The organism is Actinosynnema pretiosum (genome assembly GCF_024171695.1).
In the GTDB taxonomy this organism is placed as follows: Bacteria; Actinomycetota; Actinomycetes; order Mycobacteriales; family Pseudonocardiaceae; genus Actinosynnema; species Actinosynnema pretiosum.
This window is the reverse complement of record NZ_JAMTCF010000011.1, coordinates 104,860-162,530: the sequence shown is the minus strand read 5'-3', so window position 1 is coordinate 162,530 and position 57,671 is coordinate 104,860. Positions and strand designations below refer to the sequence as shown.

Below are 57,671 nucleotides of genomic sequence, written 5' to 3'. Positions count from 1 at the left end.
CGTTCCCGGTGTTCGACGGCTGGCCCTCGGTTCCGGGCGTGCTGCTGTCGGACCACGTGGGCTGGTTCGGCTCGTGGGCGGTGACGATCGCGGCGCTGGCGGTGATCGTGCTGGTGACCGGCGTCGTGCAGAAGCGCCGCACCCCGCCGCCGGTGGACGTGGTCCCGACCGCGACCGGCCTGGCCCGCGTGCTGCGCGGCTCGTGGCCGGTCCTGGTGGGCGCGGTGGTGCTGGGCGTGCTGGCGGGCGCGGTGTTCCTGGTGTCGGGCGGGATCTGGGGCGTGACGTTCGCGTTCGCCCTGTGGGGCGCGAAGTTCCTCCAGCTGGTCGGGCTGCACCCGGAGACGTGGGAGTTCTGGCAGAGCGCGTCGAACGCGAAGGCGCTGTCCGGCTCGGTGTGGACGGACAAGACCACGCTGACCGACGTGGGAATCATGATCGGCGCGGCGATCGCGGCGGCGCTGGCCGGGGCGTGGAGGCTGCACACCTCGATCCCGTGGCGCACGGCGCTCGCGGCGGTGCTGGGCGGGGTCCTGATGGGCGTCGGCGCGCGGCTGGCCGGTGGCTGCAACATCGGGGCGTACCTGGGCGGGATCTCGACGGGCAGCCTGCACGGGTGGCTGTGGGGCGCGTTCGCGCTGGGCGGCACGTGGATCGGGCTGCGGCTGCGACCGCTGTTCGGGCTGGGCGTGCCGAAGGCGGCGGACAGCGTCTGCTGAGGGTTTTCGCTTGCGGAGGGCCGGTTTCCCCGTCGGGAGACCGGCCCTCTTCGCGTCATCCGGCGAGCGTCGGGTAGTCGGTGTACCCGGTCGGGCCGCCGACGTACATCAGGTACCGCTCGCGCACCTGGTTGACCGGGGCGCCCGCGCGCAGGCGCTCGACCAGGTCCGGGTTGGCCAGGAACGGGCGGCCCAGCGCGATCAGGTCCGCGCCCGCCGCGAGCAGCCGCTCCGCCGCCGCCCGGCCGCCGTCGTCCGGAACGCGGTCCACCGGCAGCACGGGGTTGGCGATGAGCGTGCCGGTCCAGCGGGTCCGGATCTCCTTGTAGGCCTGGGACCCCGGGTCGGCGAACGCCACGTGCAGGTAGGCGAGCCCGTGGTGGGCGACCGCGTCGAGCAGCGGCGGGTACACCACGAGCGGGTCGCCCTCGGCGATGCCGTTGACGGTGTTGCCCGGCGAGATCCGCAGTCCGGTGCGGTCCGCGCCGATCTCCGCGACCACGGCGGCCACCACCTCGGCGGCGAAGCGGGCCCGGTTCTCCGGGGAGCCGCCGTAGGAGTCGGTGCGGTGGTTGGTGTTCTCGGCCAGGAACTGGTGCAGCAGGTAGCCGTTCGCGCCGTGCACCTCGACCCCGGCGAACCCGGCGTCCACGGCGCGGCGGGCGGCGCGGGCGAAGTCGGCGATCGTGGCGCGGACCTCGTCCCCGGTCAGCTCGCGCGGGGTGACGGCGGCCTGGCGGCCGGTGGGCGTGTGGACCGGCTCGGGCAGCGGGACCGGCGAGGGCGCGACCGGGGTGCGCCCGCTGGTGTCCGGGTGGCCGACCCGGCCGCCGTGCTGGAGCTGCAGGAACATCCGGCCGTGGACCGCCCGGACCACCCGTCGCCAGCCCTCCTGGTGGGCGTCGGTGTGCAGTGCGGTGATGTTCGGGTAGGTCTGGCCGACCGCGCTGGGCGTGGCCGCCTCGGCGATGATCAGACCGGCGGAGGCGCGCTGCGCGTAGTACTCGGCCACCAGCTCGGTCGGCACGCCGCCCTCGGTGGCGCGGTTGCGGGTCATCGGGGCGATGACCAGGCGGTTCGGCAGGGTGAGCGGGCCCAGCGCGAACGGCTCGAACAGGTTCGTCATGGGGACCACGGTAGAATTTGACATCAATGTCAATTTCAAGCCGGAAGCGTGTGAGGTGCGCCATGCGGATCGGCGAGCTGGCGGGGCGGACCGGGGTGAGCGGGCGGTCGCTGCGCTACTACGAGCAGCAGGGGCTGCTGACCGCCACCCGCACGTCCGGCGGGCACCGGGAGTACCCGGAGCCCGCCGTGGAGCGGGTCCGGCGCATCCAGGCGCTGTACGCGGCCGGGCTGTGCAGCGCGAAGATCGCGGAGCTGCTGCCGTGCATGAGCGACGCGGACGGCTCAGCCGTTGCGGGGTCGACGGCGCTGGTCGAGTCGCTGCGGGTGGAGCGGGCCCGGCTGGACCGGGCGATCGTGGACCTGACCCGGTCGCGGGAGCTGCTGGACGAGGCGATCGTGGCGGCGGAAACCGCACCGCAGACCCTCTGACCTGCGCGGATCCCGCCGTGACAGCGGCCCCCCGCCCCGTGGCAGCGCGCTGACAGCGCCCTGGCAGCGGGCCCGCGCACGGTGGTCCGCATGGACACCCAGGTACTGATCATCGGCGCGGGCCCCACCGGTCTCGCGCTCGCCGCCGACCTCACCCGGCGCGGCGTCGCCCACCGGATCGTCGACCGGGCGGACGGGCCGTTCGCCGGGTCGCGCGCCAAGGGCGTGCAGCCGCGCACCCTGGAGGTGCTGGACGACCTCGGCGTCGTGGACCGGGTGCTGGCGGCGGGCACGACGACGCTGCCCGCGCTCGCGCACGACGGCGACCGGGCGCGCCTGGTCGACCTCAACGAGGGCCGCCACCCCACGCCGAGCACCCCGTACGCCCGCACGCTGGTCATCCCGCAGTTCGCCACCGAGTCCGCGCTGCGCTCGCTCGTCCCGCACGTCGAGTACTCCAGCGAGGTGACCGCGCTCTCCCAGGACGAGCACGGCGTCACGGCGGTCGTCGGCGGGCGGGAGGTCACGGCCGCCTACGCGGTGGCCTGCGACGGCGGGCGCAGCCCGATCCGCAAGCGGCTCGGCGTCGGGTTCGCGGGCGAGACCCTGGAGGACCACCGGATCGTCGTCGCCGACGTCGTGCTCGACGGGCTCGACCGCGACCACTGGCACATGTGGCGCAGCGACCCCGGTTCGATGATCGCGCTGTGCCCGCTGCCCGGCACGGACCTGTTCCAGCTCCAGGCGAACGCCGCCCCTGACCGGGTGGCCGAGCCGACCGAGGAGGACCTGCGGGAGCTGATCGCGACCAGGACCGGGCGGTCGGACGTGGTGCTGCGGGAGGTGCGCTGGCGGTCGCTGTTCCGGTTGAACGTGCGGATGGCGGACCGCTACCGGGTCGGCCGGGTGCTCCTCGCGGGCGACGCCGCGCACGTCCACTCGCCCTCCGGCGCGCAGGGCATGAACACCGGCGTGCAGGACGCGTACAACCTGGGCTGGAAGCTCGCCGGGGCGCTCTCCGGCGCGCTGCCCGCCGACGCGGCGGAGGCGCTGCTGGACAGCTACGAGGCCGAGCGGCTGCCGATCGCGGCGTGGTTGCTGGGCGTCACCTCCAAGGCGCACCACAGGATGGCCGCCGAGATGAGGATCGAGAAGCGCGACGACGAGCTGCTGCAACTGGGCCTGGGCTACCGCGAGGGGCCGCTGGCCGAGCCGTCCGGGCTGCCCGGCGTCCAGCCCGGCGACCGCGCTCCGGACGCGCCGTGCGCGCTGGCCGACGGGACCCCGGCGCGGGTGTTCGACCTGCTGCGGGGACCGGGTTTCGCGCTGCTGGGCGTCGGGGTCGCGCCGCCCGAGCACGCCGGGGTCCGGGCGCACCGGATCGAGGACCCGGACGGGCACGTCGCCGCCGGGTACGGGGTGCCGGAGGGCGCGCTGGTGCTGGTGCGGCCGGACGGGTACGTGGGCGTGGTGACGCACGACCCGGAGGTGGTCGCCGGGTACCTCAAGCGGGTCCTGGGCTGACGGACCGGCGCCCGGCCCAGCGGACGAGGTCGGCGATCTCGGGATCGGCCACGGCGAGCACGCCGCGCGCCCGCTCGGCCTCGTCCAGCGCGGCGGCCACGCCCTCCCGGTCGCCGCTCTCCCGCAGCCACAGGGCTTTCGCCTCCCAGGCGAGCGCGATCGCAGGTCCGTCCGGGGAGCGGCGGGCCTCGGCGAGGGCGCGGTCGTGCTCCACGCCCGCCTCCGCGAGCGGAAGCGCGCGGGCGAGTCCACTGTGGATGGTCGAGCGGAACTGCGGCGGGCAGCCCGCCGGGGCGGTCGCGAGCGCGGCGCGGAACAGCTCGACCGCCTCGTCACGCTCACCGCGCGCGTGCGCCAGCTCGGCCGACGCGAGGTGGACCCTGGCCAGCTCCAGCGGGTCGGCGCGGCGGACGGCCACGGCCCGCGCCCGGTCCAGCTCCCGCCGCGCGGCGACGAGATCACCGGTGCGCACGTGCAACCTGGCGAACTGCACCAGCGGGGCCAGCGGCACCAGCACGTCCTCCACCGCGCCGAACGACGCGGACGCCCGCCGCGCCCGCTCCAGCACCGCGAGCGCCTCCGCGTGCGCGCCCCGGTTGCCGAGCAGCTGCGACAGCGACACGCCCGCGAGCGCGATCGCCCACCGGTCGCCGACCTCGGTCAGCTCGCGCAGCGCCCGCCGGTACCACCGCTCGGCCTCCTCGGCGCGGCCCGCGCTCAGCTCGTAGGCGGCCAGCCCGCGCACCAGCACGCCGATCCCGCGCAGCCACGGGTCGTCGGCCTCGCGCATCCGCGCGCCGAGCCGGTCCGCCCCCTCCGAGTGCCACCACTCCGACACCCCGACCAGGCACATCACCAGCGGGCTCGGGCGCTCCCGCAGCTCGGCGGAGATCGCGCCCGACGCCAGCAGCCTGCTCACCGGGTCGACCGCGAACGCCTCCACCGCGACCGCCCACGCGCGGGCCTCGGCGAGCAGGCCCCGCGCGATCGCCCACCACCAGGCGCGGGCGGCGAGCAGCCGCAGTGCGCGTGGGCCGTCCTGGACGCGCGTGAACCAGGACAGCGCGGCGTCCAGGTTGGCCTTCTCCGCGTCCAGCCTGGCCAGCCAGGGCAGTTGACCGGCGGTGCGCAGGTGCGGTTCGGCGGCCTCGGCGAGCGCGAGGAAGCAGGCGGCGTGCGCGGGCCGGTGGTCCGGTCCCGGTGTGGCGGAGGCGTACTCGCGGACCGTCTCCAGCAGCCGGTACCGCTCCCCCTCGGCGACCACCAGCGACTTGTCCACCAGCGAGGACACCAGGTCCAGCGCGACCCAGTCGTCCACTCCGGACACCTGGGCGACCGCGTCCAGGGTCGCGCCGCCGGGGAAGGCGGCCAGGACGCGCAGCAGCGCGCGCTCCGGCCCGTCGAGCAGCTCCCAGCTCCAGTCGACGACGGCGCGCAGCGTGCGGTGCCGGGCGGCGGCGGTCCTGGCGCCCCGGTCGAGCAGCCGCAGGCGCTGGTCGACGCGGTCGGCGAGCTGGGCGGTGGTGAGGGAGCGCAGGCGGGCGGCGGCCAGCTCCAGGGCGAGCGGGATGCCGTCGAGCGCGCGGCAGACCCGGCGGGCGTCGTCGTCGGCGGTGAAGCCGGGGCTGGCGGCGGTGGCGCGGGCGGTGAACAGCTCGATCGCGGTGCCCTCGTCCAGCGGGGCCAGCGGGTGCAGCGCCTCGCCGGGCACGCCCAGCGCCTCGCGGCTGGTGGTCAGCACGCGCACGTCGGGGGCGGCGGCGAGCAGCCGGGTGACCAGGTCGGCGGTGGCGTCGACCAGGTGCTCGCAGTTGTCCAGCACGAGCAGGCAGGTGGCGGCGCGCAGCAGCTCGAGCGGGTCGGTGGTGGGGCGCTCGCCGAGGACGGCGGCGGTGGTGTCGCCCCGCGCCACGGCGTGCCGGAGCGCGGCGACCGGGTCGGAGGCGGACTCCAGCGGCACCCACAGCACCGGGTGCGGGGCGCGGGCGGCGACCGCCTGGGCGAGCCGGGTCTTGCCCATGCCGCCGAAGCCGGTGATGGTGACCAGGCGGGCGCGGGCGGTGAGGTCGACGAGCCGGGTGAGGTCGTCCGCGCGGCCGACCAGCGGGGTTGGCGGGACCGGCGGGGCGGTCCGGTGGGCGGGGCGCAGCGCGGCGAGGTGCGCGGCGCGCAGGTCGGGGCCGGGGTCGGCGCCCAGCTCGTCGGCGAGCCAGCGGCGGGCCCGCTCGTAGGCGGTGAGCGCCTCGGCCTGCCTGCCCCTGGCGTGCAGGGCGCGGACCAGCCGGGCGCGCAGCCCCTCGCGGGCGGGGTGCTCGGCGACGAGGTCGGCCAGCAGGGCGGGGTCGGGGGCGGGGTGGCGCTCGGCTGCGGTGAGGCGCAGGTCCTCCCAGTGGGCGGCGAGCGCGGGCGGGAGGTCCGGGAACGCCGGGCCGCGCCAGAGCGCGAGCGCGGAGGCGTGGTCGTGCTCGGCGAGGTGGCGCCGGACGTCGGCGGTGTCGGTGGGCACGTCGAGGCGGTAGCCGGTGGGGTGCGAGGAGAGCGCCACCGGGCCGAGCGCCTTGCGCAGGCGGGAGACGAGGGACTGGAGCGAGGCCGGGGCGTCAGCGGGTGGGGCGTCGGGCCAGAGCGCGTCGACCAGCTCGGCGGTGGGGACGACCTGGCCGGGCGAGGCGGCGAGGCGGGTGAGGAGCACGCGCAGCCGGGCGCCCCTGACCTCGACCTCGGAGCCGTCGTCGGCGGTCACCAGCAGTGGCCCCAGCACCACGACGCGCACCCGGTCACCCCCTGCGATCCGCCGACCAGGGTAGCCGCCGGGCGGGGTGGCCGGTTCGGCCGGAGCGGGGCGGTTCAGCTGGAGCGGGGCGGTTCAGCTGGAGCGGGGCGGTTCAGCTGGAGCGGGGCGGTTCGGCGGCGGACGGGACGGGCGCGGTGGCGACCGGGGCGGTGGCGACCGGGGCTGCGGGACCGGCCCCCGCCGCACCGACCGCGAGCGGCTCGGCCTCGCCGGACGCCAGCGCGCGGGGGAAGACCCTGCGGGCGAGCTCGAACCCGCCCGCCGTCACCGCCGACAGCAGCAGCCCGGCGGCCAGCGACAGCAGCGGGTGCCCGTGGGTCAGCGGTCCGAGCAGGGCGCCGAACGCGAGCATGTACGCGCTCCACACCGCCGACGCGGCCAGCGTCGCGGGCAGGAACCGCCGCACCGGCAGCCCGACCCGCCCGCACGCGGCCGTGCTCACCAACCGCCCGCCGGGCAGCAGCCGCGCGCCCACGCACACCACCACCGGTCTGCTCGTGAGGTTCCGGCGCACCCAGCCGCCCGGCCCGGCGTCCTCGGGCACGCGCAGCAACCGGTGCGAGCCGCGCCCCAGCCCGTACACCAGGAAGTCGCCCAGCACCGACCCGATCATGGCGGTCACCGCGAGCCCGAGGACGGCGGACGCGTCGTGCGCGTGGAACGCCCCGGAGGCGGCGGCCACCAGCAGCGTCTCGCTGGGCAGCACCGGCACCGGCGCGTCGAGCGCGATGAGCAGCGCCAGCACCGGCAGCAACCAGGCGCTGCGCAGCACGACGTCGAACACCGCCGTCAGATGGTGCACGGACTTCCCCCCACGGGCCGGACGACGAGCTAGTCGGCAGACCGCGCCGCCACCGACGGAATTGTGCGCCACGCCACGAACGCGGCCACCAGGGTCACCGCGGCGGCGACGAGCGAGGTGGTCTGCATGGCCCCCGTGAACGCCTCTCGTGCAGAGTGCAGCACCGGGGAGTCCGCGTCCAGTGCCGAACTGCCCGAGGCCAAGGAGTCCTGGACGGCGGCGCGCTGGTCGGCCGGGAGGTCGGCGGGCAGGTCCAGGTTCGACCGGTACACCAGCGACACCAGCGACCCGAGCACGGCGATGCCGAGCGCGACGGCCAGCTCGTAGGCGGTCTCGGCGATCGCCGACGCGGCCCCGGCCTTGTGGCTCGGCACGGCGGAGACGACGGCGTCGGTGGTCACCGTCTGCGACAGCCCGACGCCGAACCCGACGGGCACGAGCGCCAGCGCCAGCCACAGGTAGCTCTCCGCGCCCTCGGCGGCGGCGATCCCGGCAAGGCCGAGGGAGACCAGCGCGAGCCCGCCCGCGATCGTGCGACCGGCGCCGAGCCCGGCCAGCGCCCGGCCGACGAGGGCGATCACGGCGATGGAGGCGAGCGTCGCGGGCAGCTCGGCGAGCCCGGCCTGCAGCGGGCTGTAGCCGCGCGCCAGCTGGAGGTACTGGGAGAAGAAGAACAGCAGCCCGGTGAGCGCGAAGATCGCGATGAACGCGGCGAACACCGCGCCGCTGAACGCGGGCCTGCGGAACAGGTCGACGTCGATCAGCGGGGTGTCCAGGCGGCGCTGCCTGCGCACGAACGCGATCCCGGCGACCAGCCCGAGCAGCAGGGCGAGGACGCCGCTGTCGTCGAGGCCGGTGCTGACGGTGTGCTTGACCGCGTAGACCAGCGGCACGATCGCGGCCATCGACAGCGCGGCGGAGAGCAGGTCGAACCGGCCGGGCGCGGGGTCGCGCGACTCGGGCAGCAGGAACGCGCCCGCGACCACCAGCGCGGCCATGATCGGGACGTTGATCAGGAAGACCGAGCCCCACCGGAAGTGCTCCAGCAGGACGCCGCCGACCAGCGGTCCGAGCGCGGCGCCACCACCGGCGGCGGCCGACCAGATCGCGATGGCGCGGGTGCGCTCGGCGGGGTCGGTGAAGACGTTGCGGATGATCGAGAGCGTCGACGGCATCAGCGTGGCGCCCGCGACGCCCAGCAGCAGCCGCGCGCCGATCAGCGCCTCCGGGCTGCCCGCGAACGCCGCGAGCAGCGAGGCGAGGCCGAACGCGGTGGCGCCGGTGAGCAGCAGCCTCTTGCGCCCGACGCGGTCGGCGAGGTTGCCCATGACCAGCAGCAGCCCGGCGAGCGCGAGCGAGTAGACGTCGCCGATCCACAGGATCTGGGTGGCGCTGGGGGCGAGGTCGGCGGTCAGGGAGGGCACGGCCAGGTAGAGGACGGTGCCGTCGACGGCCATGACGAGGACGGCCAGCGCCAGCACGGCCAGCGCGGCCCAGCGGCGGCGGGCCGTGAGCGGGGAGTGGGTGATCTCGGACGTGGGCACGCCAAAAACTGTACCGACCAGACGGTGTAGTTTTCAATGGAGGAGACTGGCGCCACGACTCCCGAGGCAGAGGTGAGACATGGGTCGCACGACCGGACGGTCCCCCGAGGACACCCGCCGCCTGGTGCTGGACGCGGCGGCGCGGGAGATCTGCCGCGACGGCATCAGGACCAGCCTGGACGCGATCGCCCAGCGCGCGGGCGTGTCCAAGGGCGGCCTGATCTACCACTTCCCGAGCAAGGAGGCGCTGCACCGGGCGCTGGTCCAGCAGGAGGTGGACGGGTGGCGGGAGCTGGTCGAGCGCGAGGTGGACCCCGAGGAGCGCGGCCCCGGCAGGCTGACCCGCGCCTACGTGCGGGCGAGCCTGGCCCCGTTCGACGGCGCGGACGCGCGCGAGCGGTTCCGGTTGTTCGCGCAGCTCAGCACGGTTCCGGCGGCGGTGCGGATGGCGGAGGAGGACGACGCGCGCTGGCAGCGCGAGCTGGAGGAGGACGGCGTGCCGCAGGCGACCAGGGTGCTGGTCGTCGCGGCGGCGGACGGCGCCAGCGGGCCGCCGCCGCTGGGGTCGCAGCTGCCGGACGAGGTGCGCGAGCGGTTGAAGGCGGACCTGCTGGCGCTGGTCGACGCGGCGGTGGGGGCCCCGGTCAGGACCGGGTGAGCCCGGACCGGGTGAACAGGGCCTCCACCAGCGTGTCACCTGCCGGACCGAGCACCAGCCGGACCGCGCGGGCCGCGCCGAAGCCGTGCATGGTCACCGCGCCCAGGACGTGCGCCACGAGCACGGCCGCCGCGCCCTCCGGGGTGACCTCGGCGCGCAACCGCCCCTCCGCCTCGGCCTGCTCGAACAGCGCGGTGCACAGCTCCAGCAGCTGGTCGAGCGCGCCGCGCTTCACGTCGAACCCGGCGTCGTCCGGCAGCCGGTCGTTGCGCCCGATCACCTCCAGGAGCTGGCGGAAGCGCTCGTCGTGCTCCAGCGAGAAGTGCAGCCCGATGAGGAACGCGCGCACCCGCTCGACCGGCTCCCCCACCGCCCGCAGCGGCTTCCACAGCGACTCGCCGATCTCCGCCCACCGCTCCCCCACGGCGGTCGCGTAGAGGTCGGCCTTGTTGGTGAAGTGGTGGTAGGCCGCGCCGCGCGTCAGCCCGGCCCTGGCGCTGATGTCGGCCAGCGTGGACGTGGCGTACCCGTGCTCGGCGAACGCGCTCAGCGCGGCCGACAGCAGGTTCGCTCGGGTGAGGGCGACGTCCTCGGGGGCCTTCCGCATGGCGTGATCGTAGCGGCCGGACCGGGGCGCGGAGATCGCCGAGGAGCGGACTCGACGCAGGTCAGCCGGTCGCAGCCCGGCTCGTGGACCGGCGGTTGCCCAGGAGGGCGAGCAGCGCCAGGAGCAGCGCGGCCCCGGCTGCGACCCGCGCGGTCGCGGTGAACCCGATGACCGAGGCGCCCGCGCCTGCCAGCACGGGGGCGAGCGCCAGACCGCCGGTGTAGCCGAGGTTGTAGAGGGCGTACGCGGCGCCGTAGGCGGGCGGCTGGACGCGCTCGGCCAGCCCCGCCACCAGCACGAGCGCGGGCGCCAGCACGAACTGCGCGCCGAGGCCCACCAGCACCAGCCCGGCGACCGCGAGGTCCGAGCGCTGCCCGCTGAGCGCGAACCCGGCGGCGGTCAGGGCCACCCCGAGCGCGGCGATCCCGCGCGCGCCGAGCCGGTCCGCCAGCGCGCCAGCGACGGGCGCCCCGAGCGCGCCTGCCAGCGCGGCGCCCGCGAACACCAGCCCGGTGGCCGTGGCGCCGAAGCCGAGGTCGCGCAGGTGCGGCGGCAGCACCGGCTCCAGGAACGCGATCGCCGCCGCACCGGTCGCGGTGAGCGCGAGCAGCGGCGCGGAACCGGGCAGCAGGGCCCGCGCGGAGATCGGGGCCGGGCGCTCGGCGAGCGGCTTGACCAGGACCAGGCGGGCCGCCGCGTCACCGGCCGCGAGCAGCGCGACCAGCAGGAACGGCGCGCGGGGTCCGAACGCGTCGGCCAGCGCGCCGCTGACCGCCGGGCCGAGCAGCACGCCCGCGCCCACGGCGGACAGCGCGAGGCCCATCGAGCGGCCTCGGGTGGTGTCGTCGTGCGTGGCGGCGATCAGGGCGAGCCCGGCGATCCAGGAGACGGCGGCGGCGACGCCCTGGGCGGCGCGGGCGAGCAGCAGGGCGGCCAGGTCGGTCGGGCCGGACGCGTCGACCACCAGCGCGAACAGGGCAGTCGCGACGACCAGCCCGACCAGTCCGGCGAGCATCGGGGCGCGGGGCCCGGCGCGGTCGACCCACCGGCCGACCAGCGGGGTCGCCAGGACCAGCGCGATCGCGTACACGGCGAACAGGACGCCGGAGAGCAGCGGCGAGTCGCGCACGGCGGGTAATCCGGGGAGCAGGGGCACGAGGCTGCTGTACAGGAACATGTCCACGCCCAGCGCGATCGCGGTGACCGCGACGGCGGCGGCGGGTCTGGTGGTTGCCATGCCGCTTTTCATACATGCACGCATGTATGAAAAGCAAGGCGCGCTTCTCCGCTGGACCGGTCGGTGGTGCTTCAGCCCCTGGTCAGGGCCGTGACGCGGGACAGGGACAGCTCGCCCCCGGTCAGCCGCACGCCCAGCGCGGGCGACCAGGTCGCGCGCCGCTCCGGGGACACCGCCGTCGTGTACGGGGCGCTGCGGAGCCTGCGCCACCGCCCGGCGCGCTCGACCCAGGTGGTCAGCGAGCTCGCCCCGAACACGGCCGCGAAGCGGTCGCCCGGCCGCCACTCGACGTCCGCGCAGCACCCGCCGGTCGCCGCGCCCTGGTCCCGGCCGCCCACCCGCACGTCCACCCCGGAGCTGCGCCCGCTGTGGTTGTACCAGGACAGGGCGAGGTCGTCGCCGCCCGCCGCGAGCCCGACCAGCACGCTGTCCTCCGGCGCGGTCCCGGAGAACCCGCGCGGTTCCAGCACCACCGCCACCTCGCCCTCCGGCGCGGTCACCGGCGCGACCAGCACCGCCGACGACTGGCGGGACGCGCGGGCGGTCAGCCCGCCGTCCGCCACGAGGTCGGGCGCGGGCTCGCCGAACCGCGTCCCCACCCGGTAGTCGCGCCACCCGGTGAAGTCGTCGTCCCACACCACGCGCCCGTAGTCCGCCGGGTCGAAGCGGGCTTCCGCCTGCGCCACGGCGGAAGTCGCGCCCCGGTCGGTGACCGCGAGCAGGCGCAGCGGGGCCCGGTCGCCGGGCGTCAGCGACGCGGGGGCGCCCACCCGCCAGCGGAACTCACCCGCGCGACGGGGCAGCGGCGCGGCGGTCCAGCCCGCCGGGACCAGCAACTCCGGCCGCGCCGGGCCGCGCACGGTCGCGCGCACCTCGGTTTCACCACCGGCCCGCACCGGGAGGACCCCGTCCTGAACACCGTGCAGCGCGGCGGTGACCCGGCGGTCCTCTGGACGCCACGACTGCCAGGCCGTCACGCCCACCGCGCCGCCGTCACCCCTGGTGGCGCGCAGGCGCAGCGCGTCCGCCCGCACCGGCGGGTCGACCACGACCCGGTTGACCCGGCCGCGCTCCGGCACGGCCGGAACCCGTTGCTGTCCGGGCACCTCCACCCACGCGCCGGAGGCGTCCCGCCGCTCCAGGGCGAACGCGTCGGGCGTGCGCACTCCCCCGCCGTCGTCGTAGAACGAGATCCGCACGTCCGACACCACCGTCGCCGCGCCGAGGTCGACCGCGAGCCAGTCGGCGCGGTTCGGGCTGCCGTACGAGGTCCACCGGGTCGACGGGACGTCCAGGTGGAAGTCCTGGCCGTCGATCGCGTCGGCGGGGCTGTCGGCGTGCCAGGTGTGCGAGGCGGTGGCGGTGGGGAAGCCCGCGCCGGACGGGTTCGCCAGGTCGTCCACGAGGCGGGGTGGTTCGGCGGGAGCGTTGCGCCGCAACGGGAGCTGAACCGAGCGCAGGTCGCGCTGGACGTGCATCTGGACGCCGTCCACGAACACCCGCAGCCCCGCGCCCCTGCTGTAGGCGCTGCCGTCGCGGTCCCACAGCACGGTCAGGTTCCGGCCGTGGTACGGCACGTTCTCCACCGCGAAGCGGTCCCAGCCGTCCGGGACCAGCGGGGCGATCCGCACCGAATCCCCTGGCGCCGGGCGGATTCCGAGCAGTCCGGACAGCACCAGGTCGTTGAACGTGGAGTGGTTGTAGTCCTCGCTGTGCCCCCGACCGTCGTAGAGCCAGCGGTCCTGGTCGGGGTGGTGCGCCTCGGCCACGTACGGCCGACCGTCCTTGCGCTGGGTCAACGCGTAGCCGCGCAGCACGTCGTAGTAGTCACCCTTGTCCACAAAGGACTGGCTCGGGTAGTCGACGAGCAGGTTGGCCAGCGCGGTCAGGGTCTGGCTGGTGGCGAACGGCCAGCTCGGGCCGGACCAGCGGCAGCAGCCCCGCTCCGCGTCGTGCAGGTACCACGGACTGCGGCGCTCGACGGTGGTCGGGCCGAAGTCCGCCGCGAAGCCGTCCCGGTCGGTCAGCTGCGCCCAGGCGGACGAGTGCTCGGCCGGGGGCATCCCGAAGTACCAGGGGATGAAGCCGATCTGCTCGCGGTCGGCCAGCGGCGCGCGACCGGGGTTGCCGTCGCGCATGACGTGCTTGTAGAAACCGTCCTCCGGGTCCCACAGCCTGCGCTGCACCGCGTCGCGCAGCGCGCCCGCCTCGCGCTCGTAGCGGTCGGCGGCGGCCCGGTCCCCGCGCAGCCGCAGCAGCGCCGCGATGGCCTTGGCGTCGCCGTACTGGTAGGCGTTGAGCGTGGGCCGGAAGCCCTCGCCGCCGTGGTAAGGGTCGTCGCTCTGGTAGGAGCTCGCGGTGTACTCCATGGCGTCCCAGACCGGGGTCTGCCAGTACAGCCCCGTTTCCGCGTCCTTCTGCGGGGCCCAGCCCGCCCACTGGCGCTCCAGCTCGGGCAGCAGGCCGACGGCCCGCTCCAGCCGCCCGTCCACGGACGCGCGGGCGAGGACGGCGTCGGCGGCCCAGAACGAGTACTGGTGCGCCCAGTCGGTGGTGTTGGGGTTGAGGAACTCGGTGGCGGGCTTGGGTCCCGCGCCGCCGCCGCGCAGCCAGTAGTCGAGGTAGTCGTCCAGGTAGCGGGGATCGCGCAGCCAGCGGCCCTCGTAGACGTGGTGCCCGGCCGCCGCCGCGATCCCGCCGCCGGGCGCGGAGTAGCCGACCGGGCCGAGGAACTCCGACACGATCCAGCCGTCGTCCGGGCCGGTGTGCTTGAGCGCTTCCTTGTAGGTGCGCCAGCGGTAGTAGTAGATGGCCTCGATCTCCCGGTCGGGCAGGTCCACGAACGGGATGTTCGCCTCGTACCACTCCGGTTCCACCGCGCCCGCGAGCTTCGCGCGGTGGTCGAGGACCGAGGTTCCCGGCCCGACCGGCGGGTACTGCGGCGGTGGCGGCGCGGGGGCGGCCGAGGCCGGGAGCGGGACCAGGACGGCCGTCGCGGTGAGCGCCACGAGCACGGCGGTGCGCAGTCGCATGGGGGACCCCCGTCGTCACCGGCGCCGCGCGGCGCCGTCGCCTACCGCATTCATAGCGGCAGGCGACGGGCGCGGTCACGGTTCCTGTCCGGTGGACACGCCGGGTCACAGCACGCGGGCGACCGCCTCCAACCGCCTGCGCTCGACGTCGAGGACCTGCTCGCCCGCGCGGCGCAGCAGCTCCTCCAGCTCGGTCTCGTCCACGCCGAGCCTGCCCTCCAGCGCGCGCAGCGACCGCCACAGCGCGGACTTCGCGGACAGGGCGACGCGCAGCCCGTCCAGCTCCACCACGTCGCTGAGCGGCGAGCGGGAGATCAGGCGGCCGTTCGGCTTGGCCCGGCCGATCTTCTCGCCCAGCCACGCCCCGGCGACCTTGTAGCGGCGTACCGGAACGCGCAACCTGGTCATGATCCGCACCAGGGCGTCCCGGTCCCGCTCCAGGTCTTCGGCCAGCGCGGTCAGCTCCGGGTTGGCGGAGGCTGCGCGCTTGCCCAGCTCGGCGGCGCCGACGAGCCCGGCCAGGTGGTCGTTGAGGTAGGTGCGCAGCGCGGAGGCGCCCGCGCCGCGCGTCGTCGCGGTTCCCATGCCGGGCGGATAACCCCGGTGGACCGGGGCAAACCCGCCGTTCGCGCTCACCGGGGCGCGGCGGCCTCGCGGGGCAGCGGTGGCGCGTCCGAGCGGCGACCGGGGCGCTGGTCGGCGTTCACCTGACCGGGGCCGGGGCCGCGCCGGGCGGCCAGCGCGTCGGCGACGAGGCCGGTGGTGAGGGCGTAGACCGCCTTGTGGGTCAGGTCGACGGCCAGCTCGCGACGCGGCCAGGTCTGCGGAGGCGCGCCGACGCCCGTGGCGTTCTCGACGATCTGGTCGCTGCTGAGCCGGACCACCGCGAACATCGCGGAGGACACCGGGCCGCGCAGCCCGGCGTTGGCCATCAGCGCCCGGACCACGCCGGTCAGCGCGCCCTGCCCGAAGTGCATCACCAGGTTGGCCGCGCCCGCCCGGTCCCGGTCGTGGCCGCCGACCAGCCGCAGCAGCGCGAGGCCGGGCACGTGCGAGTCGGGGCGTCCGGTCAGCCGCTGCTCCAGCTTCTCGGTCGCCAGCATCACGGCGGCCCCGGCGGTACCGGCGACCAGCCCTTGCCACATCGATCGCTTCAGCATGGGCGTGGGGCTACCCGCGCCCGGCGCGCCCATGCCACCGCGTCGCCGTCACCGGGCGAAGGTCTCCTCCAGCGCCCGCTGCACCGACCCGGTGGCCGGGTGGACGAACAGCTCGCGCAGCAGCAGGTCCCCCAGCCCGGACAGGTGCAGTCCGGGCTCCTTGCCCGCGACCGCCGCCAGCGCGCCGCCCGCGACCAGCGCGCCCCGCACCACCGGCGCGGGCAGCCTCCGGGGACGGGCGGGCGCGCCGACCGCCTCGGCGGTCCTGGTGAGCAGCTCCGCCCAGGTCAGGTTCTCGTCGGCCACCGGGGTGTCCCGGTCGGCCCCCTCCTCCAGCGCGGTCACGGCCTCCTCGGCGACGCGCCGGGCGGTGGTCGCGGCCGTTCCGCCGGGCGGCGCGGCCAGCGGCACGCGGGAGCGGGCCCAGGACGCCAGCGCGGGCGCCCAGTTCGGCAGCCGCCCACCGGCCCGGCCGAACACGAACGGCAGCTCCAGCACGGTCACCGGCAGCCCCGTGCCCCGCGCCGCGCGGGCCTGCTCGACGCGGCTGCGGATGTAGGGGTGCCTGCCCGCCAGCTCCCACTCGGGGTGCGCGCGGTGGAAGTGCGTGTAGTACGAGCCGAGGACGACCGCCCTGGTCGCGCCCACCCGCGTCGCGGCTTCGGACAGCCCGGCGACCGGTTCGACGTTGCCGCGCCGGAAGTGCGGGTAGGCGGGGCGGCGCGGGGTGGCGCGGTCGTCGCTGCCCGCCGCGAACGCGTAGCCGTCGTGGTCGGCCAGCAGCTCGGCCCAGCGGTCGGCTCCGGTGGTCTCCACGTCGAGCGCGTGGTCGATCCCCTCGCGCGGGGTCCTGGCGATCGCGGTGACCCGGTGGCCGCGCGCCACCAGTTCCGCGCCGATGTGCTGTCCGATGAGCCCGCTCGCCCCGATGACCGCGATCCGCATGGCGTGATCGTCCCGCACCGGGGCGCGGACGGCACCGCACCGCTGCGTCCCCGTCTCGACAGGCTGGTCAGCCCGCCAGGGGCTCCTCGCTGGGCACCGCCGTCAGCTCGGCGGGGGCGATCGCGGTGCGCGCCCACTCGGCGAGCGCGACCCGGTCGACCAGCACGATGCCGACGCGGTTCGCGACGTCGCGGGCGGGCGCGGTGAACGAGGACGTGGTGACCAGCACCGCGTAGTCGGCCCCGTGGTAGGCCCGCGCGGTGCCCGCGAAGCGCTGGAGCGCCTCGGACCCGACCTTGTTGTTCGGCCCGTACCGCTTGCACTGCACCACGAGCCGCCCGCCGTCCGGGGCCTGCGCGAGCACGTCCGCGCCCGCGTCCCCGGCCCCGCCGACGACGGTGACGTCCAGGAACCCGGACCGCTCCAGCAGCCGCGCGGTCCACTGCTCGAACTCGACGCCGCCCATGCCGTCGGTGAACTCGATGAGCCGGTCCCGCTCGGCCTGCTCCCGCTTCCTGGCCCGCCGCACCTTCAGCGCCACCACGCCCGCGGTGATCAGCAGCGCGAGCAGCAGCGCCCCGATCCACGCCGACAGCACGGGGTTCTCCTGGACGAACCGCACCACGACCAGCACGACGACGGCGACGGCCGCCAGCAGCCAGTTCCGCGCGGTGCGGCTCCGCTTCTTCCCCTTGCCGCCGCGCGCCCGCTTCCGCTTACCCGCCATGTTCCCCCTCCCGGCGCCCAGGCTGCTGGACCGCGCGCGCCGCGCGACAGGTCCGGTCGGGTGACCCGCGCCGGTCCCCGCCGCGCGACGGCAAGATCCACTGTCCCCTTCAGCTCTACCCGCGCAGCGCAGTTCGAGCTAGGCCGAACGGAGCAAGCGGTCCCGGCGGGCGATCGGGAACCCGCAGGGCCGGGAACGGACCTCGGGGGCGCGCCAGGAATCACGGCACGCCCCCGAGCAAGCCATTGTCCGAATGCCGGACGGAAACTCCCCCAGCATTCCCCGAGCACTTCCACCACCACCGCCGAGAACGGTCGGCGGAACCGCGCGGAACGCCGAGGCGAATTCCCCGCGACCGTCCGGGGAACGGCGGTCAGCGACTGCCGCGCCGGTGCCCGCCGATGCCCTCGTCGTCCACGTCGCGCCACAGCGCGGGGTCGTAGGGGGTGTCCGGCACGTAGACCACCTCGCCGGGGGCCTGCCGCCCCCGCGCGGGGAGCTCGGCCGCGTCGATCTCCAGCCGCTCCACGCCGTTGGCGAGCCTGCGGATCGCGACGTTGTCGCCGTGGTGGGACCGCAGGGTGCTGATGCAGCGGCGCAGCTCGCCGAGCGCTCGGTCCAGTTCGCTGTTCGTGGTCGCGGGCATGGGTGGCCTCCCGGCTCTGGGTGTGGTCGGGCTCGGCGGCGTCGCGCGTCGCGGGCGGTCCGGACGAGGCGGGCGCCCGCGTCGTCGAGGGGTCCCGCGCACGGGGCGAACGCTCCTCGGCGTTCCGGTCCACCCGCGCCCAAACCCCATCATCCGCCGAACCCCACGAACAGCCCAGAATTTTCCCCGGCGCGCTTCGGTTCACCGCACCGGCGTTCCCGAAAAAGCCGAACCCCCTCACCCGAACCGACCACGGAGCGGGAAACCGGGGACGGGAAGAAATCCACCACCCGAACGGCCGGGCCACCCCGAAGTTCACCGGATCAGCCGCACATAGCAATCCGAACGGCCGCCGTCAATATGACCAACCCCCTACTTGACCCCAGCCCGCGCGGGGGTGGCGCCCCCTGTCGACCCGCGCGGTGAAGATCGTGGGGCGGGGAGCCTCGCACGGCTCCCCGCCCCGGCGCGCGCGGTCGCGCGGTGGCCCCTGGGCGCTCCACACCCCCACCGCGCGCCCGACCCGCGCCCCCGGTCCCCGAACCGGGAGGCTCCGCGGTCCCCGCAGGGGCGCCTGCGGGGACCGCGTCCGGGGTGGCCGCGAGCCCTCGGCCACCCCCGTCCCGCGATCCCGGCCGGTCATCCGGGACCACGTCCCCCGCGCGGGCGCCCCGCCCCCGTGCCGGGCGCCCGCGCGAAGCCTCACCCCGCCACGTGCGAGGGCGTGAACTCCACCGGCAGCGACACCAGCGCGCGCACCCACACGGACTGCTGCCACCGCAGCTCGTCCTGGTCGACGGTCAGCACCGCGTCGGGCAGCCGGTCGAGCAGCACCTCGACCGCCGCGCGGACGATGATCTCCGCGACCTGCGGCGCCGGGTACGGGCAGCGGTGCTCCCCGTGCGAGAACGACATCTGCGCCTGGTTGCCCAGCCCCTCGTTGCCGAAGCCGGGGCGCACCTGCGGGTCCGCGTTCGCCGCCGCCAGCCCGAGGACGATCATGTCCCCGGCCTCGATGCGCTGGCCGCCGAGCAGCGTGGCGCGGGTGGCCCAGCGACCGGCGAAGTTCTGCATCGGCGTCTCGTCCCACAGCACCTCGTTGAGCGCCTGCGGGACGCTGCGCCTGCCGCCGGACAGGGTGACCGCGAACCGCGAGTCGGTCAGCAGCAGCCGCAGGGTGTTGCTGATCCACGTCGAGGTCGGCACGTGCGAGGCGGCGATGAGGACCACCAGGTTCGCGACCAGCTCGTCCTCGGTGAGGTCGGCGTGGTGCGCGGCCATCCACGACACCACGTCGTGGCCGGGCGAGGCGGCGCGGTCGCGGGCGATCTCGCGCAGCCGGTCCTCGGTCCGCCCGAACGCCGCGAGCGCGCCGGGACCGCCGGTGATCGACTCCATGAGGTCGGCGGTGAACCCGGCCGCCTCCTCGTCGCTCATCCCGAACAGCCTCGCGATGACCAGCGCCGGGATGCGGTCGGCGAACTGGGTCTTCAGGTCGGCCTGGCCGGTCACCGCGAACACGTCGATCAGCCGGTCCGCGATCTGCTCGACCTGCGCGTTCAGCTCGAACTGGTCCACCGCGCCGATGACGTCGCTGAACACGGCGGAGAGCCTGCGGTGCTCCTCGCCCTCGGCGAACATGATCGACTTCTGGTAGCCGATGAACGGCAGCAGCGGCCAGTCCGGCGGGATGCGGTCCCACTGGTTCCAGCGCCGCGAGTCCCTGGCGAACAGCTGGTCGTTGACCAGCACGTGGTGCAGCTCCCGGTAGCCCATGACCAGCCACGCCGGGACGTCGCCCTCCAGCCGCACCTCGGCGACCGGGCCGTGCAGGGCGCGCAGCTCCCGGTAGACCTCGGCGGGCCGCTCGCGGAACCGCACGCCCTCCAGCGCGATCACCGACCTGGCGTGCGCCGGGCACCCCGGTGGCGGCGGGCCGTGCTGCTGGACGTGCTGCGGCGGCGGGACCAGGGACTGCTGCTGCGGCGCGAACCTGCCGCGCCGCGCTCTGTGCTCTGCCGGGTCGGTCACGCGGGCTCCCCCGAGGTCGTGAGGGCGTGGAGGTGCTGGACGAGGGAGATCAGGACCTGCTTGCCGGAGCTCCGGTCGCGGGCGTCGCAGTCCAGCAGCGGCACGTGCGGCGCGAGGTCGAGCGCGTCCCTGATCTCCTCCAGCGAGTGCTGGTGGCCGCCGAAGTCGTTGCGCGCCACCACGAACGGCGTGCCGTGGTGCTCCAGCCGGTCGATGGCGTACCAGGAGTCGGCGAGCCTGCGGGTGTCCACCAGCACGACCGCGCCGAGCGCGCCCGCGAACAGCTGGTCCCACAGGAACCAGAACCGCTCCTGGCCGGGCGCGCCGAACACGTACAGCACCAGCTCGTCGTTGAGGCTGATCCGGCCGAAGTCGAAGGCGACGGTCGTCGTGGACTTGTCGCGCACGCCGGTGGCGTCGTCCACGCCGACCCCGGCCTGCGTCATGGTCTCCTCGGTGCTGAGCGGCCGGATCTCGCTGACCGAGCGCACCATCGTCGTCTTGCCCACCCCGAACCCGCCGACGATCACGATCTTCAGGCCGGTGTGGGCGGTGCTGCGCAGCGGCGCCCGCTCGATCGGGGCCTCAGAGGTTGTGGAGTCCAACGAGCACCTGCTTCAACAGTTCGGGATCGGGCAGGACTGGGTGTCTGCGGGACTGGCGGGGCAGGGACGCGGCCCTCGGCTCCTCGGGCGCGACCACGGCCGGGTGGCGGGCGGTGACCGCGCCGACGTCGAGGAGGTCCTGCAGCAGGATGCGCACGATGCTCACCGGCAGGCGCAGGTGCGCGGAGATCTCCACGACGGCGGTGGGCCGCCTGCACAGCCGCAGGATGCGGACGTGCTCCGACTGGGTCCCGCCCGCCGACGCGCTCTCGGTGACGATGAGCGTGACGATGTCCAGGTTCGTCGCGTCGGCACGGCTGCGCCCGCCGGTGACCGTGTAGAGCCGGTCCGGGTCCTCCCCGTCGAGGGCGCGGCGCGTCATGCCGGGTTGGTGGAGCGCGGGGCCTGGCGCGGCGGTGTGCTCATGTGGTCGCCGAGCTGCTCGACCAGCTCGCTCATGTTGTGGCCGACCTGGCCCGCGTCGGCGTCGTCACCGGCGATGACGGCCAGGTGCGCGCCCTGACCGGCCTCGACGATGAACAGCAGGCCGCCGTGGAACTCGGTCATCGACGTGCGCACGCCGCCGGTGCCGTCGCCGAACTCGATGGACGCGCCGTAGGCCAGGCTCTGCATCCCGGAGGCGATGGCGGCGAGCTGGTCGGCCTGGTCGACGGTGAGCCGGGCGGAGCGGGAGAGCTTGAGCCCGTCCTTGGAGAGCACGAGCGCGTGCCGCGAGCCGGGGGTGCGCTGCAGCAGGTTCTCCAGCAGCCAGACGAGGTCGCGTTCGGTGGTGTTCATCATGGCTTCGGGAGCCCCGGTCCTGGCGTGCCGGTCCGGACTCCTGCCTCCTATCTGTGCTGGTGGTGCGTTCTTGTCCGGGGTCGTCCTGGGCAGGGGGCGTCAGGACGGCCAGGTCGGGTCGACGTGCCTGCCCCGGCTGGCGTCCCGGAAGGCGCCGAACCGGGAGCCCAGGTCCGAGCCCGCCCTGGCGGGCTTCGCGGCGGGGCGGGGCGCGCGGTCGACCGCGGAGGCGAGCGTGCTGCCGCGCTTGCGCCGGGGCAGCACGGGCGGGGCGGTCGGCTCGTCGGGCACGACGTCCTCCTCGACGTCCGCCGCGAACCCGTCCTGGCCCGAGTGCCGGTCCTGGTCGCGCTGGTCGAACGCGAGCGGGGTGAACCGCTCGCCGGTGTCGAACAGCTGCGCGGTCTCGAACCGCCCGCCCGCCCCGATGAGGCTGGTCAGCTCGGCCGGGCGGATGTCGCCCGAGCGCGAGCCGTAGGGGTCGGACTCGTGGTCCCCGAGGTCGTCGGCCGGGAAGTCCCGGTCGTCCTCGTCCCGGAAGTCCTCGTCCCGGAAGTCCCGGCTGTCCTCGTCGGCGGTCCGGGGCTCGTCGGCCCACTCGTCCGACGCGGGCTCGGCCGGTCGCCAGGACGCCTCGAACTGCTGGGGCGTCTCGAACCTGCGGGACTCCCAGGCCGTCGGGTCGAACCGGTCGGCCGACTCGGACGGGGTCCTGCGGCGGCGCGGTGCGGGCGGCTCCGGAGGTCCGTCCGAGGCGCGCTCCTGGACGGCGGGCGGCGCGGCGGACGAGGCCGTGGGCGCCGCGGACAGCTCGGCGGGCGCGGCCGTCGCCGCGGCCAGGGCGGGCTCGCGCTCGACGCGCCGCCTGGCCGAGGTCGGGGTCTTGCGCGCCTCGGTGATCAGCGTCCGGGGGATCATGACCACGACCCCGGTCCCCCCGCGCGAGGACGGCCGGAACGACACCCGCAGCCCGTGCTTGCGGGCCAGCGAGCCGACCACGGCGAGCCCGAGCCGGGTGCCGGACAGCGCGGTCAGGTCGAGCGCCTCGGCGGACACCGCCTGCTCGGCGCGGCGCAGCGCCAGGTCGCCCATGACGAGCCCACCGTCCTCGATGGTGACGACGACGCCCGCGTGCACCTCCTCCACGTACACGTGCACCTGCTCGGAGGGCGGCGAGAAGCTGGTGGCGTTGTCGATCAGCTCGGCGAGCGCGTGCATGACGCCCTCGGCGGCGTACCCGACGACGGCGACGGAGCTGACCGAGTGGGTGCGCACCCGCTGGTAGGCGCTGACCCGGCCGATGGCGCCGCGCAGCACGCTCTCCATGACGATCGGCTTGGTCCAGCGGCGGCCGGAGCGGGCGCCGGTGAGGACCGCGATGCTGTCCGCGAGCCGTCCGGCCTGCGCGGTGCTGTGGTCGAGCTTGAGCAGGTCGCCGAGCACGTCCTCGCTGTGCTGCTCCTCCATCTCGCGCAGGTCGGCGAGCATGGACGTGGTGAGCGCCTGGACCCGGCCCGCCGCGTTGGCGCAGGCCGCCATGGTGGCCGCGCGCATCCGCTCGCCGCGCCCGATCTCCTCGGCGAGCGCGCGCAGCAGCCGCCGGTGGTCGGCGTTCTCCGGCTGCTCGACCTGGGCGAGCGCGCTCTCCGCGGAGGCCCCGCCCCTGAGCTTGCGCACGACGTCGGGGGCGAGCCTGTCGACGAGGTCGGTGGCCTCGGCCAGCACGGCGTCGGCGTGCGCGGCGCTGGCCGCCGCCACCGAGCGCTGGTAGGAGCACGCGGCGAGCGCGCAGGCGAGCAGCAGCACCGCGCTCCCGCCGAACCAGGCCACGAGCGAGGCGCTCTGCGGCGCGGTGAGCGCGACCACCAGGACGACCACGGCCGCGCCGCTGATCAACGCGATCGCGAGCACGACGAGCGCGGACGACGGCGAGGGCCGTCGCGGCCCGCGCGGAGGGGCCGGTGTGCGTGGTGCCATGATCAGGTTCCTCGTGGTGGCGGAGGTGTCGGCAAGAGGGGCGGGCGGCGGGCGCGGTCCGATGACGCGCCCCGACCCGACCCCGAAGTCCGGGTGTTCGATATACCGCTCCGTTCGCGGAGCGCCGTCAGCATCGCTATTCGTAATTGGAGCGTCAAGCCTTTCTGGTGAACATTCACTTGCGCTAGCCCGTTTGACGCATCACTCACCCCGTTTGACGTAGTCCATTCGGCGTAATCTGAGCAGAATTCCCAGGTGAACGCGAGCAGCTTTCACGAACGTGAGTAGCCCTTTCGGGTCAACCGCAACAGCGTTACGCTCTGCCGCGAGCCCCGCTCCGGACATTCACCACGTTTCCGGTAACCCCCGCCGCTAATGTGCGCCAGCTCTCGCAAAATGATTCAAAGTTTTTCCCGAAAGGCCGTATCCCCGACGCGACCGCGTCGTTTGCGCCCCGAACGTTCCCCCGCGCGCACGAGCCCCGCCCACCCGCAACCAGGGAGGGACGCACCCTCCCTGCCGGGGCGCGCCCGCCGTTCACTGGGCGCATGGCCACCCTGACCACGGACCTGCCGACCCGCGCCCGCTCCGGAACCCCGCTGCTGTTCACCGGGGCCACCACGCACACCCTGGACCCGTCGCTCGGCGCCGTCACCGGCGGACTGCTCGTGGAGGGCGGCACGATCACCGGCGTCGACGTCGCCGACCACCCCGGCGCGCACGTGGTCGACTGCGCCGGACTGGTGATCGTGCCCGCGGTGGCCGACGGCGTCGACCTGCCCGGACGGCACGCGAACCGCCTGCACCCCCTCACCAGGGGCAACCCGGCCACGTTCGCCCTGGTGCGCGGCGGGACCGATCTGGAGTCGGTGATCTGGTGGCCGCGCCGGGCCGCGGCGGTGGTCGTGGAGGGCGACTTCGCGTTCCTGGCGGGCCGCAGACTCCTCCCGCCTCCCCCGAGCGCGCCGACACCGGTCCGCGCGGAGTCGAGCCCGCACCTGGGCACGTGGACCGACGAGCCCCAGGACGTGGTGCAGGACCTCACCCCGGACGGCCGCTACACCGAGGCCCGCAACGGCGTCCGGGACGCCTACCGGGGCTCGTTCTGGCTGGCGCACGACCACATCGCCTACCGCGACGACCTGGGCTTCTGGGCCTACGGCACCTTCGAGGACGACGTACTGCACCACGCGCACTTCACGTTCCGCCGCTGACCACCCGCGCAACCCTCACCGCTCCGCCCACACCGCCGCGCTCCCGCCCGCCCCTCACCCCACCACTCCGCTCCCGTCCCTCTCAGCCCACCACTCAGTTCCCGCCCCTCTCAGCCCCCCGCACGCCCCACCACTCAGCTCTCCCCGCGCGCCCGCCCCACGCGCCCCGCCACTCAGCTCCCGCCCGCCCCTCACCGCTCCCAACGCGGCCAGGGTTCCCGTCCACCGGTCATGTCCGCGTGGAACGGATGCCCCGCACCGATCTCCCCCCGCCGAACCACCGCCCCGGTGAACGCGGACGCGTAGATCGCCGCGATCAGCTCCACCGTCAACCGGGTGTCCGCGCTGTCCACCGGCGGTCGCCCCCCACCGTCCAGGGCGTCCACCAGCGCGGTGAACTGGGCGGTGTGCCCACTGGGCGTGTCAGGGGGCCCACCGGCCCACACCTCGGCCAGGTCAGCCGCACCGGGCGCGGGCGTGAGGCTCCAGTCCGCGTCCGAGTACCCGTACAGGTGCTCCAGCTCGACGGTCGCCAGCTCGAAGTCGAACCGCAGCTGACTGGTCTGCCTGGGCGACACCACCGAGTTGACCACGGTCGCGACCGCCCCCGACTCGAACCGCACGATCGCGGCGGACACGTCCTCGGTGTCGGTGGGCCGAGCCTGCCGCGCCGCGACGGCCGTGACGCTGCTCCACGGCCCCAGCACCGACAGCATCAGGTCGAACTGGTGGATGCCGTGCCCCATGGTCGGCCCACCCCCCTCCACCGCCCACTTCCCGCGCCACGGCACGGCGAAGTAGTCGTCATCGCGGAACCACAGGGTGTGCGCCGCAGCCAGCAGCGGCCTCCCCAGCGCCCCCCGCGCGACGAGCTCGCGCAACCGGACCGCGCCGGAGCCGAACCGGTGCTGGAACACCGTCACCACGGGCAGCCCGGTCTCCACCTCGGCCCGGCGCAACTCGTCGAACTCGGCCAACGACAGCACGGGCGGCTTCTCCACCACCGGGATCGCACCGGCCCGCAGCACCTCCAGCGCGAGCGGCAGGTGACTACCCGGCGGGGTGCACAGGTGCACCAGGTCGGGCCGGTGCGCGTCGAGCAGCGCGGCCAGGTCCGGGTGCGCGGGAACCCCCCACCGCGCGCCGAACCCGACGGCCCGCTCGGGGAGCAGGTCGACCACGCCGACCAGCCGAGCGCGGTCGCCCAGCTCGGCGATGGACCGGGCGTGCACGTCGGCGATGGCCCCGGTGCCGACGATGGCGCAGGTGCGGGTCACGGCTGCTCCTCACGAGGTTCGTTCCGGGTGTCGATCGGGCGCAGCAGTCCGCACATGCCGAACACCGGCTCCTGCGGTCCACGCGCGCGCCGCACGGTCGCGCGCTCCAGGTGCGAGGCGGTTCCGGCGGACAGATCCCGAGCCCTCCCCCGTGCCTGCTCGGCCAGCCGGAGCGGCCCGTCCCGCACGACCTCCCCCCATCCGACGGCGCGGTCTCGAACCAGTGCGGCAGCCGCGGCGTGGAAGTCCCGCAACGGCCCGGAATCGCCCGCGCGCAATGCGTCCCGGATGGGCAAGAACCCCTCCACCGCCAAGTCCCGCCGCCGGGCAGCGGCCTCGGCACGCCCCCGCTGCGGCAGCACGGCCGCCTCCCGGTACCGCTCCGGATCGGCGAGCACGTCAGGCGGGAACGTCATGACCGCGTCCCCGGCCTCGGGCAACCCCGCGTTGCTCATGATCACCACAACCCGAAGCCCACCGAGGTTGACCGCCCGGTGGATCACCCCCGGCTCGAACCAGACGACGACCCCGGCCCGCAACGGCGCCACCTCGACCCCACCGGGCCCAGCGGTGTGCAACTCCCCCTCACCCGCGACCACGGTGTAGCACTCGGTGGACACCAAGTGCACGTGCGGACTGCCACCACCAAGCCCGTCCGGCGCCACGTCCGGGTAAACGTCCAGCCACGACAGGGAAGCACCACCGGGAAAGCTCACCCGAGCACCCCGCGAACCGCCTCCGCGAGCACCCCCGCACCACCCGCGCCCCCATCCGCGATCCCCACCCCGTAACGGAACCGAACGCTCTCCCCGTCCCCCACCACGAGCTCCTCGCTGAAGAACGGAGCCGGGTTCAAGCAGGCGAAGCTCTCGGACCGGGTGAACCACCGCGGCGGGTGGTGCGGGTTGCCCACGTGGTCGACGACGAGCACCAACGACTCCCCACCGTCCCCGTCGTGCTTGCCGCAGAACGCCATCCACTCCCCCCGCCACCCGCGCAACTCGTCCCCCCCGACCCCATCGGACGTGATCACGCTCCCCCCGGTGAACGCCCGAGGCCCACGCCAGAACAACCCGCCGTACCCGGCGTTCTCCCGCCCGTTGGTGGTGGGCGACCCGAACACCAGCCCACCCCCGGAGGTGTTGGTCATCGTGGTGTCGAAGATGAGCGCCCACCCCAGCTCCCCCAGCGGAACAGCGGTGAGCACGCGCACCTCGGCGACAACACCCCGCCCGTCCTGCGCAACCCACTCCAACTCGTGCGCGAACCGAACCCCGCCCCCACCCGCCCCATCCCCGCGCACGCCGTCCCCACGCGCCCCATCCCCGCGCACGCTGCCCCCAGCCGCCCCATCCCCAACTGCCCCGTCCCCAACTGCCGCGTCCCCAACTGCCGCGCCTCCAGCCGCCCCGCCTCCAGCTACCGCGCCTCCAAGCACCCCGTCCCCAGCCGCCCCGCCCTCAGCTGCCCCGCCCCCGAGCACCCCGTCCCCGAGCACCTCGTTCCCGGACAGCCCTTCCCCGGACAGCCGGTCCCCGAGCACCCGATCCCCACAAGCCCCGATCCCGACGACCCGCCGGTGAACCTGCGCACCGTTGTTGTCCAACTGCGCGTACCCCCGACCACGCAGGTAGGTCGGCCCACCCCAGAAGTTGTGCTCCCCGACGTGCGGCAACGACCACGCGATCCCCTTGTGCCACACGTGGTCATGCGGCCGGAACAGGCTCACCAACCGCCCGCCCCGAGTGCGCACCGGGTGCAGGAACGGCTTCGGCGACTCGAGCTGCGGCGTGCCGGGCGCGTACTCGTACCGAGCCAGCTCGACATCCCCGGCAAGAACGGTCACCGCGACCCCGACGTCATGCCGCAGGGCGAACCAGCTCACACGCCCACCACCTCTCCTCGGTGGCGCGCCGACCGCGCCTCGTACCGGAAAGCGCTTTCCGACACTAACGCCCCCACCCGACACCCCGTCAACCCTCACCCACCCACACCTGCGGCAACCCTTGACAAGCCCTGCGGCACCACTTCCCATGACAGGGTGGACCCGCAGCGCAACCACGTGGTCGTGGCACTGGACTCGTTCAAGGGCTCGCTGACCGCACGCGCGGCCACGTCGGCACTGGCGCGGGGCCTGCGCCGCACGGGCGCGCACGTCGTCGAGCACCCGGTGGCGGACGGCGGCGAGGGCACCCTGGACGCCCTGCTGGGCGCGGGCTTCACCGAGGTCCACGCACCGTCCGCGGACGCCCTGGGCCGCCCGGTGACCACCCGCTACGCCACCAGCGCCGACACGGCAGCGGTAGAACTGGCCGAGTCATCAGGCCTGGCCGGGATAGCGGACGTCCCGGTGTCCCCCAACCGCGCAAGAGCCGCAACAACCCTGGGCACCGGCCACCTGATCGCGGCAGCCTTGAACGCGGGCCACCGCAGGATCGTCGTGGGCCTGGGCGGCAGCGCCACCACGGACGGCGGCGCAGGCCTGCTCATCGCCCTGGGCGCACGCCTCCTGGACCGCCACGGCACCCCGCTGGACGGCACGACCTCCCCCCTGTCCGAGGTCCGCTCACTGGACCTCTCCACCCTGCACCCCGCCCTGCGCGACGCGGACGTCGAAGTGGCCTGCGACGTGGACAACCCCCTCCTGGGCCCACACGGCGCAGCAGCGGTCTACGGCCCCCAAAAAGGCGCGGACGCGGCGCTGACGACCGAGCTGGACACATCCCTGACCCGCTGGGCAGACCTGCTGGAGCAGGCAACGGGCCGTCCCGCCCGCGACCTGCCAGGCGCAGGCGCAGCCGGTGGCACGGGCTTCGCCCTGCTGGCGTGCGGAGCACGGATGCGCTCAGGCATCACCCTGGTGCTGGAGCTGACCGACCTGACCACCGCACTGCGGAACGCGAGCCTGGTCATCGCAGGCGAAGGCCGGGTCGACCACCAAACACTGCACGGCAAAGCCCCCGCAGGCGTCGCAGCAGCAGCACGGGCAGCAGGAGCGCGAGTGATCGCAGCAGCGGGCAGCTGCACCCTGACCACCACCGAGCTGACCGGAGCAGGCTTCACCGCAGCGTTCGCCCTGACCGACCTGGAACCAGACCTGTCCCGCTGCCACACCGAAGCCGCCCCCCTGCTGGAACGCCTGGGCGAGCGCATCGGCCGGACCTTCCCCCTCTAACGGGGCCGCCAGACCTCGAACCACTCGGCAGCCGCGCGCAACGGCACCGGCAACGGAGCGATCTCCGGGTACCAGGCGCGCTCCCACTCCAACGACACCCACCCGGACCAGTCCCGAAGCACCCGCCCGCACTCCTCGAGCGGCACCGCCCCCGCCCCAGGCGGAACCGGCGTGGGCCCACCGGGTTCAACGTCCTTGACCTGGAAGTACCCCAGGTACTCCCCGAGCACGGCACGGGTCCGCCCAGGCGACTCCCCACCCCGCCACGGGTGCACCGCGTCCCACAGCACCGCAACCGCCCCCGGCTCCCCGAACGGCTCGACCAACCGCAACGCGGCCGCCCCGGTCGCGTGCGAGTCGTGCGTCTCCACCAACAACCGAACCCCGGCGTCCCGCAACTCAGGCAACACCGCCCCGATCCGCTCAACGGCAGCACCATCACCACCGTCGACCCCACCGGGAAAAACCCGAACCGCAGGCGCACCAAGCACACCAGCCAACTCGACCAACGCCCGCAACTCGTCAACCACAGCCCCACCCGGCGCGCAAACCTTCACGTACCCGGCAAGACAAGCGATCTCAACCCCGACCCCCACAACCTCCTCCCGCACCCGAGCAGCCCGAGCAGCCGTCATCCCCACCCGCACTTCCTCATCGGGGTGCACCCGGATCTCCAGCCCACGACACCCGTGCTCAGCCGCAACCCGCGCGCTCTCCCGAACCGGAACCCCCGGAGCCCCCAACGTGCTGACCGCGAACCGCCACCCGCTCACCACCACACCCCCACAAAACCCGACCGCCGCACCCCCTTGAGTGTGCCCCAACGGCATGGTTTCCCATGGTTCCCAACCCCACCCCGCAGGAAAGGCGAAGCCTCGTGGAACCCACCCCGCTGATCGTCGAAGACCTGATGCTCCTGCTGCTAGACGACGAAACGGGCGCCATGTCCGGAGCAGGCACCATGCACTACTCCCTGGGCGGAGCCCTGCTGGTCGAACTGGCGCTGCGCGACCGAGTCAAGATCATCGAAGGCACCGAGGGCCTCGGCGGCCCGAAGGTCACCGCCACCGGCCCCCAAGACCTGGAAGACCCCCTCCTGCGCACCGCGCACGAGCAGATCGCCCAGCGCACCGGACGAGCCCAGTCGGTCCTGCTGGAGATCGGCGCAGGCCTGTACAAGCCCGTGATCAACCGCCTGATCGAGCGCGACCTGATCCGCACCGAGAACAAACGAGTCCTGGGCCTGTTCCGCACCACGCGCCTGCCCAGCAACGCCCCCGAGCACGAGGCGGACCTGCGCACCAAGATCCGCGCCACCCTGGAGGACGACCACCCCGCAGACACCCGAACGGGAGCCCTGATCGCCCTGCTCTCCGCAAGCGGCACCCTCCCCGCCCTGCGCCCACCCCTGACCTGGTCGTCCAAGGTCGCCCAACGCGCCAAGCACATCGAATCCGGCAACTGGGCAGCCTCAGCGGTAACCCTCGCAGTAGCCACCGCAACCGCAGGCGCGGTAGCCGCAGCAGCAGTGGCAACCGCCACCGCCGTAGCAGCAACCAGCTAACCCCCTCTCACCACCTCCATCCCCACTCCACCGATTCCACACCCGCAAACACCAGCCCACCGAGTTCCCCCAGCCACCTCCAGCACTCCGGCACCCCAGCACTCCGGCCCCCCGGCACCCCGGCACCCCGGCACCCCAAGGCCCGTACGGCCCCGACCCCACGGCCCGCACAGCGCACACAGCCCTTACGGCCTGGAAATCCCCGGCGGCGTGGGCAACCGCCGCAAGGTCTCCAGCACAAGATCAACCCCGGTAGGCCGCCGAGCACCCCTGCGCACCACCGCGGTGATCGTGCGCGTCACCGCAGGCACCAGCTCACGCCCGACCAACCGATACCGCTCGTCCACCGCCAGCGCAGGCAGCAACGCCACCGACAACCCGGCCTCCACGTGCTGGAGCGTCATCAGGTAGTTGCTGAACCGGCACGCCACCCGAGGCTCGAACCCGGCCTGACGGCACAACCGCGTCGTCAGGTTCGCCATGTAGGACCCCGGCACGTCCAGCGCCCACGGCTCATCCGCGAACGCCGCAAGATCCACCGGCCCTCGCCCACCCCGGTGCTGCGGCAGGACCAGCACCACCGGATCAACCGCCAGCACCACCACGTCCAGATCAGGCCCCAGCGGAACCTCCACGAAGTCCGCCGTCGTGATGACCAGATCAGCGTCCCCGACCCGCAACGCGCGCAGGCTCTCGTGCGGCTCCAGCTCCAGCAGCTCGACCTGCAGATGCGGGTGCGAACGCGCCAGCTGGAGCACAGCGGGCACCGCGAGCGTGTGGATCCCGCTCTGGAACGTGCCCACCCGCACGAGCCCGGCAGGTTCCCCACCGACCCCGAGCAGCTCGGCCTCCACGGTGTCCATGTGATCGAGGATCTCCCGCGCCCGACGCGCCAACAGCTGCCCCGCCGACGTCAACCGCACCCGCCGCCCGGTCCGCTCCAGCAACCGGGTGCGCGTCTCGGCCTCCAGCACCGACAACTGCTGGGACACCGTCGACGCGCTCAGCGAAGCCGCCTCAGCGACCGCGCGCACGGTGCCCAGGCTCTCCAGCTGGCTCAGCAACCGCAGCCGCCACGGATTCAGCACACCTCCATTCTTGTTCGGCCACACCGAACAGGACAGTCGAAATCATGAGATGGACCCGATGCTCACCCGGTCGTAGCTTCACGTCATGGCCACTGCGCACAGCGACTCGACGGACCCCGCCTTCTGGTCCGACGTGGACCGCCACCTGGTCCGCTACGGCGGGACGTTCACCCCGGAGATCATCAGCAGCGCAGAGGGCAGCTTCCTGCGCACCGAGAACGGCCGCCGCATCCTGGACTTCACGTCCGGCCAGATGAGCGCCATCCTCGGCCACTCCCACCCCGAGGTCGTCGAGACGGTGCGCCGACAGGTCGGCACGCTGGACCACCTGTTCAGCGGAATGCTCAGCCGACCGGTGGTCGACCTGGCCCGACGCCTCGCAGGCACCCTCCCGGACCCGCTGCAGAAGGTCCAACTTCTGACCACCGGCGCGGAGTCCAACGAGGCCGCCCTGCGCCTGGCCAAGCTCGCCACGGGCAAGCACGAGATCGTCTCGTTCGCCCGCTCGTGGCACGGCATGACCCAAGGCGCCGCAGGCGCCACCTACAGCGCGGGCCGCAAGGGCTACGGCCCCGCAGCACCCGGCAACTTCGCCCTTCCTTCCCCGAACACCTACCGCCCGGACTTCACCACCCCGGACGGCACTCTGGACTGGCGCCGCCAGCTGGACTTCGGCTTCGACCTGATCGACGCCCAGTCCACCGGCAGCCTCGCGGCCTGCCTGGTCGAACCGATCCTGTCGTCGGGCGGCGTCCTGGAACCCCCACCCGGCTACTTCGCCGCCCTCCAGGAGAAGTGCCGCGAACGCGGCATGCTCCTGATCCTGGACGAGGCCCAGACCGGCCTGTGCCGCACGGGCACCTGGTACGCGTTCGAGCGCGACGGGGTCGTCCCCGACATCCTGACGCTCTCCAAGACCCTGGGCGCAGGCCTACCGCTGGCCGCGGTGATCACCAGCGCCGAGATCGAGGAGCGCGCCCACGAACGCGGTTACCTGTTCTTCACCACCCACGTCTCCGACCCGCTGGTCGCGGCCGTGGGCAACACCGTGCTGGACGTGCTCGAACGCGACGACCTGGCCAACCGCGCGACCAAGCTCGGCGACCAGCTCCGCACCGGCCTCGACCGCCTCGCGGACGAGCACGAGGTGGTCGGCGACATCCGCGGCCGAGGCCTGCTGGTCGGCCTGGAACTGGTGGCCGACCGGAACACCAAGCAGGGCTCGGACGAACTGGGTGCCGCAGTCACCCGCCGCTGCCTGACACTGGGCCTGCACATGAACATCGTGCAGCTGCCCGGCATGGGCGGCGTCTTCCGGATGGCCCCGCCGCTCACCGCGACCGAGGACGAACTGGCCCTGGGCCTGGACATCCTGGACCAGGCGCTGACCGACGTGACCAAGGGCAAGTCCGCCTAACCCGCAGTCCTCCGCTAAGCAGGCCACGCGCTCCACCAGCCAACAGCACGGGGCTCACCCCAAGCAGAAGGCCACTAAGCACAAGGCCCGTCAACCGCCTCAACCAGACGCACCGGGTTCGGCCAACACACCGAGCCCGGTGCGCGACGAGCCCCGCCGACCCGACCGGCCGGGCTCACCCGCGTCCGCGCTCAGCGCGCCGCCCCGTGGAGAAGACCGACCCGACCGGACCTCCCAGGAGCGCGACGACCCGTTCACCGCACGAGCGAACCGGTCGGACAACCCCTACTCTCAACCGCACCCTCCCCTCTCCCAGCTCCGCGAACCCGTGGCGACGCCACGTCGTGGCACCAACAATACGGCGTCATCACCCCGTTGACAACCCCGATTGTCGTCACTACGATGACATCCATGGGAACCGGAGACTACGAGTCGATCCGCGACGCGGTCATCAGCGGTATCGAGGACGGCGACGCCACGCGGGTGTTGGACGCCCTGGTCAGCCTGCGTGAACTGCGCGAGGAGCTGGCTCAGTGGGAACCGGAGCTCATCGCCGCGGCGCGGGACGCGGGCATCAGCTGGGCGGAACTGGCCCTGGCGCTGGGTCTGGCCAGTCGCCAAGCAGCTGAGCGCCGCTACCTGCGCCTGCGGGAGGCCGGACCTGACTCGACGGCCGAGGGCCGGGTCCGAGCCGAACGGGACCGCCGCGCGTCCGAGCGCGCGGTGGCCAAGTGGGCGCGCACCAACTCGGTCGAACTGCGCGATCTGGCCAGCCAGGCCGGGCAGTTCGACATGGTGGTGCGGCACGCCCTCATCACCTACGACGACACCGCCGAGCTGCTTCCTCCCCTGCTGGCCGCACAAGAAGCGGTCCGCGACCAGGACCCGACCCTGGCCACGGAGATCCAGCGGATGGAAGAGCTCAGTGAGGAGGTGCGTCGGGAGGTGCAGGCAGCGCGCGACGCGAAGTCCTGACCACCGAGCCGAACGGGTCGAACCCGACGTGGTGACGAGGGCGCCCTCGTCACCACCCGAGTCCGACCGCCTCGGCGAGGACGGTCAGCCCTCCGGGAGCGCGCGAGAAGGGCGAGCCGAACAGCAGCGCGGAGCCGAGCCAGTGATCGCTGAACCCAGCCAGCGTGAACGCCCAGTCCGCGACAAGCACTCCCGGGAGTGCGCTGAACGGCCAGCCCTCGGAGGCGGGCTGCTATCGGGTGCACCCGATAGCAGCCCCTCACCAAGCTGCGGCGATGGCATAGTCTCGTTGCCCTGGAACCACGTTGAGCCCACCACCAACCACGGCGACGACCGGTTGTCGGCGGGGTCGAAGAACCAGGCCGGCCAACCACGCCTGTCGTCAGACGCAAGTCAGCATCACCATGAACAGGCGCAGATCAGTGGCAGACGACCGAACCCTGGTTGCCCACGCCCATCGCACGGCCGCTTTCCACAAGGGTGGGCATCGGATCGTGCTGTACGCGCAGCAAACCAGGCGTGCCCCCTTCCAACCTGATCCCCATCTCCTGCCAACCTCGACACCCCTCGGGCGCTGGCCCCGACACCTGGCCCGTCTGCCGAACGCCGACGACGTGGAACACGTACCGGAACCCGTGCCCCGACCTGCCTCGCCCAGACCGTGCTGGATCTGCGGTGGCTGCACGACCACGCCGCCTGCACGGGCAGGGCGAACACAGCTGGAACACCGGTCAGGGACCTCGCAACCCCGGTCCGGAACGGCCGGAGAGCGGGTCGGGCCGGTCAGTGCTGGGCGTCGTCCAGGTGCACGGTCACCTCGACCGGACCTTTGGCCGCTCGGCGGGCGGTCGCGTGGCCGGGTCGGTTGGCGCCGTCGAGCTCCAGCAACAGGTGGCCGCCGTCTCCGGTGAAGTTGCGCCACCACGACTTGCGGTCCGGCATCATCACCTTGATCACCACGGTGTCGCCGGTGCGGACGTAGCCGACCGGTGCGGTGAACGTGCGGCCGGAGCGGCGGCCCGTGTAGGTGACGATGGTGATGCGCTTGCGGACCGCGCCGCCCCAGCGGCGGGACGCGCGCAGGCGCAGGACCAGTTTGTTGAAGCCGGTCACGAAGCGCATCGGCAGACGATCTTGCTTGGTCACCCTGCCCCCAAAGGGAAATGGTTTCTTCCCGGTCGAAGGTAGCGCCGTTCACCGGGTGCGCCGGGGCGGTGGACCGAAGTGGGAGAAAGCGGTTGGCGGCGCTCTCAGTTGATCACCCCTAGGTACCTGGGCGCGTACCTGAGCGGAACCGGAGCTTGCCGCCCCTGGTGAGGGCGAGGACGCTCGGGTGCGGTGACGCCGTTCACATGCGTGACCGGCAGCGGACAAATCTGTTCACATGCTTGATCGGGGAACATTCTTCACACTCTCCCGGGGATCGTTTGTTGATCAAACGCAGGGGCGGTGAACTGGCCGTTCGATTCGTTCGAGTTTTTTCGACTCCCGCGTTCGACCGAAAGTCCCTTATTGACCGGTTCCGAACAGCCTCCTAACATCCGGCAGCACAGCGGGTTCCCACCCCAAGACTTGAGGAAGTGCCTGGGAGGCAACGTGTTCGCCCTGCCCACCACTGCCGCGAACCAGTCAGCACGGCCCGTCGGGAGGTTTTCCCACGAGCGCAGGTCCGGTTTATCGCGGAGGTGGGAGGAAATGCGCTGGAACACGGGGTGCGCATTCGCGCTCTCCGTCGCCGACGGTTGTGGAACGAGGTCGTGATGGGTGTGCAGGTGAATCCGGCGGGGGCCGGGCGGGCGCGTGGGGCGCGCACCGCCGGGGTCGCTGCCGCGGCCACGGTGGTGACGCTCGCGGGCGGGTTGCTGCTCTGGCCGTCCGCTCAACCCGCGAGCGCGGCGGTGGGCGCGGGGACTTACACCGTGACCAACGGTGGCAGCGGGCTGTGCCTCGGCTCGCCCGGTGCGGCGGCGGACGCGCAGTTGCAGTTGCAGGCGTGCACCGGCGCTGACAGCCAGAAGTGGGCGTTGACGGCGGTCAGCGGCGGGTTCCGGATCACCTCCGTGGCCACCGGGCTGTGCGTCGGGGTGGCCGGGTCGGCGACGAGCGCGGGCAAGGCGATCCAGCAGCAGTCGTGCTCCGGCGCGGCCGGGCAGGTGTGGTCGTTCACCGAGAGCGGCTCGAACCACCGGGTGGTCAACCCGAACGCGGACAAGTGCATGAACACCAAGGACAACGCCACGACGGCGGGCGCCGCAGTGCAGACGAACTCGTGCGACAGCGCGGCCTCCAAGCAGTGGGGGTTCACCCCTGCCGGTGGCGGGCAGCCGACGACCACCACCACCGGTGGCGGCAGCACGACCACGACCACCAAGCCGCCGGTGACGACCACGACGCCGCCGCCGAGCGGTTCGGCGATCTACGCCTCACCCAGCGGCAGCGACGGCGCGGCGGGCACCGAGGCCGCGCCGACGACGCTCACCTCGGCGATCTCGCGCGTCGCGTCCGGTGGGACGATCTACCTGCGCGGTGGCACGTACCGGTTCTCCAGCACGGTGGCGATCCCGCAGGGCCGCAACGGCACGGCGAGCAAGCGCACCCAGCTGTTCGCCTACTCGGGTGAGACCCCGGTGCTGAACTTCTCGGCGCAGAGCGAGGACCCGGCCAACCGGGGGCTGGCGCTGAACGCGTCGTACTGGCACGTGCGCGGCATCGTCGTGGAGCGCGCCGGTGACAACGGGATCTTCATCAGCGGCAGCAACAACGTCGTCGAGCGCACCGTGACCCGGTTCAACCGGGACAGCGGCTTGCAGCTGTCGCGGGAGCTGTCCAGCACGCCGAAGGACCAGTGGCCGTCGAACAACCTGATCCTCAGCTCCGAGTCGCACGACAACGCCGACTCGGACGGCGAGGACGCCGACGGGTTCGCCGCGAAGCTCACCTCGGGGCCGGGCAACGTGTTCCGCTACACCGTCTCCCACAACAACATCGATGACGGGTGGGACCTGTACACCAAGACCGACACCGGTCCCATCGGCGCGGTGACGATCGAGGACTCGCTGGCGTACGGCAACGGCACGCTGAGCGACGGCTCGCAGGCGGGCAACGGCGACCGCAACGGCTTCAAGCTGGGCGGTGAGGACATCGCGGTGAACCACGTGGTCCAGCGGACCATCGCCTACGACAACGGCAAGCACGGCTTCACCTACAACCGCAACCTCGGCAAGATCACCATGTCGAACAACGTGGGCATCGACAGCACCGAGCGGAACTTCAACTTCGACGGTGGCACGTCGGTGTTCCGCAACAACGTGTCCTGCTACAGCAGCGGTGGCAGCAAGGACCGGACGGTCGGCGACGCGGACTCGTCCAACCAGTTCTGGTCGGGCTCGAACGGCTCGAAGTGCTCCGCCTACTCCGGCAAGCTGACCTGGTCGTTCGCCTCGGACGGGCGGCTGGTCGTGAGCTTCGGCGGCAAGGTGGTCAACCCGTAGTCACGACGTCCACGAGGCCGGTGCGGGGTTCCCGCACCGGCCTCGTGGTCCGTTTTCCCCCGCGCCGAGGTTCACCCCGTCGTGGGTTTCACTCCGCCATGAGCGGCTCGGCCAGCTTCGCGCCGTCCGCCCGCCCCACGAAGCAGTGGACGACGCGGTTGGAGGAGCGGTGCCCGTTCTCCACGCGCATCCGCCACGCCTCCTCGGTGGGCACGAGCACCCAGTAGCGCAGCACTTTCACCTTGTCCTCGCCCTTGACCTCTGAGGACTGGAACACGCTGGTGCACTTCGTGCCGCCGATCCTGGTCAGCTCCGCCAGCGACGGGTAGGGCTCGTCCTCCTGGGGCTTCTTGCTCGCCAGGAAGCTCTCCATCACCTGGACGTCGTGCTCGCCGTAGCAGCCGACCCGGTTCTCCGACTCGATCTCGGGGGCGCCCTTCGCGGGCAGCCAGCCGTTCAGGCACTCCTTCGAGGAGAGCGGAAGCCAGTCGGACTCGATGTCGCCGCCCGCGCCGAGGGTGAGCACCGGTTGCATCGCGGGTGACGAGGCCGGACCTACCAGGTCCAGGTCGTCGAGGTTCAGTTCGATCATGGGCTTGAAGACGGTGACGTAGAGCAGTGCCACGGCGCCCAGCGCGAAGAGGGTAGTCAGGGTCGCCGAGACCGCTAAGCCCTTGCGCCGCCTGCGCTCGACGTCCTGGAGGAGCGACGGGCCTGCGGTCGACGCCGCGCGGAGGTTCTGCGGACCGGGAACAGCTGACCCTTGGGCGGGCGAGACCGATCGGGATGCCGGTTCCCCCGGTTGGCCACCCCGCGACGTGGGGCGGGTTCCAGTGGCTGAGCCGCCCCGACCGTCCAGCGCGCCGGGCAGGGGCGCGGTCGGGCTCACGGGTGGCACTCGGACGGTCGCCGGGTCGACCGCCTCCCCCGCAGCCTGTTCGGCCAGCGCCACGGCGCGCTCGGTGGTCAGGCGGCGGTCCGGGTCGGGGTCGAGCAGGCCGTTGACCAGGTCGGCCAGCGGGCCGGGTGGCAGTTCGGGGCGCGGGCGCTCGTTGAGCACCGCCAGCAGGGTCGCCGAGGTGGTCTCGCGCTCGAACGCGCCCCTGCCCTGGGTGGCGTAGAACAGGGTCGCGCCCAGCGCCCACAGGTCCCAAGCCGGGGAGGCGGGGGCGCCGGAGAGCCGTTCCGGGGACATGTAGGCGGGTGAGCCGATCAGCGAACCGGTCGCGGTGAGCCTCGGGTCGTCGAACGACTGGGCGATGCCGAAGTCGGTGAGCTTCGCCGAGCCCTTGGCGGGCACCATCACGTTGCCCGGCTTGACGTCCCGGTGCACGACCCCGGACTCGTGGGCCGCGCCCAGCGCGGCGAGCAGCTGCCCGGCGAGCACCGCCGCCGCTCGCGGGGGCAGCGGACCGCCGCGCTCGACCAGGTCGTCGAGCGTCGGGGCCTTGATCAGCTCCATGACGACGTAGGTCTGGTCGTCCTCGGTGATCAGGTCGTGGACGGTGACCACGGCGGGGTCGGACAGCCTGCTGGCGATCCTGGCCTCACGCAGCACCCGCTCCCGGTAGACCGCGCGCTCGGCTTCCGGCACGCCTGCGGGCAGCAGCAGCTCCTTGACCGCCACGTCCCGTCCGAGCACCGCGTCCTGCCCGAGCCACACGACCCCCATGCCGCCACGCCCCAGCTCGCGGATCAGCCGATAGCGCCCAGCACCCACCTCACGCATGGTCCGGGAGTCTCGCAGTCGGGTCCGACAGTGCAGCGCCGGGTGAGTTTCCCCAGCTCAGACAGGTCCGGTTGGGGCATGACGACCGGGCTGGCCGCCCGAACGAGTGAACTCCAAACAGACCCTCCACCAAGGCCGTTTTTCGTCGCAAAACCCGGCCTAGATGTCTACTATTTTAGACATCGACCACCGAGAGCCGAGCGCGTGCGGATCAAGCCCCCGTCGGGTGGGGCCAACGTTCACACGCCGGGAAGCACCACAGGAGAGGAGTCACCAGGGCAAACTGAGCATTTTAGGCAGGCTTCACCCTATCGGGTAGGCCACTTCGTTTTAAGCGTGAGGCAGCTCACCACTCGATGAGCCAAACGGGTGAGTGCCTCACCATCGGGTCATGCGTTTGAGTCGTCTGTCCGCGGTGGCGGGCATCGCCGCCGCGGTGGTGGGTGCGACCGCAGTCGTCATCACCACCGCAGCCGCTGCGGGTGGAGGTGTTGCCACAGCGGGGCCCGGCCCTTGCGTCGGTGCCGCGTGTCCGAGTCCGTACCCCCAGGTGGGCCCGAAGCAGTCGTCGGGCTTCGCCGGGCGGGACGAGGCGATCAACGTCTTCGTCGGCCGGTCGTTCACCGCGACCGGGTACGCGGCGGAGGCCGAGGGTCGTCTGGTCGTCGGTGGGGACTTCACGCTCAGCAAGACGGGCGGGGAGCTCGGGTACGACGTGGGCGCGGTGGGGCTCGGCTCGCAGGTGCCGCCACCAGCCGGGGCGGACTTCCTGACCGTGGGCGGGAGCCTGGGCATCGCGCAGGACAACACCCTGCGCACGCAGGACAACGGAGTGGTCCGGTACGCGGGCGCGCGGACCGGAGCGGGAGCCGTCGAACCAGCGCCCGTGCACGACAGCGGCGCTTTCACGCCTTACAGCGGGATCAGCGCCGGGCTGCGCGACACGAGCACGTGCTATGCGGCGAAGCCCTCGAACGGGACGGTGACCCAGGACGAGCTGTCGACCTTGTTCACCGGTGACGGTCACTCGGCGCTGCAGGTGTTCACCGTGCCGGGGAGCATCGCCGCGCCGGACGGGGGGATGCAGGGGATCGGATTCGCGGACATCCCGGACGGCGCGACCATCCTGATCAACATGGTCGGGACGGCTCCGCACGTCACGACCTGGTCGGGGTCGCCGAACGGGCGTGATCAGATCGACCAGTACGGCCAGCGGATGCTGTGGAACTTCCCGAACGCGGACAGCGTGGCGCTGGACGGGGAGTCGGAGTTCCAGGGCAGCGTGCTGGTGCCGAACGCGGACAGCACGACCCTGGTGACCGTGCCGGGGTTGAGCGGGCGGTTCTTCACGGCCGGGTCCGCAGTGCACGGGAGCAGCAGCGTGGGGTCGGGCAACGAGTTCCACGCGTACCCGTTCACGGGCACGGTGGCGGGGTGCGAGCCCGCTGCGCCCAGCACGACGACGACAGCGGTCACGACGACCGAGGCGGCGACGAGCACCACGACGGCGCCTGTTGTCGGGACGAGCACGACGGACGTGGTCACGACGACCACGACCACGGGTGAGACGACCACGACCGGAACGACGACCAGCACGACGACAGGCACGGCGCCGAGTGCGCCGGGCGGTGAGGAGAGTGCGCCGACCAGCACGACCGAGGTAGTCGGGACAACGACGGGCGTGCCGCAGTCGACGACGTCCCCGGTGTCGAGCACGACCGCGCCGCAGGCGACCACTACGGCTCCGGTGGTGACGACGGATCCGGTGGCGACGACGAGCGCGATCGCGCCGCCGCCGACCGCTCCGGCACCGGCACCCGTGCCTGCGCCGACCACGACCACCAGCGCGCCGACGACGGTGACCACCACGCCGCCTGCGGGGCCGGTCGTGACGACCACCGTGGTGGCACCGACCAGCGCAACCGGTGCCGTGCCGACCAGCACGTCCAACCCCGTGGGGTTGACCAGCACCGGAGTGGCTCCCACGACCACCGTTGGGGTGCCGACCACCACGGTCGGGGCTCCTACTACGACGAGCGCGGGGGTTCCGATCACCACGACCAGTCGCAGGCCGCTGGCTGGGCGACCGGTGCCGAGTCGGCCTGCCCTGGGCGTGCCGACGACGACGCTGGGGAGCACTACGAGCACGACCCCGCCGGGCACGACCTCGCCGGGCACGGGTGGACCGGTGACCACGACGTCGGAGTACTTCGTGACCGCGCCTGGGCTTCCCGAGGAGGACATTTGGGTGCCGGGTGCGCCTGAGCAGTCCGAGGACGTTCCGGAGCGGGACGCGCCTGGGCAGGGCGTTCCCGGAGCGGCTGATCCGACGAGCACGACTTGGAGCACGACCGGGATCTGGAGCACGAGCACGGTCTGGAGCACTACTGAGACCGGGGCGGCGGGTGCTGATGGGCCGGGTGGGGTGGTTCCGGGTGGGAGTGGTGGGGCGCGGGCGGTTGTGGGTGGGCTTGGGGCTGCTGGCGGGGTCGGTGGATTGGCGCAGACCGGGGCTCCGCTGCCCTTGTTCCTGTGCTTGGGCGTGCTGGTGATGATCGGGGGCTTGGCGCTGGTGGCGATCTCCCGCACGCGTCGTGGGTGATGCGGTGGCGATTGGGGACTGAGCGGGTCGTGGGGGCGCCACGACCCGAGTCGGGCGGGGTGGGTGCTGGTGCCGGGGTCAGGCGCTCTTGTCTCGCAGGGCCAGCACGGTGTTCCAGTTGCGCGCGGTCGCGACGCGGAGGTTCAGCTTCTTCGCCAGGTAGGTGTGGGTGAGCTTGCTGTTGCGGACGCCTTCCGGAGACCACTGGTAGATCACGCGCTCGCCTGCGGCGAAGCGGTCGGGCAGGTGGGTGGTCGGGTCGATCGCGGCGAACAGGTCCGGGTCCACCGGGCCGGACAGGAACGTCACCAGGAAGCGGGACGGGTCCTGTTCGGCTTCCGGTAGCGGGTTGGCCGTGATCAGGGCCGTCAGGTCGTCGTGGGTGACGACCACGCAGCCGATGTCCAGGCCTAGGCGGTCCTTGATGGACTGTTCGACCTCGGTCGTCAGGGTTTCGTTCGAGGCGGTGGTGGACGCCGGGGTGAAGACCGCGTTGCCGCTGTTGAGGTGGGTCGAGACCGCGGTGTGGCCCAGGTCGGCGAGCAGGGCGCGCAGGTCCGCCATGGGGACCTTGTTCTTGCCGCCCACGTTGATCCCGCGCAGGAGCAGGACTCGGGCGCTCACGCGGGCAATCCCGTGAGGTGCTGCGGGGTGACGGCGGGCGGGGTGGGCATCCGGGCTCCGGTTCTGCTGGGTGGCGGTTTCGTCGGGGGATGGTTTCACCGGGTGGTGGTTTCGCTGGGTGGCCGTTCGTCGTGGTTACTACCAGAGTCTGCGGTCCTGTGAAGGGGATCGGGGGACTTGGAGCGGGACGTTGGGAACACGAGTGGGAGCGCCAGGCGGTGGGAGTGCGGAGGGGTGAGGTTCTTCCCCCTTCTTGGCGATCTGGTTCGGAAAGCGGTTCACCGGAGTCGGGGCTAGCCTGAAAAACCCCGACTGACCTGCGGTTTCGTTTCATGGTGAATGGATCTTCGGTGTTGGCGCGGGGTTTTGGCGGTGCGGGCTCCGGGCCGTGCGGGCACGGGGCGCTGCGGACGTGGGACCTCGTGGACACGGGCGCAGGTTGTGCGACGTGGACGTAGGTCGTGCGGCGCCGGGGAGCGTGGACATCCGGGGGCGTGCCGCCGCTTTGCACGTCCAGGATCAGGCTTTGCACGTCCAGGACCAGGAAAGGTGATGATGACGACCGCGCTCTTGCCTCCGTCCGCTCCCGGTGGGTTGCCGCTGCTGGGACACCTGCCCGCGTTGGCCAGGGACCCGCTCGGGTTCTTCCTCGGGTTGCGCGCGCACGGGCCCGTGGTGCGGATCGGGCTCGGGACTCGGGTCGCCTACGTGCTGACCACGTCCGAGCTGGTGCGCCGGGTGTACGTGTCCGAGCAGCACCGGTTCGACAAGGGCGGGGCGCTGATCGAGAAGGTGCGGGACTACGCGGGCAACGGGTTGGCCACCTGTCCGGCCGCTGAGCACGCGGTGCAGCGGCCTCTCATGCAGCCGGCGTTCCAGCGGGACCGGTTGGTCGGGTACGGGTCGGTGGTGCGGGACGCGATCGAGGAGGTCACCGGGGAGTGGACGCCCGGTCGGGTGGTCGATCTGACCGTGGAGATGCACCGGTTGACCACGTTGGTGACCTCGCGGACGTTGGTGACCGCTGATCGGGGGGTGCCTGCGGCCGGGCGGATCGCCGAGGGGCTGCCGGACATCACCAGGGGGATGTACTGGCGGATGCTGGTGCCGGGGAAGGTGTTCCCGCGCATCCCGCTCCAGGTGAACCGGCGGTTCGACGAGCAGACCGCGCGCACCCGTGCCGCCGTGGACGCGGTGGTCGAGCAGTACCGGGCCGATCCCACCGATCGGGGGGACCTGCTGTCGGCGGTGCTGGCCGCGTGCGAGGAGGACCCCGATCCGCGGCAGGCGGTGTACGACCAGGTGATCACGCTGCTGACCGCCGGGGTGGAGACGGCGGCGTCCGCGATGACGTGGACGTTGCGGGCCCTGGACAGCGCGCCCGAGGTGCGGGACCGGGTGGTGGCGGAGGCCGTGGGGGTGCTGGGCGGGCGGGTGCCCGCGCACGCCGACCTGGCCGCGCTCGGGCACGCGCAGCGGGCGGTCACCGAGGCGTTGCGGTTGTGGCCGCCGGTGTGGCTGGTGAGCCGGTGCGCCACCGAGGACGTGGACTGGGCGGAGGGGCGGGTGCCTGCGGGGGCCGACGTGTTCTTCAGCCCGTACGCGCTGCACCGGGACGCGGCGGTGTTCCCCGAGCCCGAGGTGTTCGATCCGGGGCGGTGGGCGGGTGAGCGGGTCACGGCGGCGCAGCGCGGGGGGTTCTTCGGGTTCGGCGCGGGGCGGCGCAAGTGCATCGGGGACGCGTTGGCGGTGAACGAGGTGACCGCTGTGGTGGCGGCGGTGTTGAGCCGGTTCCGGTTGGTCCACCTGGAACCGGGGGTGACGAGCACGACCGCCCGGATGTTGTTGATGCCGCCTGCGACGTGGGTGCGGGTGGAGCGTCAGTGAGGTTCGGGTGGGAGACGCGGGGGTGCGAGGTGCCGGGGACGCGGGGGTGCGGGGTGCCTGGGGCGCGCGGGTCGGGCGGGTGAGGCGCGGGAGTGCGAGGTGACGGGGCGTGGGAACGCGGGCTTGCAGGCGCGTGGGAGTGCGGGCTGCCGGGTGACGGTGCGGTGAAGGTGTTGGACGGAGTGGGGCGTCGGTGAGGCTCGACCTGTGGGACGCGCGGGGCTGCGGGTTGGTGGACGACGGGGTTGTGGGGTTGTTGGAGGGAGTGGGGCCTGCGGTCGGTGGGCCTGCCGGGCCGGGTGGGGCGGTGACCTACCTGGTGGGGGCGCCGGAGTACGAGCCTTATCGGTCCGCCCGGTTGCCCCGGCCCGCCGGTGGGTTGGCGGCGGCGCGGCGGGTGTTGGAGGTGTTCCGGTCCGACGAGCTGCGGGAGTGCGCGGTGGCCAGTCCGCTGGCCGAGGTGGCGCGTGGGGTGGCGTCGGCGGTGGCCGGGGTGCGGGACGGGGGTGGGGCCGCTGCTCGGGGGTTGGCGTTGGCGGCTTCGGTCGTGCCGCGCAAGGGGGGTGAGGTCGGGCGGTTGTGGGAGGAGTACCGGCGGCGGGTTCCCGGCGCCACCGAGCCGGGGATGGCGGTGCGGGATCTGTGGGGCAGCGCGTACGCGTGGCAGTTCATCCGCGCGGACGGGCGGGTGTTGGACGTGTGCGGGTCGTTGTTGGCGTTGACGTCGGCGGTGGACTACTGCGGTGCGCCCGATGATCCGGGGGCGGGGGCGCGGTGGGCTTACGCGGCGGTGGCCAGTGAGGGGTTGGAGTTGTTGTCGGGGCCTGCGGTGGCGCGGGCGGTGTTGGACGTGGCTGCGGTGGGCGGGTTGATGGCGCTCAAGGACGGGTTGCCTGCGGCAGGGGGTTGGGGAGCGGGTGGGGCTTGGGACGGCGGTTCGGGAGCGGGTGGGTGGGGGGTGGGTCGCGGAGGGTTGCACGGCTCGGGGATGGGCGGTCGAGGGGGTGGCGGCTCCGGGGCGGTCAGCCGGGGAGTGGGCGGCGCGGGGGCAGGTGGCCTGCGGGCAAGCGGCCTGGGGGTGAGCGGCCTGGGGGCTGGCGGGCTACGGGCAGGCAGCCTGGGGGCTAGCCGGTCCGGGGCGGGGTGCCTGGACGTGGTGGCGGTGGATCCGGCCGGGTACGCGTTGGCTCGGGCGTGGGACGGGGCGGTTGCACCGTACCTGCGGTTGCCGCTCGGGACCGGGGCGTACCGACGGTTGGCGGGGGCCGAAGGGGAGTTCCGGGGGTTCTCCCGGTGTCGGGCGATCCGGCGGGCCGTGGAGAACATCGTGCGCTACAACGACATCTCCGACGCGGTGACCGATTTCGCGCACGGGGAGAGCTTCAACGAGGTGAACCTCGCGCTGGCGGTGCGCGGGGCGTCCGCGATCACCGGGTTCGGGGCGGCGTTGGCCGAGTTGACCGACGCGGCGCTGGAGTGCGGGTGCGGGGAGGACGGGCACGAGGAGGCCGCCGAGATCTCCATGGGGGCGGCGCTGTGGTACCTGCTGATGCCGCGCTACCTGGTGGGGGCGCAGTTCGCGGCATTCCGGGCGGCGGGGGGCGAGGTGGCGCGGGCGTACCGGGTTCCGGCTCCTCGGGAGCGGGTGGCCGGATGCTCGGTCGTGGGCGCGGAGGTGCTGTTCGACGCCTGCTGGGGGCCGCTGTGGGAGGCGCGGGCGGACTCGGTGGAGCTGCGGGCGGCGCGGGTGGCGCGGCGGGCGGTGCTGCCGGGGGTGGACGGGGCGCGGTGCGCGGCGCGGGCTCGGGACGTGGTGGCGCGGTGCGGGGAGGGGGAGCCCGCCGACTTGCGGGAGGTCGGCTGGCCGGGGGTGTTCGACGCGGCGGTGGACGCGGCCGGGGCGCCTGCCTCGCCGGTGCTGCGGGAGTTGGTCGCGGTGGTGTGGCGGCAGGTGGTGCTGGGGGAAGAGGTCGTCGGGGACGCCCGGCTGCTGGTGGACGTGGACGTCGCGGTCAGGGACAGCTACGCGGCGCCCGGTGGGCTCGTGGCGCGCAGGGCGTTCTTCGGGGTGGTGAGCGGGGCGGTGGAGCTGGCGGGGCTCAACCCGTACGGCAGGCTCGTCGACGGGCTGGCCGCGCTGTGCCGGTGAGCGTTGAGGCGCGCACGTCGGGAGAGCGCTCCCACTCGGGTAGCACTGGACCGGCACGAGAGCACCCCCAGGTGGGAGCGCTCTCGTGCGGGGTCAGTCGCGCTTGCCGAAGCGGAACTTCCACGGCATGACCGCGGACTCCAGCTGGACCTTCAGCGTCATCTTCGACGCGCCCTCGACCCGCTCCTCGAAGGTGATCGGCACCTCGGCGATGCGCTTGCCCGCCTGGACGACCCGGTGGTTCATCTCGACCTGGAACGAGTAGCCGTTGCTGCGGATCGTGCCGAGGTCGACGGCGCGCAGGGCGTCCGCCTTCCACGCCTTGAACCCGGCGGTCGCGTCGCGCACGCCGAGCTTGAGGATCGCGTTGACGTACGTGTTGGCCCACGCGGACAGCAGCCTGCGGTGCCAGGCCCACTCGCTGGCCGCCGACCCGCCCGGCACGTACCGGGAGCCGAGCACCACGGCGGCGTCGGTGGTGGTCAGGGTCTCGACCATGGTCGGGATGACCTCGGAGGGGTGGGACAGGTCGGCGTCCATCTGGACCACGATGTCCGCGCCCTCGTCCAGGGCGCGCGTCATGCCCGCGACGTAGGCCCGGCCGAGGCCGTCCTTCTCGGTGCGGTGCAGCACGCCCACCACGCCGGGGTGCTCGCGCGTCAGGGCGTCGGCGACGTCACCGGTGCCGTCCGGGGAGCTGTCGTCGACGACGAGCACGCGCAGGTCCTCGACGGGCAGCGCGAGCAGCTCGGCGACGAGCACGGGCAGGTTCTCCCGCTCGTTGTAGGTCGGCACGACCACGACGACCTTGGGGGGACTGTTCTCCATCGGGGGTTCCTCAGCAGCACCGGCGGGCAGCGAAACGCTGTTACTCACGGTGACCGTAGCGCATGGGCGGTCCGCCCGCCGCCCGTTCGCGCCAGGCGCTCCCCCTGACCGGCCGAACCCGGCTCGACGCCGGTCAGGCCGGGCCGAGGAGCCGGTCGGCCAGCTCGCGCAGGTGGCCGCGCACCCGCTCGCCGCTCCAGCCCCTCTGGTCGACCAAGTGCTCGACCAGGTCGATCCTGGTCGCGGAGAGCAGCACGTGCGCGGTCCAGTCGGCCCGGTCGGCGCCGACGAGCTCGGCGGCCAGCTCGGCGAGCAGGGTGTGCGCGGTGCGGTAGTTGGCGGAGTCGAACAGGCTGGTGCTCTCCGGTTCGGGGCCCAGGCTCTCCAGGACGAGCGCGATGCGGCGGTTGTCCAGCTTGACCGAGACGATCGCGTCCAGGACGGCCACGACGCGCTCGCGGGCGGGCAGGCCGGGGCCCAGGGGCGGCGGTCCGCTGGTGATGGCCTCGTAGAGCGCGCCGAACCGGGTGGCGTAGACCGCGCGGACCAGGCCCGCGCGGTCGCCGAACCGGCGGAACAGGGTGCCCTTGCCGACGCCCGCCGCCGCCGCGATGTCGTCCATGGTGACGGCGAGCGGGTCGGTGGCGGTCTCGAACAGGGCGCTCGCGGCGTCGAGGATGGCCCGCCGGTTGCGGGCGGCGTCGGCGCGTTCCCTCGCGGCCACGGTGGTTCTCCCGTCCTGGTCCGGACTCGGCGCTGAATCGGGGTCCGCACCGATCCTAGGGGTTCGGCGGACCCGGTCCGGCCGGTTCAGCGGTCGGTGTCCCGCCGGGCGGCGGCGCGGGCGGTCGCGAAGTCCCGGAAGGAGCGGGGGTCCCGGCCGGTGACCGCGCGCACGGCGTCGGTGGTGCGGTCCTCGGCGCCCGCCGCGATGGCGGTGTCGCCCTGGGCGAGGAGGGCGGCGAACTCGGCGGGGATGCCCGCTTCCGCGTAGTGGCGCTGGAACTCGGCGGCGGTGACGGGGGTGTGCGTGATCTCGCGGCCGAGGACGTCGGTGAGGATGGCCGCGATCTGCCGGTACGACAGGCTTTCCGGGCCGGTCAGGACCAGGTCGGTGTTGAGCGGTTCGGGGCGCAGCAGGGCTTCGACGGCGACGCGGGCGATGTCCTCGGCGTCGATGAACGCGACCTTGCCGTCACCGGTGGCGGTGGTGATGGTGGAGCGCTCGCGGACGCTCTGGGCGTGCAGGTGGTCGTCGGTGAGGTTCTGCATGAACCAGCTGGGGCGCAGCACGGCCCACTCGTCGAACAGCTCGGGGAGCGCGGGGTGCACGCTGCCCGCCGCCGGTCCGCCGGGCGGGAGCATGGCGGCGCTGAGCAGCACGGCCCTGCGCACGCCGGATTCCCTGGCCCGCTCGAGGAACGGGAGCATGACGGCCTGCGGTTCGGGGTCGCCCGCGGGCGGGACGAGGTAGACGGCGTCGGCGCCGTCGAGCGCGGCGGCGTGGGTTCGCGGGTCGTGCCAGTCGAAGGCGGGGGTCGCGGAGCGGGTCGCGGCCGTGGCGGTGGCGCCGCGCGCGAGGAGTCCGGCGACGACGTGGCGGCCGGTGTTGCCGTTGGCGCCGGTGACGAGGACGTGGGGCGTGTCGGTGGCGGTCATGCGCGCTCCATGAGGTAAGCGGACTGTCGGTCCACATCGACGTTACGGACTGGTGGTCCGCTTGGCAAGGCGGTGCTCCGGCCGGGCCGCTCCCCCGCGCCGCGCGGCAGTGCGAGAACCCGAACCAGCGCACCGCTCCCCCGCGCCGCGACTCGCCCTCCCCCGGCCCACGCGCACTACGCTGGCCCGCCGACGTGCCGGAGGAACCGGGGGGACCACGTGGGCGTCAAGGACCTGATCACCGTCGGCGGACTGGCGCTGCTGGACTCGCTGAACATCACCCTGTTCCTGGTCACCCTGCACCTGCTGCTGGCGCACCGCAGGCCGCTGTCGCGGGTGCTCGTGCTGCTGGGCGTGTTCTTCGCGGTGTACGCGGCGGTGGGGATCGCGGTCGTGGCGGGCGCGGGGGTGGTGCTGGGCGCGATCGGCGAGCGCGGCGTCGACCACGTGCAACTGGTCGCCGGGATCGCGCTGCTGCTGTACGGGGTGCTCGCGGAGGTGGACCGGCCGCCGCGCGACGACGAGGCCTCCGCCGGGCGCGGGCACCTGGGGGTGGCCGGGCTCGCGCTGGTGGTGGCGGCGGTGGAGGTCTCGACGGCGCTGCCGTACCTGGCCGCGCTGGCGACGATCGGCCGCGCGGACCTCCCCCTCGTGGCGGGGTCCGCGCTGGTGGCGGTGTACTGCCTGGTGGTGGTCGCGCCGTGCCTGGTCGTCGCGCTCGTCCACCGGGCGCGGCGGGAGCGGGTGCGCGAGCGGTTCTCCGGGCTGGTCACCAGGTTGCGCTCGGGGGACGGCGGTCGGCGCGGGCTGTTGCTGCTGTGCATCGTCGCCGGGTTCTACGTCGCCGGGGACGCCTTGGCGCGCTTGGAGTTCTTCGGTCTGGTCGACCTGACCGACGAGCAGTTGCGGCAGATCAGGGGCGGGTGACCTGGGCCGCGCGGAAGCGGCCGTCGCGGTGGGCCGCGCGCAGCAGCAGGAACGTCGGCCCTGCGCACACCAGCAGGGCGAGCAGGCCGGCCTCCGGGCCGAACACGCCGCCGGTGATCGCGGACGGGCCGGACAGGGTGGTGGCGAGCAGGCCGTCGGGCGGGGTGTCCGAGCCGGAGAGCGCCACCCCGAAGATGCCAGCGTGCGTGAAGTTCCAGGCGAAGTGCAGGCCGATCGGCAGCCACAGCGAGCGGGTCGCCAGGTACGCGGCGGCGGTCATCGTGCCGCCGGTCAGCGCGATCGAGAGCGCGCCCCACAGCGTGGCGTTGGCGTTGACCAGGTGCGTCAGGCCGAACAGCGCCGAGGACGCCGCGATCGCGACGACCGTGCCCGCGCGCTCCTCCAGCACGCGGAGCACCACGCCCCGGAACAGCACCTCCTCGATCACCGCCACCCCCGACGTCGCCCCCGCCGAGGCGAGGAACCCGCCGAACGAGCCCCACGCCAGTGCGTCGACCCCGCCGAGCACCGCGACCAGCAGCATCAGCGCGGTGAACAGGGCCGCGCCGAGCAGCGCGCCCCGGCCGAGCAGCCGCCACCGGCCGTCCGGGGCCGCCTCGGGGACCTCGTCGCGCAGCTCGACGTACCGGGAAAGCCTGCGGTAGCAAGCGACGCAGGCCGCGGCGAGCGCGAGGCCGACCGGCAGGGCGAGCACCGGGACGGGCGCGACGAGCCGGTTGGCCCCGGTGACGGCGGCCAGGACCGCGAACAGTGCCACCAGCAGGACCGGCACCCGGAAGGACCGCAGCCTCGCCCGGTTCGCGGGGACCTCGGTCGGTGGCGTGCTGTCCGGGTTTCCCTTGCTGCGCATGGTTTCCGCGTTCCTCTCGACGGCTCTTCGGCTTCGTCGAGAGGCTGGGGAAACCGGGTTCGCCGCCGCGTCCCCCTGGGCAGGACAATCGCGTGTCCCCCGCGCGGGGGACACCGGTCAGCCGCGCTGGAGCTCGCGCTGCTGCTCCAGCATGAGCCTGCGGGTGATCCGCCGGACCGCCGAGCGCACCTCGTCGTCGACGGTGTCCGGGTCGCGCCGGGCGGTCCAGTCCGCGAGCTGGTCCAGCAGCCAGGCGGTCCACGCCTCGATCAGGGCGGTCACGGTCGTGGACGCGGCCGGGGTGAGAGCGAGGTGGCCGTCGGCGGTGCGGGTGAGGTGGCCCTCGGCGGCGAGGGCGTCGTAGAACGAGGTGAGGACGCCGTGCGGCAGGCCGACCTGGTCCTCGACGTCGGACTGGCGGGTGCGCTCGCCGAGCAGCTCGGCGCGCAGGTGGATGCCCAGCAGCGCCCACGCGGCGGGCAGCTCCAGCGGTAGGCCGGAGCGGGCGAGCACCTGGCGGGGCATGTCCGGGTTGTGGCCCGCCACCCGGCCGATCAGGTTCTCCAGCTGGGTGTCGGCGTGCTGGTCGGTGGGCATGGCGAAGCCCTCGCCCGCGCCCTTCGCGGCCTCGCGGGCGGTGCCCCGGATCGCCACCTGGGGCAGCAGGAACGCCACCAGCAGGCCGAGGAGCGCGATCGGGACGGCGGCAAGGAAGACGGTGTGCAGCGCGTCGGCGTAGGCGGTGGTGATCGGTTGCCTGGTCGCCTCGGGCAGGGCGTGCAGCGCTTCCGGGGTGGTGATCGCGGCGGGTGGCACGCCGGTCTGGACCAGTGCGGGCGGCAGGGTCTCGGCGAGGCGGTTGGCGTAGACGGTGCCCATGATCGAGGCGCCGAAGGAGCTGCCGAGCGAGCGGAAGAAGGTGACGCCGGAGGTGGCGGAGCCGAGGTCGCGGTAGTCGGCGGTGTTCTGCACGACGATCGTGAGCACCTGCATGACCAGGCCGATCCCCGCGCCCAGCACGAACATGGCCAGCGATTGGGCGGCGATCGAGGACTTCGGGTCCAGTGTGGACAGCAGGTACATGCCGACGCCGGTGACGGCCGCGCCCGCGATGGGGAACGGGCGGTAGCGGCCGGTGGCGCCGACGACCTGGCCGGACAGCAGCGCGGTGATCAGCAGGCCGAGCACCATGGGCAGGGTGCGCAGGCCGGACGAGGTGGCGGACGCGCCGCTGACGTACTGGAGGTACGAGGGCAGGAACGTGAGCGCGCCCATCATGGCGAAGCCGACGATGAAGCTGAGCAGCGAGGCGACCGCGAACACCTTGCCCCGGAACAACCTCATCGGCAGGATCGGCTCGGGGACGCGGTTCTCCACCACGACGAACAGGGCCAGCGCGACGGCGGAACCGGCGAACAGGCCGATGATCGTGGTCGAGCCCCACGGGTACTCGGTGCCGCCCCAGGTGGTGGCGAGCGTGAGACCGCTGGCGCCCAGCGCGATCAGGGCGGCGCCCCAGTAGTCGATCCTGGGTTTGCCGCGCTCGCCCGCGCCGGGGATGGCCTTGGCGGCGAGCGCGATGACGGCGAGGGCGAGCGGGACGTTGACGTAGAACGCCCAGCGCCAGGACAGGTGGTCGGTGAACAGGCCGCCGAGCAGCGGGCCGACCACGGTCGTCACGCCGAACACCGCGCCGAGCGCGCCCTGGTACTTGCCGCGCGCGCGCAGCGGGATGACGTCGGCGATGAGGGCGGTGGCGGTGACCGCGATCCCGCCGCCGCCGATGCCCTGCAGCGCCCGCATCGCGATGAGGCCGCCCATGGTGTCGGCGGCGCCGCAGAAGAAGGAGCCGACGATGAAGACCACGACGCTGACCTGGAACACGGCCTTGCGGCCGAACAGGTCGCCGAACTTGCCCGCCAGCACGGACGCGACGGTCTCGGCGAGGATGTAGGAGGTGACCACCCAGCTCATGTGCCCGGCGCCGCCGACCTCGCCGACGATGGTGGGCAGCGCGGTCGCGACGATGGTCTGGTCGAGGGCGGCGAGGAGCATCCCGAGGGCGATCACGCCGAAGATGACGTTGGTGCGGGCCTGGGACAGGCTGGGCGGGGCGGCGGTGTGCCCGTCGTCCTGCGCGGCGCGGGGGGCGGGGAGTCCGGGTTCCGTGACGCTCATCTGGGGCTTCCTCCGCGCGCGGGCGACGTTGGCTCAAGCCTTGGTGGGTCCCGGAGGGACGGTAGGCGCGGGTTCCCGACCTCGCATCCGGGCGGCGGTGCACCTCACCGGGGCGGGTGACAGGCTGGGCACGGTGAGCGAACTTCGTCTCCCGTTCGGGCACTGCTCTTCACCGACGGAGTGGATGATTTGCGGGTGACACGTACTGGGGGATGTCTTGTGGTCACGGCTGCGCTTCTGCTCACCGCGTGCGGTCCGGGTTCGGAGGAGGTTGGCCCCTCGCCATCCGCCTCGCCCGAGGGGCCGGTGTACGCGTTCGGGACGGCGGACCGGTTCGGGGTGGCGGTGGGGAAGACCGTGCTGCGCGCCGAGGGGCCGTACGACGGCGGGCCGATCGCGTGGACGCTGGACGGCAGGCACGCGTTCGCCACGACGGGTGGCCGGGTGACCGTGGTCAGCGCGCGGGAGGGCGCGGGCAAGACCGTGGAGTGCCGGTGCGAGCGAGCGGTGCCGCTGGGGCAGCACGGGATCGCCTGGGTGACCGGCGACGAGCTGCGGGTCCTGGACCCGGACTCCTCGGCGGAGACGGCGGTCCCGCTGCCCCCGGAGCTGCGCGGCCGGTCGGGGACGGATCGCCTGCTGGCCGGGTCGGAGGAGCTGGTCTACGGCTACCGCGCGGGCGAGACCCCGGTGCTGTACGCCCTGGACGGCGCGGGGGCCTACCGCGAGCTGCCCGCGCCGGGTGGTGAGGTGCTGTCGGTGCGGCCGGGGCCCGCGTGGCTGACCGCGGCGGTGGTGGTGCGCGAGGCGGGTGCGACGCCTGCGGGGTGCGGGGACGAGCACGTGGCGATGTTGACCACGACGGTGGGCGAGCTGGCGGAGGTGGCCGTCGACTCCCCTGGGCCGCACGTGGTTCGGGACGTGTGGTGGGACGGCGCGGAGCTGGAGGCGTCGATCGGGCCGGGCAGGTGCGAGGGGGACGGGTTGGAGCTGCGGTCCGCCGAGGCCGCGCTGCACTCGGTGCGGGACGGGCGGTGGGAGGCGATGACCGTGGCCGGTGGTGGGGGTTTGCTGGTGCGGCGGGACTTCTCGGACGACGGGGCGGTCGCGCTGGGGCACGCGGGTGAGCTGCTGCACGTGGAGGGGCGGGTGCGGGAGGTGGTGTTCTTCGACGTGGAGCGGCTGGAGCTGGCGCCGCGGTGACCTGGATGCGGTGGGCGGCGGTTCCCCCGCCGCCCACCGCCCGCGTCAGGCCTTCTCGACCTCCTTCACCACGTCCAGGCTCGTCCGCAGCACCACCGGCTTGAGCAGCACCGCCGCCAGCACGCCCACCGCCGCGACGACGGCCGAGATCAGGAACACCTGCGCCGTCGCCTCGCCGTACGCCGTGCGGACGTCGCCGGGGTTCGCCGCGACGTCGCGGGCCAGGACCGCGCCCAGGACGGCCACTCCGATCGTGCCGCCCAGCGAGCGGAAGAACGAGACCGTGGAGCTGGCCGCTCCGATGTCCTTCAGGGGCACGGCGTTCTGGACCACCAGCACGAAGTTCTGCATCGTCATGCCGACCCCCGCGCCGACCAGCACCATCGCCACCGACAGCACCACCAGCGGGGTCTCGCGGTCCAGGAAGCCGAGGATCGCGAAGCCCGCCGTGAGCGAGAGCGAGCCCGCCACCAGGTACGGCTTGAGCTTGCCGGTCCTGGTCACCAGCCTGCCGACCACCGTCGACGCCACCAGGATTCCGGCCATCATGGGAATGGTCAGCAGCCCGGCCTCGGTGGGCGTGTGGCCCCGGCTCACCTGGAAGTACTGGCTGAGGAACACCGCCGCGCCGTACATCGCGGTGCCCGCCGCCAGGCTGCCCAGGATGGCCAGCGCGGTGGGTCGTTGGCGCACGATGTCCAGTGGCACAACGGGTTCCGGGACCTTGGTCTCCACCCACACCGCCGCGCCGAGCAGCAGCACCGAACCGCCCGCCATGACCAGGCTCGGCCAGGACGACCAGGTGAACGCGTCGCCCACGAACGAGACCCACACCAGCAGCAGGCACACGCCCGCCGTGATCAGCGCGGCGCCCGCGTAGTCGATGCGCACCCGCTCCCGCCGCACCACCGGCAGGTCCAGGGTGACCTGCAGCAGGACCAGGGCGGCGATCGCGACCGGGACGCCGATGAAGAAGCACCAGCGCCAGCCAAGCCACGACGTGTCCACGATCAGACCGCCGAGCAGCGGGCCGCCGATCGTGGACACCGCCGTGACGCTGCTGAGGTAGCCGCTGTACCGGCCGCGCTCGCGCGGCGGGATCATCGCGGCGATCGCGATCTGCACCAGCGTCTGCAACCCGCCGACCCCGGCGCCCTGGAGCGCGCGGGCGGCGATGAGCTGACCGGCGTCCTGGCTGAGGCCGCTGGCCAGCGAACCGGCCACGAACACGCCGATCGCCACCTGCACCAGGGTCTTCTTGCTGAACAGGTCGGCCAGCTTGCCCCAGATCGGGGTGGTGGCGGTGGCGGTCAGCAGGGTCGCGGTGACCACCCAGGTGTACTGGGACTGCGAGCCGTCCAGGTCGCTGATCATCCCCGGCAGCGCGGTGGACACGACGGTGCTGCTGAGCGTGGCGGTGAACAGGGCCACCAGCAGGCCGCTGAGCGCCTTCAGGACCTGCGCCTTGCCCTCGGTCACCGGACCGGCTCCTCGGTGAGCCTCAGGACGCTGCCCTCGGCGTCGGCGGACAGGTGCAGCGCGCCGTCGTGGGCGGCCAGTCCGGCGAAGCTCGGGGCCACGCCGGGGAGTCCGGCCGCGAACAGGGCCGGGGTCGGGCGGTTCGGGCCGCCCACCGGCAGGTCTTCCAGCTCCACGCGCGGTTCGCCGCCGTCGAGCGGGATCGAGCGCAGTGAGCGCGTGCCGACCTCGACGACGAACAGCTCCCGGCCCAGCACGGCGATCCCCTGCGGTTCGGCGAGCCCGGCGAGCAGCGGCGCCGGGGCGTCCGCGTCCAGCCTGAGCACCGCGCCCTGGCCGGGATCGCTGACGTAGCAGCGGTCCTCGTCGTCCAGCGCCACGTCCACCGGGCGGGTCAGGCCGTCCGCGAGCACGGTCACCTCGTCCTCGGGCGAGATCAGCAGCACCCGCCCGGCGCCGGACTCGGCGACGACGAGCGAGCCGTCCGCGCGGACTGCGATGCCGAGCGGGCGGTCCACTCCCCTTGCCCGGTCACGGGTTTCGCCGGTGCGCGGGTCGTGCGTGCGGATCTGACCGTACTGCGAGGTCAGGTGCAGCAGGCCCGCGTGCGCGGCGATGCCGTGGGTGAACGTGCGCAGCTCGCGGTCGACGCCGTCCGGGCCGATGGTCGCGGTGCCGTAGTGGTCGGCCGCGCGCACGACGCCGCCGAGGTCGACGGTGATGCCGAACGGGCCGTCCAGCCCGCGCCGCACCACCTCCCTGGTGCGGCCGTCCGGGTGCAGCTCCAGCACGCCGCCGCTGGCGTAGCTGGAGACGAACATCCGGTTCTCCGCGTCGAACGCCGCGTTGTCCAGGCCGACCACGCCACTGGTGATCGTGCTCCGGTCGCCGGTGCCGAACAGGTCGATCCTGGTGACCACGCCGGTCGCGGCGCGGGAGAGCACGAGCAGCGCGCCGCCCAGGTCGAAGCGGACCGCGACCGGCTCGAACACGTTGTCCGCCACCAGTTCCGGGGCGCCGCCGTCGACGCCGACCCGGTAGACGCGGCCGGTGAGCATGTGCGGGTAGTAGAGCAGGCCGTCCGGGCCGAGCTGCATGGCGTTGCCCATGGCGAGGTCGCCGGTGAGCTCCACCGGGCCGTCGGCGGTCAGCTCCAGCAGCCTGCCGTTCGGGCGCATCTCGTTGACGTACAGGCGGTTCCCGGCGAACGCGATGCCGTTGGGCACCACGACCTCGGCCGAGAGCAGCTCGTACTCGCCGTCCGGCGCGCGCCGCCACACCTTGCCCGGCACCAGGTCCGTGACGACCATCGAGCCGTCCGGGGCGAACGCCAGGTCGTCCGGGGACTGGATCGGGCCGCCTGGTGGGACGACCACCTCCACGTCGCCGGTGGCGAGGTCGACGGCGCTGATCTGCCCGGCGAGGAACTGGGCGACGTGCAGCCTGCCGTCCGGGCCGAGCGCGACGCCGTTGGAGCCGCGCAGCGGGGACGGGCCGGTCAGGTGGTGGGAGTGCCAGCGCCCGGTCACCGGGGGTCGACCAGCACGTCGGCCATGCCGCCGTCGGCGCGCCAGCGGCGCAGCAGCTCGTGGAACACCACCGGGCCCTCGCCGTAGGACAGGCCGCCGGGGCGGGGCTTGCCCTCGTTGTTGTAGTAGCCGGGGGTGCACTCGGCCTGGAAGTCGAACCGGTCCACAGTGGACTCGCGCAGCACCTGCTGCCAGGCCTCCTCGGCCTCGGCGCTGGGCTCGACGCGGACGGCGCCGCGCTCGCGGGCCTGCTCCAGCACGGCGGCGATGTGGGTGGCCTGCTCGTCGAGGATGTGGGTGAAGTTGACCGACGAGGCGTTCTGCAGCGGGCCGAGGTGGAACAGGTTCGGGAAACCGTTGCTGTAGAAGCCGTGCAGCGTGCGCGGGCCTCGCGCCCACGACTCCAGCAGGGTCGTGCCGCCGCGACCGTGCACCGGCA

At 73.5% G+C, this 57,671-nt stretch carries 49 protein-coding genes (2 of these 49 only partly in view); 15 read left to right on the top strand and 34 right to left on the bottom strand.

All coding sequences use genetic code 11. The features are described from left to right. A protein-coding gene (locus tag LV78_RS22980) for a YeeE/YedE family protein (RefSeq protein WP_253847677.1) crosses the window boundary here: on the top strand, window positions 1-719 show its 3' portion. Its footprint begins 553 nt before the window's first position; the window shows 719 of its 1,272 coding nt (coding positions 554-1,272); its start codon lies beyond the left edge, outside the window; its stop codon occupies window positions 717-719. Between the two features lie 55 nt (window positions 720-774). Here LV78_RS22980 and LV78_RS22975 read toward each other — a convergent pair whose 3' ends face one another. Further along, window positions 775-1,845, bottom strand: coding sequence for an alkene reductase (locus LV78_RS22975; protein ID WP_253847676.1), 1,071 nt, complete (start codon window positions 1,843-1,845; stop codon window positions 775-777). A gap of 62 nt (window positions 1,846-1,907) precedes the next feature. Between LV78_RS22975 and LV78_RS22970 the strand changes: the two genes are divergently transcribed. Together LV78_RS22970 and LV78_RS22965 are read left to right on the top strand one after the other, a co-directional pair. Next, on the top strand, window positions 1,908-2,276 hold the full coding sequence (locus LV78_RS22970) for a MerR family transcriptional regulator (protein WP_253847675.1): 369 nt from the start codon (window positions 1,908-1,910) through the stop codon (window positions 2,274-2,276). Between the two features lie 90 nt (window positions 2,277-2,366). Next, window positions 2,367-3,800, top strand: a complete 1,434-nt coding sequence (locus LV78_RS22965; protein WP_253847674.1) for an FAD-dependent monooxygenase — start codon at window positions 2,367-2,369, stop codon at window positions 3,798-3,800. Here LV78_RS22965 and LV78_RS22960 read toward each other — a convergent pair. From LV78_RS22960 to LV78_RS22950, 3 genes are all read right to left on the bottom strand, one after another. Next, complete coding sequence (locus LV78_RS22960) at window positions 3,781-6,573, bottom strand: ATP-binding protein (protein ID WP_253847673.1); 2,793 nt, start codon at window positions 6,571-6,573, stop codon at window positions 3,781-3,783. The genes LV78_RS22965 and LV78_RS22960 overlap by 20 nt on opposite strands. Window positions 6,574-6,685: 112 nt before the next feature. Continuing rightward, entirely contained in the window at window positions 6,686-7,396 is a 711-nt protein-coding gene (locus tag LV78_RS22955; RefSeq protein WP_253847672.1) for a DedA family protein, read from the bottom strand. 29 nt (window positions 7,397-7,425) lie between these two features. Then, complete coding sequence (locus LV78_RS22950; protein ID WP_253847671.1) at window positions 7,426-8,940, bottom strand: MFS transporter; 1,515 nt, start codon at window positions 8,938-8,940, stop codon at window positions 7,426-7,428. Between the two features lie 79 nt (window positions 8,941-9,019). Here LV78_RS22950 and LV78_RS22945 point away from each other — a divergent pair, with 79 nt between their 5' ends. Beyond that, window positions 9,020-9,598 carry a TetR family transcriptional regulator gene (locus LV78_RS22945; protein ID WP_253847670.1) on the top strand — a complete coding sequence of 193 codons (579 nt, stop codon included), beginning with the start codon at window positions 9,020-9,022 and terminating at the stop codon, window positions 9,596-9,598. Here LV78_RS22945 and LV78_RS22940 read toward each other — a convergent pair. From LV78_RS22940 to LV78_RS42070, 13 genes are all read right to left on the bottom strand, one after another. Then, complete coding sequence (locus LV78_RS22940; protein ID WP_253847669.1) at window positions 9,585-10,205, bottom strand: TetR family transcriptional regulator; 621 nt, start codon at window positions 10,203-10,205, stop codon at window positions 9,585-9,587. The genes LV78_RS22945 and LV78_RS22940 overlap by 14 nt on opposite strands. Window positions 10,206-10,266: 61 nt before the next feature. Beyond that, entirely contained in the window at window positions 10,267-11,442 is a 1,176-nt protein-coding gene (locus LV78_RS22935; protein WP_253847668.1) for an MFS transporter, read from the bottom strand. Window positions 11,443-11,513: 71 nt separating this feature from the next. Further along, window positions 11,514-14,474, bottom strand: a complete 2,961-nt coding sequence (locus LV78_RS22930) for an MGH1-like glycoside hydrolase domain-containing protein (RefSeq protein WP_253847667.1) — start codon at window positions 14,472-14,474, stop codon at window positions 11,514-11,516. A gap of 105 nt (window positions 14,475-14,579) precedes the next feature. Beyond that, complete coding sequence (locus LV78_RS22925; RefSeq protein WP_253847666.1) at window positions 14,580-15,059, bottom strand: hypothetical protein; 480 nt, start codon at window positions 15,057-15,059, stop codon at window positions 14,580-14,582. A 47-nt stretch (window positions 15,060-15,106) separates the two neighbouring features. After that, on the bottom strand, window positions 15,107-15,634 hold the full coding sequence (locus tag LV78_RS22920; protein WP_253847665.1) for a hypothetical protein: 528 nt from the start codon (window positions 15,632-15,634) through the stop codon (window positions 15,107-15,109). Window positions 15,635-15,682: 48 nt separating this feature from the next. Then, window positions 15,683-16,579: an NAD-dependent epimerase/dehydratase family protein gene (locus LV78_RS22915; protein WP_253847664.1), complete on the bottom strand. Its 897-nt coding sequence runs from the start codon at window positions 16,577-16,579 to the stop codon at window positions 15,683-15,685. A 67-nt stretch (window positions 16,580-16,646) separates the two neighbouring features. Continuing rightward, a complete protein-coding gene (locus LV78_RS22910; RefSeq protein ID WP_253847663.1) occupies window positions 16,647-17,306 on the bottom strand; it encodes a restriction endonuclease in 660 nt (219 codons plus the stop codon). 373 nt (window positions 17,307-17,679) lie between these two features. Further along, window positions 17,680-17,952, bottom strand: coding sequence for an Rv0250c family protein (locus tag LV78_RS22905; protein WP_253847662.1), 273 nt, complete (start codon window positions 17,950-17,952; stop codon window positions 17,680-17,682). A 702-nt stretch (window positions 17,953-18,654) separates the two neighbouring features. Continuing rightward, window positions 18,655-19,983, bottom strand: coding sequence for a cytochrome P450 (locus LV78_RS22900; RefSeq protein WP_253847661.1), 1,329 nt, complete (start codon window positions 19,981-19,983; stop codon window positions 18,655-18,657). Continuing rightward, window positions 19,980-20,588 carry a GTP-binding protein gene (locus tag LV78_RS22895; RefSeq protein ID WP_253847660.1) on the bottom strand — a complete coding sequence of 203 codons (609 nt, stop codon included), beginning with the start codon at window positions 20,586-20,588 and terminating at the stop codon, window positions 19,980-19,982. Before LV78_RS22895 ends, LV78_RS22900 begins: the two co-directional genes overlap by 4 nt. After that, window positions 20,569-20,970, bottom strand: coding sequence for a DUF742 domain-containing protein (locus tag LV78_RS22890; RefSeq protein WP_253847659.1), 402 nt, complete (start codon window positions 20,968-20,970; stop codon window positions 20,569-20,571). Before LV78_RS22890 ends, LV78_RS22895 begins: the two co-directional genes overlap by 20 nt. Next, window positions 20,967-21,386, bottom strand: a complete 420-nt coding sequence (locus LV78_RS22885) for a roadblock/LC7 domain-containing protein (protein ID WP_253847658.1) — start codon at window positions 21,384-21,386, stop codon at window positions 20,967-20,969. The genes LV78_RS22890 and LV78_RS22885 overlap by 4 nt, the downstream gene beginning before the upstream one ends. A 102-nt stretch (window positions 21,387-21,488) precedes the next feature. Next, window positions 21,489-23,366, bottom strand: a complete 1,878-nt coding sequence (locus LV78_RS42070; RefSeq protein ID WP_372494985.1) for a sensor histidine kinase — start codon at window positions 23,364-23,366, stop codon at window positions 21,489-21,491. Window positions 23,367-23,914: 548 nt separating this feature from the next. On the opposite strand from LV78_RS42070, the gene LV78_RS22875 reads away from it, so the two are divergent. Further along, window positions 23,915-24,580, top strand: a complete 666-nt coding sequence (locus LV78_RS22875; RefSeq protein WP_253847657.1) for an Atu4866 domain-containing protein — start codon at window positions 23,915-23,917, stop codon at window positions 24,578-24,580. 191 nt (window positions 24,581-24,771) lie between these two features. Here the strand turns inward: LV78_RS22875 and LV78_RS41715 are convergent, their stop codons facing one another. The 3 genes from LV78_RS41715 to LV78_RS22860 are packed head-to-tail and all read right to left on the bottom strand — an operon-like array spanning window position 24,772 to window position 27,742. Continuing rightward, the gene (locus LV78_RS41715; protein ID WP_253847656.1) at window positions 24,772-25,857 is read right to left on the bottom strand and encodes a Gfo/Idh/MocA family protein; all 1,086 of its coding nucleotides are present in this window, start codon (window positions 25,855-25,857) and stop codon (window positions 24,772-24,774) included. After that, window positions 25,854-26,573, bottom strand: coding sequence for a cupin domain-containing protein (locus LV78_RS22865; RefSeq protein WP_253847655.1), 720 nt, complete (start codon window positions 26,571-26,573; stop codon window positions 25,854-25,856). The genes LV78_RS41715 and LV78_RS22865 overlap by 4 nt, the downstream gene beginning before the upstream one ends. Beyond that, window positions 26,570-27,742 (bottom strand): DUF6807 domain-containing protein, encoded by a 1,173-nt coding sequence (locus LV78_RS22860; protein ID WP_253847654.1) that lies wholly within the window; start codon window positions 27,740-27,742, stop codon window positions 26,570-26,572. The genes LV78_RS22865 and LV78_RS22860 overlap by 4 nt, the downstream gene beginning before the upstream one ends. A 156-nt stretch (window positions 27,743-27,898) precedes the next feature. Here LV78_RS22860 and LV78_RS22855 point away from each other — a divergent pair, with 156 nt between their 5' ends. After that, the gene (locus LV78_RS22855) at window positions 27,899-29,032 is read left to right on the top strand and encodes a glycerate kinase (RefSeq protein WP_253847653.1); all 1,134 of its coding nucleotides are present in this window, start codon (window positions 27,899-27,901) and stop codon (window positions 29,030-29,032) included. Here the strand turns inward: LV78_RS22855 and LV78_RS22850 are convergent. Continuing rightward, window positions 29,029-29,862, bottom strand: a complete 834-nt coding sequence (locus LV78_RS22850; RefSeq protein WP_253847652.1) for a sugar phosphate isomerase/epimerase family protein — start codon at window positions 29,860-29,862, stop codon at window positions 29,029-29,031. The genes LV78_RS22855 and LV78_RS22850 overlap by 4 nt on opposite strands. A gap of 47 nt (window positions 29,863-29,909) precedes the next feature. Here LV78_RS22850 and LV78_RS22845 point away from each other — a divergent pair, with 47 nt between their 5' ends. Continuing rightward, the gene (locus tag LV78_RS22845) at window positions 29,910-30,596 is read left to right on the top strand and encodes a GOLPH3/VPS74 family protein (RefSeq protein WP_253847651.1); all 687 of its coding nucleotides are present in this window, start codon (window positions 29,910-29,912) and stop codon (window positions 30,594-30,596) included. A gap of 185 nt (window positions 30,597-30,781) precedes the next feature. Here LV78_RS22845 and LV78_RS22840 read toward each other — a convergent pair whose 3' ends face one another. Next, entirely contained in the window at window positions 30,782-31,684 is a 903-nt protein-coding gene (locus LV78_RS22840) for a LysR family transcriptional regulator (protein ID WP_253847650.1), read from the bottom strand. Between the two features lie 85 nt (window positions 31,685-31,769). Between LV78_RS22840 and LV78_RS22835 the strand changes: the two genes are divergently transcribed. Together LV78_RS22835 and LV78_RS22830 are read left to right on the top strand one after the other, a co-directional pair. Continuing rightward, a complete protein-coding gene (locus LV78_RS22835) occupies window positions 31,770-33,101 on the top strand; it encodes an aspartate aminotransferase family protein (protein ID WP_253847649.1) in 1,332 nt (443 codons plus the stop codon). A gap of 411 nt (window positions 33,102-33,512) precedes the next feature. Next, window positions 33,513-34,076, top strand: a complete 564-nt coding sequence (locus LV78_RS22830; protein WP_253847648.1) for a hypothetical protein — start codon at window positions 33,513-33,515, stop codon at window positions 34,074-34,076. Window positions 34,077-34,125: 49 nt separating this feature from the next. On the opposite strand, the gene LV78_RS22825 is transcribed toward LV78_RS22830, so the two are convergent. Next, window positions 34,126-34,266 (bottom strand): hypothetical protein, encoded by a 141-nt coding sequence (locus tag LV78_RS22825; RefSeq protein ID WP_253847647.1) that lies wholly within the window; start codon window positions 34,264-34,266, stop codon window positions 34,126-34,128. 593 nt (window positions 34,267-34,859) lie between these two features. After that, on the bottom strand, window positions 34,860-35,198 hold the full coding sequence (locus LV78_RS22820; RefSeq protein ID WP_253847646.1) for a nitroreductase/quinone reductase family protein: 339 nt from the start codon (window positions 35,196-35,198) through the stop codon (window positions 34,860-34,862). A gap of 638 nt (window positions 35,199-35,836) precedes the next feature. On the opposite strand from LV78_RS22820, the gene LV78_RS22815 reads away from it, so the two are divergent. Further along, complete coding sequence (locus LV78_RS22815) at window positions 35,837-37,567, top strand: RICIN domain-containing protein (RefSeq protein ID WP_253847645.1); 1,731 nt, start codon at window positions 35,837-35,839, stop codon at window positions 37,565-37,567. An 88-nt stretch (window positions 37,568-37,655) separates the two neighbouring features. On the opposite strand, the gene LV78_RS22810 is transcribed toward LV78_RS22815, so the two are convergent. Further along, window positions 37,656-39,287 carry a serine/threonine-protein kinase gene (locus LV78_RS22810; protein ID WP_253847644.1) on the bottom strand — a complete coding sequence of 544 codons (1,632 nt, stop codon included), beginning with the start codon at window positions 39,285-39,287 and terminating at the stop codon, window positions 37,656-37,658. Window positions 39,288-39,687: 400 nt separating this feature from the next. Between LV78_RS22810 and LV78_RS42065 the strand changes: the two genes are divergently transcribed. Next, a complete protein-coding gene (locus LV78_RS42065) occupies window positions 39,688-41,898 on the top strand; it encodes a choice-of-anchor A family protein (RefSeq protein ID WP_372494984.1) in 2,211 nt (736 codons plus the stop codon). A 78-nt stretch (window positions 41,899-41,976) separates the two neighbouring features. On the opposite strand, the gene LV78_RS22800 is transcribed toward LV78_RS42065, so the two are convergent. Then, entirely contained in the window at window positions 41,977-42,522 is a 546-nt protein-coding gene (locus LV78_RS22800; protein WP_253847642.1) for a DUF1697 domain-containing protein, read from the bottom strand. A 555-nt stretch (window positions 42,523-43,077) separates the two neighbouring features. Here LV78_RS22800 and LV78_RS22795 point away from each other — a divergent pair. Both LV78_RS22795 and LV78_RS40940 read left to right on the top strand, forming a co-directional pair. Then, window positions 43,078-44,409, top strand: a complete 1,332-nt coding sequence (locus LV78_RS22795; protein WP_253847641.1) for a cytochrome P450 — start codon at window positions 43,078-43,080, stop codon at window positions 44,407-44,409. 193 nt (window positions 44,410-44,602) lie between these two features. After that, on the top strand, window positions 44,603-46,558 hold the full coding sequence (locus LV78_RS40940; protein WP_301307115.1) for a hypothetical protein: 1,956 nt from the start codon (window positions 44,603-44,605) through the stop codon (window positions 46,556-46,558). Window positions 46,559-46,651: 93 nt separating this feature from the next. Here LV78_RS40940 and LV78_RS22780 read toward each other — a convergent pair whose 3' ends face one another. The 3 genes from LV78_RS22780 to LV78_RS22770 all read right to left on the bottom strand — a co-directional run bounded on the left by LV78_RS22780 (window position 46,652) and on the right by LV78_RS22770 (window position 49,045). Continuing rightward, window positions 46,652-47,386 carry a polyprenol monophosphomannose synthase gene (locus LV78_RS22780; protein WP_253847638.1) on the bottom strand — a complete coding sequence of 245 codons (735 nt, stop codon included), beginning with the start codon at window positions 47,384-47,386 and terminating at the stop codon, window positions 46,652-46,654. A 133-nt stretch (window positions 47,387-47,519) separates the two neighbouring features. Further along, the gene (locus tag LV78_RS22775; RefSeq protein WP_253847637.1) at window positions 47,520-48,110 is read right to left on the bottom strand and encodes a TetR/AcrR family transcriptional regulator; all 591 of its coding nucleotides are present in this window, start codon (window positions 48,108-48,110) and stop codon (window positions 47,520-47,522) included. 86 nt (window positions 48,111-48,196) lie between these two features. Continuing rightward, window positions 48,197-49,045 carry an NmrA family NAD(P)-binding protein gene (locus LV78_RS22770; protein WP_253847636.1) on the bottom strand — a complete coding sequence of 283 codons (849 nt, stop codon included), beginning with the start codon at window positions 49,043-49,045 and terminating at the stop codon, window positions 48,197-48,199. Window positions 49,046-49,264: 219 nt separating this feature from the next. Between LV78_RS22770 and LV78_RS22765 the strand changes: the two genes are divergently transcribed. After that, window positions 49,265-49,972, top strand: coding sequence for a GAP family protein (locus tag LV78_RS22765; RefSeq protein ID WP_253847635.1), 708 nt, complete (start codon window positions 49,265-49,267; stop codon window positions 49,970-49,972). Here the strand turns inward: LV78_RS22765 and LV78_RS22760 are convergent. Further along, window positions 49,959-50,843: a CPBP family intramembrane glutamic endopeptidase gene (locus LV78_RS22760; RefSeq protein ID WP_253847634.1), complete on the bottom strand. Its 885-nt coding sequence runs from the start codon at window positions 50,841-50,843 to the stop codon at window positions 49,959-49,961. The genes LV78_RS22765 and LV78_RS22760 overlap by 14 nt on opposite strands. Before the next feature lie 117 nt (window positions 50,844-50,960). Continuing rightward, complete coding sequence (locus LV78_RS22755; protein ID WP_253847633.1) at window positions 50,961-53,021, bottom strand: MDR family MFS transporter; 2,061 nt, start codon at window positions 53,019-53,021, stop codon at window positions 50,961-50,963. 306 nt (window positions 53,022-53,327) lie between these two features. Here LV78_RS22755 and LV78_RS22750 point away from each other — a divergent pair, with 306 nt between their 5' ends. Next, window positions 53,328-54,224: a hypothetical protein gene (locus LV78_RS22750; RefSeq protein WP_253847632.1), complete on the top strand. Its 897-nt coding sequence runs from the start codon at window positions 53,328-53,330 to the stop codon at window positions 54,222-54,224. Window positions 54,225-54,269: 45 nt separating this feature from the next. Here LV78_RS22750 and LV78_RS22745 read toward each other — a convergent pair whose 3' ends face one another. The 3 genes in view from LV78_RS22745 to LV78_RS22735 are tightly spaced (each overlapping or abutting the next) and all read right to left on the bottom strand, a layout consistent with a single transcriptional unit that may run on beyond the window. Next, window positions 54,270-55,703 carry an MDR family MFS transporter gene (locus LV78_RS22745; RefSeq protein WP_253847631.1) on the bottom strand — a complete coding sequence of 478 codons (1,434 nt, stop codon included), beginning with the start codon at window positions 55,701-55,703 and terminating at the stop codon, window positions 54,270-54,272. Then, entirely contained in the window at window positions 55,700-57,232 is a 1,533-nt protein-coding gene (locus LV78_RS22740) for a hypothetical protein (protein WP_253847630.1), read from the bottom strand. Before LV78_RS22740 ends, LV78_RS22745 begins: the two co-directional genes overlap by 4 nt. Further along, on the bottom strand, window positions 57,229-57,671 hold the end of the coding sequence (locus LV78_RS22735) for a flavin-containing monooxygenase (protein ID WP_253847629.1). It continues 1,372 nt past the right edge of the window; the window shows 443 of its 1,815 coding nt (coding positions 1,373-1,815); its start codon lies beyond the right edge, outside the window; the stop codon is at window positions 57,229-57,231. The genes LV78_RS22740 and LV78_RS22735 overlap by 4 nt, the downstream gene beginning before the upstream one ends.

Bases quoted from the DNA above. Each gene is read 5' to 3' on its own strand.
- LV78_RS22975 (WP_253847676.1), bottom strand. From the start codon at position 1,845: ATGACGAACCTGTTCGAGCCGTTCGCGCTGGGCCCGCTCACCCTGCCG.
- LV78_RS22970 (WP_253847675.1), top strand. From the start codon at position 1,908: ATGCGGATCGGCGAGCTGGCGGGGCGGACCGGGGTGAGCGGGCGGTCG.
- LV78_RS22965 (WP_253847674.1), top strand. From the start codon at position 2,367: ATGGACACCCAGGTACTGATCATCGGCGCGGGCCCCACCGGTCTCGCG.
- LV78_RS22945 (WP_253847670.1), top strand. From the start codon at position 9,020: ATGGGTCGCACGACCGGACGGTCCCCCGAGGACACCCGCCGCCTGGTG.
- LV78_RS22940 (WP_253847669.1), bottom strand. From the start codon at position 10,205: ATGCGGAAGGCCCCCGAGGACGTCGCCCTCACCCGAGCGAACCTGCTG.
- LV78_RS22935 (WP_253847668.1), bottom strand. From the start codon at position 11,442: ATGGCAACCACCAGACCCGCCGCCGCCGTCGCGGTCACCGCGATCGCG.
- LV78_RS22930 (WP_253847667.1), bottom strand. From the start codon at position 14,474: ATGCGACTGCGCACCGCCGTGCTCGTGGCGCTCACCGCGACGGCCGTC.
- LV78_RS22925 (WP_253847666.1), bottom strand. From the start codon at position 15,059: ATGGGAACCGCGACGACGCGCGGCGCGGGCGCCTCCGCGCTGCGCACC.
- LV78_RS22920 (WP_253847665.1), bottom strand. From the start codon at position 15,634: ATGCTGAAGCGATCGATGTGGCAAGGGCTGGTCGCCGGTACCGCCGGG.
- LV78_RS22915 (WP_253847664.1), bottom strand. From the start codon at position 16,579: ATGCGGATCGCGGTCATCGGGGCGAGCGGGCTCATCGGACAGCACATC.
- LV78_RS22910 (WP_253847663.1), bottom strand. From the start codon at position 17,306: ATGGCGGGTAAGCGGAAGCGGGCGCGCGGCGGCAAGGGGAAGAAGCGG.
- LV78_RS22905 (WP_253847662.1), bottom strand. From the start codon at position 17,952: ATGCCCGCGACCACGAACAGCGAACTGGACCGAGCGCTCGGCGAGCTG.
- LV78_RS22890 (WP_253847659.1), bottom strand. From the start codon at position 20,970: ATGACGCGCCGCGCCCTCGACGGGGAGGACCCGGACCGGCTCTACACG.
- LV78_RS22885 (WP_253847658.1), bottom strand. From the start codon at position 21,386: ATGAACACCACCGAACGCGACCTCGTCTGGCTGCTGGAGAACCTGCTG.
- LV78_RS42070 (WP_372494985.1), bottom strand. From the start codon at position 23,366: ATGGCACCACGCACACCGGCCCCTCCGCGCGGGCCGCGACGGCCCTCG.
- LV78_RS22875 (WP_253847657.1), top strand. From the start codon at position 23,915: ATGGCCACCCTGACCACGGACCTGCCGACCCGCGCCCGCTCCGGAACC.
- LV78_RS22850 (WP_253847652.1), bottom strand. From the start codon at position 29,862: ATGCCGTTGGGGCACACTCAAGGGGGTGCGGCGGTCGGGTTTTGTGGG.
- LV78_RS22835 (WP_253847649.1), top strand. From the start codon at position 31,770: ATGGCCACTGCGCACAGCGACTCGACGGACCCCGCCTTCTGGTCCGAC.
- LV78_RS22830 (WP_253847648.1), top strand. From the start codon at position 33,513: ATGGGAACCGGAGACTACGAGTCGATCCGCGACGCGGTCATCAGCGGT.
- LV78_RS22820 (WP_253847646.1), bottom strand. From the start codon at position 35,198: ATGCGCTTCGTGACCGGCTTCAACAAACTGGTCCTGCGCCTGCGCGCG.
- LV78_RS22815 (WP_253847645.1), top strand. From the start codon at position 35,837: ATGGGTGTGCAGGTGAATCCGGCGGGGGCCGGGCGGGCGCGTGGGGCG.
- LV78_RS42065 (WP_372494984.1), top strand. From the start codon at position 39,688: ATGCGTTTGAGTCGTCTGTCCGCGGTGGCGGGCATCGCCGCCGCGGTG.
- LV78_RS22795 (WP_253847641.1), top strand. From the start codon at position 43,078: ATGACGACCGCGCTCTTGCCTCCGTCCGCTCCCGGTGGGTTGCCGCTG.
- LV78_RS22780 (WP_253847638.1), bottom strand. From the start codon at position 47,386: ATGGAGAACAGTCCCCCCAAGGTCGTCGTGGTCGTGCCGACCTACAAC.
- LV78_RS22770 (WP_253847636.1), bottom strand. From the start codon at position 49,045: ATGACCGCCACCGACACGCCCCACGTCCTCGTCACCGGCGCCAACGGC.
- LV78_RS22760 (WP_253847634.1), bottom strand. From the start codon at position 50,843: ATGCGCAGCAAGGGAAACCCGGACAGCACGCCACCGACCGAGGTCCCC.
- LV78_RS22755 (WP_253847633.1), bottom strand. From the start codon at position 53,021: ATGAGCGTCACGGAACCCGGACTCCCCGCCCCCCGCGCCGCGCAGGAC.